This window comes from Ruegeria sp. AH7 (genome assembly GCF_056541325.1).
On sequence record NZ_JBQFYF010000003.1, the window covers coordinates 223,549 to 281,219 of the forward strand.

The window sequence follows — 57,671 nt, forward strand, 5'->3', positions numbered from 1 at the left end:
CGCGCGGGCCATTTCGGTCAAATGCTCAACAACTTGCGCAGCAAATCCACGATCGATCATCTCGGGCAAAACCAGCCGCGTCAGGCTGTCGAACATCGGTTCCAGAGACAGGGACATCCTGGTGACCGCTTCGGTGTAAGTGAACGACATGTCTTCAAGTGATTTCCCCAATTCAGACGAGATTTGCCCACGGCTTTGTTCCTGCGCCTGCGTCGCGTCCTCCCATCCCGCACCGTAGCCTTGTTCGAAGGCCGCAAGGCGCTGTTCTTCCAGGGCGTCTTCGTCCAGCAGATGAACCTGACCGCCTCCGGCAAGTATGGTGAAATCTTCAAGAAGATGGGCGATCGACATCAGACACGCTCCTCACCTTCTTCCAACCAACTGCGCAGGATCTCGACCGTTTCCTCCTGCTTGTCGCCAATCATCGCGCGCAAACGATCCACAGGGTCTTGCGATTGATCTAGGCCGATTGCGGGCGCGTCGGCTTGCGCAGCCAAAGGTGCGAACTCTGACATACCATCAGGGGCAATCTCACCCGTCAGCACCTGCGCATTCTCGGCCTCAACATCCCCGCTCGCCGGCAGCAAGGCGGGCACGACCGCAGGTTTCATCAGGATCGGGCGAATGACAAACAGGGCTAAAACCAGTGAGACCGCCGCCAGAACCGCCATTTGAACCAGAGACATCGCATCAAGATGAACGTTCTGAAACATCGATGCGGATACCAGGGTGCCTTGCGGTTCAACCACCGGTAAATCCAGCGATTTCAGGGTGATGACATCCCCGCGCTCGGCGTCGAAGCCCACCGCCGACGCAACAAGTTCCTGCAATGCGTCCAACTCGGCCTGCGGAAGTGGCGCAAAGCTCTCAGCCCCTGCAGCATCGACCACGCGTGTGCCATTGACCAGCACAGCAACCGTCAGGCGTTTGACGGCGCCGGGCGCGGTATGCACTTCAAGCTCGGTTTCTGAGACCTCGTAATTCACCCGCTCACGTGTCTGGGTTGCGTTCGAGTTCGATTCGTCCCCACCAGCGCCATCACCATCCGGCAGGTTCGAGGCCACCGTTACATCCGAAGATTGGTTGCGGGCGCTGTCCGAACGCTCTTCAACATCGGTGCTGATGGCAACGCGCCCTTTGGGATCAAAACGTCGTTCGCGGATCGATTCGGTTTTGGTCACGGTATCCACGCTGACCTCGACAACCGCGTTGCCCGCGCCGACGCGCGCCTCAACCAGGCGCAAAACACGCTCACGAAGCTGACGCGATTTGTCATCGGCCGTTTCCGCAGCCACAGCAGTCTCCTGCCCTCCGATCACCGCGCCCTTCGAATCGATCACCGCCACGTTTTCCGGGGCCAGCCCGCTGACGGCTGAAGAAACAAGAAACCGGATGGCCTTGGCCTGATCACCGGTGATCTCAGCCCCGGTCGACACCAGATAAACCGATGCAGTTGGGGCCACGCTGCGTTGAAACGGGTTTGCGGATCCGTTGGCAATATGTACGCGCGCTTGGCTGACATGGGGGCTGCCGACAATCGTGCGCGCAAGCTCACCCTCTTTGGCGCGCCAATAGGCGGCATCAAACATCTGAGAGGTGGTGCCAAACCCGCTCAGCGAATCGAGCAATTCGTACCCACGATTGCCATTTGCAGGCAGCCCTTCGCTGGCCAGTGTCATCCGCAGCTCATCCCGCTGCCCGCCCGGCACATAGATGGACCCGCCGCGAATCTCATACGGTACGCCGCGCTGATCCAGCGAGCGGACGATATCGCCCGCTGCCCCGCTTTCCAGCCCCGCATAAAGCAAGGTCATCGACGGCGCGGATGCCAACCGCGACATGCCCAATATTCCCAGAAACACCAGTACAACTGCACCAGCAACGATGATTTGTTTTCGCCTGTCCAAACTTGCCCAGACAGTTCCGATCTGCTGCACGCTCACCTCCGACTCGCCGACATTCTGCCCGGCGCGTTCTCTGTTTGGACCATTGCCCTTAACAATCGGTTAGTCCCTGGCGGGTTATGACGGATTCACAACGGATGGATGAGGACGTCATGACAGACGCAACGGCAGAAGAGGCAGAAGCGCCTGAGAAAAATGGAAAAAAGGGCCTGATGATCGGGCTGATTCTGGCCGTCGCTGGCGCGGCGGGAGGATATTTTTTGACCACATCAGGCCTTCTACCTTTCGGTGCAAAATCCGAGGAAACATATGCCGAAGGTGACAAAGGCGACACCAAGGTCGAACCGCTTGCGGATGTGGGATTCGTAAATCTTCCGCCCGTGGTCATCTCTTTGACCGAAACCCAGGCGCGTCATTTGAAATTTCACGCACAGCTCGAAGTTAACGCTCCGTACATCGCTGATGTGGAAAAAATGCAACCACGAATCATGGATGTGCTGAACGGCTATCTACGCGCGGTCGAGGTATCGGATCTGGAGGATCCGATGGCTTTGACCCGGATCAGAGGGCATCTGCTGCGGCGCATCGAAATTGTCACCGGAGAAGGTCGGGTACGCGATGTTCTGGTCATGGAATTTGTGCTGAATTAGGAGGCGAAATTGGAGCTCATTGCGGATATTTTGCTGGTCGCGGGTGCGCTGGGTGCAGGGCTGTATTGTTTTGTTCTGTCGCGCCGGCTCCGACGGTTTACCGATCTTGAAAAGGGCGTAGGCGGAGCTGTTGCGGTTCTGTCTTCACAGGCAGATGAGTTGAAGAAATCCCTCGACAATGCCCGCATGGCTTCGGATCAGTCAGGCGAGTCACTGAAGGGGTTGACCGAGCGTGCAGAAAGCGTGGCGCAACGCCTGGAATTGATGATGGCATCAATGCACGATGTGATCCCTACAGAGGAGACCAAGCCCGAGGTGGCCGACATTGCGGATCAATCGGTTGGGTCCAAGCCGCAGTCTGAAGTGGAGGACGATACCGCTGAAGCCGTCGTGGAACCGTCTGACGAGCGGCCCGAAGACAAACCGGACGAGGCCCCGGCCAAGGCGCCCGAGGGGCTAATGTTCTTCAGACATGGCCGAAACATGAACGAGGCTACCTGATGCGCGCCAACACTACGGATAAAGGGCAAAATCGCCCGCGCGCGGGGGTGTTGACGGTCATCTCGCTGTTGATGATCGGATCAGCGATTATTCGTGTCGGGCTGGAAGCCGGGCCAGCGCTGGCAAAGTCCACCAACGCCGAACAGACCGAAAAGAAACCCGCAACGACTGAGACGCGCGATGTTGAAATTCTTCTGGTCGAACTATTGCGCCGTGAAGAACGCGTAAAACAGCGCGAAGACAAGATTATGGAAAAGGAAAAGGCGCTGGAAATTGCCAATGAGGCCATCGACATGCGCCTCGCCACTTTGCAAGAGGCCGAAGAGTCACTGCGTGCGACCCTGGCTGTGGCAGACAAAGCCGCCGAAACGGACCTGACCCAGCTGACAGATGTCTATCAGAACATGAAACCGAAAGACGCAGCCGCGTTGTTTGAGACAATGGACCCAACCTTTGCGTCCGGCTTTCTGTCGCGCATGCCGCCCGAGGCTGCGGCGAGCATACTGGCCGGTCTCAGCCCGGATGCAGCCTATACCATCAGCGTCGTGATGGCGGGTCGCAACGCGACCGCACCACAGGAATAGACCCCATGGACAGCACATCTGCCCGGAAAATGTCTGGAGATCGCAAATGATTGGAATTGTTGGAATTGTCGTCATTTTTGTGATGGTTTTCGGTGGCTATCTTGCAGCCGGTGGCAAGATGACGATCATCCTGAAGTCACTACCCTACGAGATGATGATGATCGGCGGTGCCGCTGTCGGGGCCTTTCTGATCAGCAACGATGCCGGTGGCATCAAACACACGATCAAAGACATGGGCAAAGTCTTCAAAGGGCCGAAATGGAAACCTGAGGATTACCGCGATCTGCTCTGCCTTTTATTCACGCTCATCCGCATTGCGCGCGCGAACCCGGTTGAGGTGGAGCAACATATCGAAGACCCCGAAAGCTCAAGCCTGTTTTCTGCCTACCCCAAGATTCAATCCGACAGAGAGGCGGTGGACCTGATCTGCGACACGATGCGCTCTGCCGCCATGAACTATGACGACCCTCATCAGGTTGAAGAAGTGTTGGAAAAACGGATGGAGGCGAATTTTCACCACGCCATGCATTCGAGCCACGCGTTGCAAACCGTTGCAGATGGCCTTCCGGCCTTGGGCATCGTTGCTGCGGTTCTGGGGGTCATCAAGACCATGGGCTCGATTGATCAACCACCGGAAGTGCTGGGTAAGCTGATCGGCGGCGCGCTGGTTGGAACCTTTTTGGGCGTCTTCCTCGCCTATGGTCTGGTGGGGCCGTTTGCAGGCAAGTTGAAAAACGTGGTCGAAGAGGACAACCATTTCTACCAACTGATAAAAGAGGTGCTTGTCGCCAATCTTCACAACCACAACGCAGCCATGTGTATCGAGGTCGGACGGCAGAACACGCCTACACATAATCGCCCTGATTTCACCGAGTTGGAAGATGCCCTGAAAGAGTTGAAGCAGGCGGCTGCATGACCCGGCTTGTCACGCTGGTATTCGCACTGATCGCCTGGGCGACCTGGGCATCTTCACAAGAGGTGACTGTTCGCTCTGGCGAGCATGATGGATACACACGCCTTGTGTTCACTGTTCCGCCAAACACGGATTGGGTTGTGAAACACCGCAAACGTGGCGCGCGGTTGATGGTCGATCTCGACGATGTGACCTACAAGACCGGAGGGGTGTTCAGCCGGCTGACAACAAACCGCCTCGCCTCTTTGTCGCAGAAACAGCCGGGCGATGGGCTTGAACTGGATTTTGGCTGCGACTGCGTTGCTTCTGCATTTCTCTATCGCGACTCAATGATCGTTCTGGATATTGCGCCCGGCGCGATACTGCCGCCTTTGCTGGCCAATATCCCGCCACCCCGATCGGCGCCGGAGCCGGACCTTTCGTCCCGCCCTAACCCGCCAGAAGTCATAGAGTTGCCTTCGCTGCCCCTTGGCGCGCAAAGTTTCAAAGACCAGCTATCGACCCGTCTGTTGCAAGGGGCGGATCGGGATGTGCTGGATCTGAATCTTGCTACCATCGGGCCAAGGCGACGGCCCGAGCTGCAGGCACTGCCTTTGACGGTTGGTTTGAACTCGAATGTGGAGCTTTCAACTGCATTGGATGAACTCAACGCGCTGCTGGGTTCCGAATTCCCGCAGATCGAAGCCAAACCTGCCTGTTTCACAAGCGTTGAGCTTGGATTTGAAACCTGGGCAAATGACCGACCTTTCCAGGATCAGGTCGCACAGCTGCGCGTAGGGCTGTTTCAGGAGTTCGACAGGCTGGACGCAGATCGCGCTTTGGCTTTGTCCAAGCTTTATGCCTATTACGGGTTTGGCGCGGAATCCCTTCAAGTGCTCGGTCTTTCGGGCTTGCAAAGTGATGAGGCTCAACAGGTTGCAGCAATTGCAAACATCGTTGACGATCAACCGTTTCCACATCGCAGCCCATTTCACGGCCTGCAGCGATGCGACAGCGATGCCGCGCTTTGGGCTGCACTTGCAGAGCGGGAACTGACAACCGATGCACGCGTTGAGGCAATCGAACAAAGCTTTGTCCGCTTGCCCGACCATCTGCGCCGCAACCTGGGGCCCCGGCTATCCTCTATTCTGGTTGAAGCAGGACAACTTGAAGCCGCGCGGCGGGTCTTGCGGTCGGTAGAGCGTGTTGAACCGGAGACAACTCCTTCACTCTTCAACGCCAAGGCCGAGGTGGCTTATGCCGAAGGGGATGGCCCATCAGAAGAAAGCCTCTTGTCCGAAGTGATTAGGGCACCCGAAGCCTCGACCGAGGCGCCGCTGGCCTTGGCGCGGTTGGTTGAAAAACGATGGAACGATCGAGGGGCTGTTTCTCTGCAGGAACTGGATCTCGCCGCCGCCTATGCGAACGAATATCGTAAAACCGAAATGGGGCCAATGATGGCCCGAACACATGTGGTTGCACTAGGTCTTGTGCAGGAATTCGAACAGGCCTTTGAGCTGATCGAGACATTGCCGGATAGCGCAGAAGATCCTGCCGTGCTTGACCGACATCTGCAATTGCTTGCAGAACGCGCCGATGACTTAACATTTTTGCGGCAGAGCCTGACTCTGTCACAGCCACAGAAGGATGCGGTGTCGACCGACACAGCCATCGCCCTGTCCGCGCGATTGACAAAGTTGGGGTTCGGCACGCAGGCGGCGGCACTGGCCAACCGCGGCCAAGACCGCGCGAGGCGCGCGGAACGGGCGCTGCTAAGGGCGCAGGCAGCGTTGCAGGTTGGTCGCCCCTATCAGGCGGTGCTGGAGTTGGCCGATGATCCATCAGAGGCCGCCAATGCTTTGCGGATCGAGGCGATGATCGCCAGCCGCGATTTTGCCAACGCCGCAGCTTTGTTGCAGGAGGTCGGCGATGTGCAGGCCGCAAACAGATATTACTGGTTGGCAAATTTGCCAGACCGAGCCGATGTGGATTCGAACGGAAAGTTCGCTGAGTTAAATGCGACAACGCAAGCACTGGCGGACGCACCTGAACGCATCGAGGACAAACCCTTGGCAGATGCTGTGAACCTGCTGGATGAAAGTGCTCAGGCACGCGCAAGAATCGCTGCTTTGCTTGAGATCGTTGAAACAGAATAGACCAACCCAGCGACGCCAATTGCGGTCTTAATTCTATGAGCTTAGGAAATAGACTATGGCGCTGGTGGTTCATACAGAAGCGCAGCCAAATCCGAATAGCGCGAATGCGGATCGGTCCAGCTCAATATCGCGTCGCGGATGGCCTCGGCGCGATCCGCGCCTACCACAGGCTTAGCGAATTCCATGTATTTCGCAATTACGTCTGATCGCGAAAACGGTGCTTCGGGGCCGCCTCGGGCATGGATATCACCCGAATGAAGAAGTCGCCCATCCATCGTGGTAATCTCAACATCAGCCCAGCGCCCTTTAGGGAAACGCGCGGTGTGCCGCTCAATTTCTGCAACCTGAATACGGGACATGAACTCAGCAACCTCTGGATCAGAAAGGCCGGGCCCCGAGATATGCTCAACACCGATCCGACCATGAAGTGCATAAACGGCCACCGCAAAAGGCAAAGAATACTGCGCTTGAGATGTTGTCAGAGGGATACCTGAATAAAGACAGGCGGCCTGATGAAAACTGTTCACCTTTAGGGTCGCAATTTGACTAGGGCTCAAATCGTGTTCGATCATCACCGCCCGCGTTGCATCGATGGCCGCATGGGCCCATCGGCAGATGGGATAGGGTTTCACATATTGATGCTCGACCTGCCAGAAGGTCCCTAGATCTGACCAATGCGATGCCGCTTCATCGGATTCGATCGTGATGGCCGGGGCTCCGGTAAACCCGCGCTCGGCCAGCACGGCGGCGGACAGACCAACCAATGCACCCCAGCCTGACCCGTCATGCAGCATGGTTGGGTTTGCAATCTCGCGCATCATCTGGCTGCGGGGTCCATGGTATTCGGCGATGCCCATGGCTTGCCGCAGTTGTTCAGCACTTTGCCCCCGCATGCGCGCGGCCATGGCCGCGACACCCAAAGCATTCCACGCGCCCGATGTGTGATAGTCAGTGACGCTGTCATGCAGCGATATTCCGGCCCGACCGGCAATTTCATAGCCTGTGATCACCGCTGCCAAAGCCTCGAGGCCTGACAGATCGGGGCGATGTTCAGCCAAAGCCACCAGAGTGGGCAAAACGACCACGCCAATATGACCCTTGGTAGGGTTATAGCCATCATGGCCGTCCAGATTATCGGTTTGAGTCGCGGCCGCATAAGCCGCACCTGCCAGACTGACCGCGCGGCCATCAAACATCATGCGGGCGCTGAACGCTGGATCAGTGCTGGCATACAATAGGGCCGCGGCATCGCGCGCGATCACGCCCGCCTCCATCGGTCCCGCCGCGATCAGAATGCCCATCGTGTCCAGCATCATCAGCGCCGCAGCCTCTTGCGCGCTGTTCGGCATGTCGGCAGCCGCCCGCATCAGCGCAAAATCGGCAACGCGGGCGAAGCTGTTGGTCACGCCGCGCCCTCCATCACCGGTTGTACATCACGCAGTCGGCGGCCTGCCGGGTCAAACGGGGGCTCTGACAGGATCTTCGCTTTGTGCGGTTTGCCGAGGATGAAAACCTCAACCGTATCGCCTGGCTTGGCCACTTTCGGGTTCGCATAGCCGATCGCCAGCGACTTCCCGACCGAATAGCCGTATGCGCCCGAGGTCACGCGGCCCACCGACGTACCATCCGGGGCGAAGATCGGTTCACCGCCGCTGGCATCTGCATCGGCTGCGTCAACCTCGAAGATCGACAGAACCTCGCGCGCGGCATTGTCCTTGATAGACAGATAGGCGTCTTTGTGCAGGAAATCCTTATCCAGCTTGATCAGACCCGCAAGACCAACCTCTTGCGGCCAGTATTCCTGAGAGTACTCGCGCCCCCAAGAACCATAACCCTTTTCGATCCGCAGCGACCCCAGCGCGCGTCCGCCAACCGGGCCGCCGCCATGGTCCTTAGCGGCCTCTAAAAGCGCTGAATAGAGTCTGATTTGGTCGGATTCGGCGCAATGCAGCTCCCACCCCAGATCGCCGGTAAAGCTGACGCGGATGGCCAGGCAGGTGACACCTGCGACTTCGATGGTTTGTGAGCGCATGAAGCGGAACGCTTCATTCGACAGATCCGCGTTGGTCAGGCGTTGCAGGACATCGCGGGATTTCGGACCGGCCACGTTGAATCCGGCGATCCGGTCAGTTGCGACGTCCAGCGTGGTACCGTCGGGCAGGTCGACCATGTTGAAGAAACGCTGGTGATAGCGCTCGGCCATGCCCGAGCCGATCATCATGTATTCGTCGTCGGCAACCTTGGTGATCGTGAAATCCCCAGCCACGCCACCGCGCACTGAGATCAGAGGTGTCAGGCAAGATCGCCCAATCTCAGTCGGGATGCGGTTGGCGACCAGCCGATCAAGCCAGTCATGGGCACCGGGGCCCTTGATCACATAGTTGGCAAAGTTCGAGATATCGATCACGCCGACCGCGTCCCGCAACATCTGAACCTCGCGCCCCACCGGCTCCCACCAGTTCTGGCGGGTAAATCCGTTGGTTTCGACCGTGCCGGGCTGGTCGGCAAACCAAAGCGGATGTTCCCAGCCGCAGTTCAGGCCAAAAACACACCCCATCGCCTTTTGCATCTCATAGGCCGGGCGCACGCGGGCGGGGCGACCAGCGCTGCGTTCCTCGTTCGGGAAGTGGATGGCGAAACGGTGCGAATACTGATCTTCGACCCGTGCTTTGGTGAACTTCTTGTCGGCCCAATCGCCAAAGCGAGCCAGATCCCAGGCGAACATGTCGTATTGCGGCTCGCCCTCGATCATCCATTGCGCCGCCAACAGGCCCAGCCCGCCGGATTGCGAGAAGCCCGGGATGATACCGGTGCAGCAGAAATAGTTCTTTAGTTCCGGTACCGGTCCCCAGATTGCGTTTGAATCCGGCGACCAGATCATCGGGCCGTTGATGACGCGTTTGACGCCCGCGGTGGCGGCAACCGGCACGCGTTCGGTGGCGCGGATCACGTTCTCCATGATCCGATCCAGATCGTCAGGGAACAGATCATGCGCGAAATCCAGCGGCGTGCCATTTTCGGCCCAAAACCGCATGTCTTTCTCATAAGCCCCGATCAGCAGGCCATTGCCTTCCTGCCGGAAGTAATACTCGCCATCCCGGTCGGCGATTGAGGGCAGACGGCGGCCCATACTGGCCACTTCGTCGATGGATTCCGTGACAAAATACTGGTGCTCGGTCGGTTGCAGCGGCAATTCGATGCCCGCCAAAGCCGCAACCTCACGCCCCCACAGGCCCCCGGCATTGACCACCCATTGCGCGCGGATGTCACCCTTTTTGGTCCTCACGATCCAAGAGCCGTCGGGCTGCTGTTCCGTCCCTATTACGGGGCAAAACCGCTCAATCGTGGCTCCCATGGCACGCGCCCCAGCGGCATAAGCCATGGTCACACCGGACGGATCGACGTTGCCGCCTTCGGGTTCGTACATGATGCAGCGGATATCATCGAACTGCGCCAGCGGATGCAGTTCTTTTGCCTGTTCCCGGCTGATTTCATAGAAGTTCAGACCGTAGAACCGCGCCTTAGCCTCTTGCAAGCGCAACTGATGTTCGCGGTCTTCGGTTTGGGCCAGGTACAGCGAACCCGGTTGAAATACACCGCAACCCTGGCCGGTTTCCTTCTCCAGCTCTTTATACAGATTCATCGTATAGTGCTGGATGCGCGTGACGTTGTTGTTGTCATGCAGCCCGTGGATATTGGCCGCCGCATGCCATGTCGAGCCGGATGTCAGCTCATCCCGCTCCAGCAGAACAACATCTGTCCAGCCAAGCTTGGCCAGATGGTAAAGGATTGAACAACCAACAAGGCCCCCTCCGATAACGACGGCCTGTGCGTGGGTTTTCATGAGATCTCTCCTAAAAAAATCGGGCGCTGCCCGCTCGGCAGGTGTAAACAAGAGTCAGCCATAGGTTGGAATGGGCATATGTTCTGTTCCCGACGCGAAATGTCGGGAACAGGGCTTTCGTAACATGAGTTTAACTCAACCCAATTGAATCCTTTATGATATTTTGAAAGCTTCGAGATTATGTGGAGTAACCCTGTGAACCTTTTGGATACGGGCCTGTCATACAGGGTTGAGTTGGAGGAAAAGCGCCGAACAACACACCAAACCCCACAGAATACTTGAAATAGTTGGTTAATGTTCTATTTATGTTCTACATAGTCAGAGGACAAACCGATGGTCCAGCACATCCGAAATTCGGCTCTGGGTGAGCCAAGCAACGATTATCACCTGCTTCCTGTAACACACCGGCAGATGCGGTACGCCCGTGCGATTGCAGAGCAATCTGCGCTGGAAATCCCCGTGGATGTGCAGCGAGACCGCAAGATGCTGTCGGATTGGATTTCAGCGCACAAGCCCCGCGCGACCTCGCAATTTGACAACTACCCAACAGGCAAGCAGGTCGCCTTTGCCGAGCGTATCTCGCGCAGCAAACGCAGACCTATCCCATCCGAGTGTTTCCATGACAAACGGATGATGTCGCGCTGGATTGACCAGAACAAATAGGCTCTAATCTTGTCTATTTGGGCTGTGGTTGCGTGCATAGATCGCAACCGCGGCCGCCACAAACATACCCAGCAGGATGTAGCCGGTGACCGCTTCGGCCGCAGCAAGTGCGCGGCACAGTCCGACTGGGGACATATCGCCATAGCCGACGGTGGTGAAGGTGACATACGAGAAATACAGGATGTCTGCTGGCCCCTGCGCGCCAATCACACAGTTGTCGTTATAGCCAAAGGCGCCATAGACGGCGGCAAACAGGAATGGCACGACTTGAATGAAGGACACGCCCATCAGCAGCAACAGCCGCCGGGGGGACTTCACCTGGGTCACATAGTACCACGATTGCGAAGCGATCCAGATCAACAGACCCACTGAGGCGAAAGAGCCGATTGTATCGCCAGCGGTCGCATCACTCAGGCGCGACAGGCCATACCACGCCAGAAAACTGGCAATCACCAAACCCAATGCGGCCAGCAGGGTCGATTTCCACTCTTCCAGAGTTTTGGGTTCACGATGCATTGAGGCTCCGTCCCGCAGGTGTGCCCCTGATCATCTGTCGTAAGGGGCGGACCCGCAAGCTGAATTTAGCTCGAACCCAGGTGCTCGAACCCACGTTTGCGTGCCAACAAAATCTGCTTTTGCCGTTCACGAAACCGGGCCTTATCTGCCTCAGTCGTTTCAACGACACAGCGATGACAAGCCACGCCGTGCTCGTATTCAGGGCGTTTCATATCTTCGGGCAGGATCGGGCGGCGGCAGGCATGGCACAGACGGTGCGGCCCCTCAACCAGCCCATGGCCGACCGAAACACGATTGTCGAACACAAAGCATTCGCCCTGCCAGGTGCTGTCTTCGGCAGGCATCTCTTCGAGATAGCGCAGGATGCCGCCTTTCAGGTGATACACATCCTCGACCCCCTGCCCCAGCAGATAGTTGGTGGATTTCTCGCAACGAATGCCGCCGGTGCAAAACATGGCCACGCGCTTGTTGTGAAAGCGGTCCTTGTTTTCCTCCCACCAGACCGGGAAATCCCGGAAACTGGCGGTTTCAGGGTCTATTGCACCCTCAAACGTACCGATCGCCACCTCATAGTCGTTGCGTGTGTCGATCACCACCACATCGTCCGAGCGGATCAGGTCGTTCCATTCCTCCGGCTCAACATAGTTGCCGACACGGGCCCGAGGGTCCACATCCGGTTGGCCCATGGTCACGATCTCTTTCTTCAGCCGCACCTTCATCTTGCCGAATGGCGGATGGTCTGCGGTTGCCTCTTTCCACTCGAGATCCGCACATCCAGGCAGTGCCTTTATATGCCCCAGCACTGCATCAATCCCAGCACGAGGACCCGCGATAGTGCCGTTGATCCCTTCCTGCGCCAGCAGCAGCGTGCCCTTGACCGATTGGGCGCGGCACAGGTCCAGCAACGGATCCCGCAAGGCGGCTTGATCCGGAAAGCGGGTGAAGTGATAGAGAGCAGCGATCGTGTACATGCGCGCGGTCTAAACCTGCAAGCGCAGAGTCGCAAGAGACCGCATTGACGGCCAGCCCCCGCCCGCCTACCGATAAGGCATCAAAGGAGGCCCTCAGATGACCCACGCCCTGATCGTAATCGACGTTCAAAATGATTTCTGCCCCGGGGGTGCGCTGGCCGTTGCAGGCGGGGATCAGATCGTGGCACCGATCAATGCCATAATGGATGATTTCGACGCGGTGATCCTGACGCAAGATTGGCATCCTGCAGGTCATTCCAGCTTTGCCAGTTCGCACCCGGGCAAAGCCCCGTTTGAAATGATCGATATGCCCTATGGCCCGCAGGTCCTGTGGCCCGATCACTGCGTTCAGGGCACGGATGGCGCCGCGTTTCACCCCGGTCTGCGCACCGATGCCGATCTGATCATCCGCAAAGGGTTTCGCAGAGCAATCGACAGCTATTCTGCCTTTTTTGAAAACGACCGTGAGACGCCGACAGGGTTGAAAGGCTATCTTGACACACGTGGGTTGTCGAAGGTCACCTTCGTCGGGTTGGCTACGGATTTCTGCGTTCATTACTCTGCCGTAGATGCCGCGCAGCTGGGGCTGGATGTGACCGTTCGGCTGGATGCCTGTCGCGGGATCGATATGGACGGGTCGATGGCAGCGGCTGAGCAGGCGATGCGGACCGCAGGGGTGGTTCTAATTTAGGGTGTCGAGGTCCCGGTCGCCTCAAGGAACTTGAACAGAACAAACAGAATGACGGCCAGCCCTAGGGCAAAGCCAATGCGGCCCGGCACTGCTCGCCGTCTGGTTCGGTTTGTCGGCATTGGCTCGGGCGCGGGGGCAATCATAACAGGCTGCACGATCCCCTGCACTGGCCGCGCGCGTTTCACATGCGCCAGGAACTGCAAAAGATCGAACTCACCACTGTATTCACCCTGAACGCCCTGGTTTTTGATGTTGGCAAACAGCACTTGCAAAATCTGGTCGCGGTCAGCCTTATCTGCGGGCGAGTATACATCGGGCGCAATTCCGCTGTCATGCGCGGCCAGCTCGAACCCCGCATCCTGAAATATCTTGCGAATCTTGGGCGACGCCCCGCGCAATGCATCAGACGTCTTCACATCCCGAAACATCGCCACCGGGCGAACCCCATCTTTGGTCTCGCCCGAAAGTGTTTCAAATGTTTGATCGTCTGATGCTGTTCTTAAAATATCAAAGTCGTATCGAAGACTCATTCACAACTAACAACCTTATCTTTCCATCCCGCACCCTCACTAATCGGTGATCCAATCAAACAATATGCCCGCTTTGTGGCGTCAAACGGGCATTGTCACCAAATCAGCGACTCTTGCTATTCGTCGTGCCGATTGATCTAACAACGGAAATCGCAGGAGTTCCCCATGGTCGATATTGCGACCCGTGTTTACAATCACAAATGGAAAATCGATCCGATTGTGCGGTCTTTGATCGATACGGATTTCTACAAACTGCTGATGTGCCAGTCAGTGTTTCGTAACAAGCCTCAAACAAATGTCGAGTTTTCACTGATAAACCGCTCGAATCACGTGCCATTGGCGCGCCTGATCGACGAAGGCGAACTGCGCGAACAGCTGGACCACATCCGCTCGCTCAGCCTCAGCCGAGGGGAAAGCACCTGGCTGCGGGGCAACATGTTTTACGGCAAACGGCAGATGTTCCGCTCGGACTTCATGGAGTGGTTCGAAAACATGCGTTTGCCGCCCTACCACCTGGAGCGTAAGGGCGACCAATACGAACTGACTTTTGAAGGAAAATGGCATGAGGTCATGCTGTGGGAAATCCCTGCTTTGGCCGTGCTGATGGAACTGCGATCCCGCGCGGTATTGAACCACATGCGCCGGTTCGAGTTGCAGGTTCTTTATGCCCGCGCCATGACCCGGGTGTGGGAGAAGATTGAACAGCTCAGCACCATTCAAGGCCTTGGGATCGCGGATTTCGGAACCCGTCGGCGGCACTCGTTCCTCTGGCAAGACTGGTGTGTTCAGGCGATGATCGAAGGATTGGGCCCGGCTTTCACCGGCACCTCGAACTGCCTGATCGCCATGCGGCGCGAGGTCGAGGCCATCGGTACCAACGCCCACGAATTGCCAATGGTCTATTCCGCTTTGGCCGATACGGATGAGGCGCTGGCTCAGGCCCCCTATGACGTTCTCAGCGACTGGCATGAAGAACATGACGGCAATCTGCGCATCATTCTGCCAGACACCTACGGCACTAAGGGATTTCTGGACCGCGCGCCCGATTGGCTGGCGGGCTGGACTGGGATTCGTATCGACAGTGGCGACCCTGCTGAAGGGGCCGAAGTGGCCATCGACTGGTGGAAGTCCCGTGGAGAAGACCCAACGCAGAAACGGATCATCTTTTCCGACGGGCTGGACGTCGACAAAATCAAGGAACTGCACGCGCAGTTTGTCGGGCGCACCAACATCTCATTTGGGTGGGGCACCTTGTTGACCAATGATTTCCGCAGGCTTGTGCCGAACGACGCTCTCGCGCCGTTCTCGCTGGTTTGTAAGGCGGTGTCGGCCAATGGGCGGCCAACGGTCAAGCTGTCGGACAACCCGGAAAAAGCGATGGGTCCAGCCGATCAGATCGACCGATACAAGCGGGTGTTTGGTGTCGGTGCTCAGAAGGCAATTGAGGTGATTGTTTAGCCGTGAAACGCCGCCACCGTCTTGAGTTGTGAAAAGCCATACAGCGCCTCGAACCCTTTTTCGCGGCCGTGTCCGGATTTTCCGACCCCTCCAAACGGAAGCTCCACGCCGCCGCCCGCACCGAAATTGTTGATGAACACCTGACCCGAGCGCAGGCGCTTCGCCAACCGCATCTGCCGCCCGCCATCGCGGGTCCAGATGCTGGCGACAAGGCCATAATCGGTACTATTTGCTATAGTTAGAGCCTGTTCTTCGGTTTCAAACGGGATCAGAACTTGAACTGGACCAAAAATCTCATCCTGCGCCAGAACGTGATCAGCGGGCACGTCAGCGAACAAAGTTGGTTGGACATAGGCACCTGTCTCTGGCGCATCCGGAGTGATCTGCCCTCGCGCGGCTATGGTCAAATCCTCTCCCTTCGCTAGAAATCCCGAGACGATGGATTTCTGCCGATCCGAGATCAACGGACCCACCCGCAGGTCCTCCATTGCTGGCCCAACAGTCAAATGGCCATAAGCCTCAGTCATCCGCGCCTTGACCTGATCATAGACCCCACGCTGCACCAAAATGCGGGACGAGGCCGAGCAGGTTTGCCCGGCATTCTGAATGCCTGCATTGACCAGAAACGGTAGGGCTGCGTCCAAATCGGCGTCATCAAACACCAGTTGCGGAGATTTTCCGCCAAGCTCCAGCGTCACAGGAACCACGTTACGCCCCGCTGCCTGCTGCACCAAAGCCCCGGTCGCAACCGATCCGGTGAACGAGATATGATTGACGCGCGGATGCCCGGACAGCGCGGCCCCAGCCTCGGCACCCAAACCGGGCACAACATTCAGCGCGCCAACCGGTAACCCGGCCTCGGTCGCTAGATGGGCAAAGGCCAGCGCGGTCAGACACGCCTCTTCCGCCGGTTTCAGCACGCAGGCATTGCCCATGGCCAGCGCGGCCCCGACCGAGCGGCCAATGATCTGCATCGGGTAGTTCCACGGCACGATATGGCCCGTCACGCCATGCGGCTCGCGCAGCGTGTAGACGGTGTAGCCATCCAGATACGGGATGGTCTCGCCCATCACCTTGTCCGCCGCGCCACCGTAGAACTCACAATACCGCGCCAGGGCCACGGCATCCGCCCTTGCCTGCGTCAGCGGTTTGCCAACGTCCTTGGCCTCCAAGACGGCCAGATCCTCGACACGGTCCAGAACCAACCGACCTAAACGACTTAGAATGCGCCCACGCTCGAATGCAGGCATTCGGCCCCATTCACCATCTAGTGCGGCGCGGGCTGCCACGACAGCAGCGTCGATATCCGATGCTCCACCGCGCGCGATCTGGCAGATCTCAGAACCATCGGACGGGTTGACCAAGGGCAACGATTGAGCTGTGACCGGCGATTGCCACGCACCCCCGATCAAACAGAGGCTGGGATCAAACCATATCGCATTGGTCATATCTAACTCCTATTTCGGCTCTAACACGAGGAAAATCACGCAGCACCCACTCCGATCTCCGGCAGTTGCGGCGCTGCTGAAATCAGTTTCTGCGTGTACGGATGGCGCGGATTGGTGAAAACCTGCTCGGTCTCGCCCTGTTCAACGATCTTCCCGGCCTGCATGACCATCACCCTGTCCGTAATCGTGCGCACAACACTCAGATCGTGGCTGATGAACAGATAAGTCAGATCATAGGCGTCACATAGTTCAGCCAGCAGGTCTAGAATCTGCGCCCGGACCGAGACGTCGAGGGCCGAGACCGCCTCGTCAAACAGGATCAGTTCCGGGCGGATGATCAGCGCGCGGGCAATTGCAATGCGCTGCCTTTGACCACCCGAAAATTCGTGGATGTACTTGTCCGCATCCTCTGGGCGCAGCCCGACGGCGATCAGCATTTCGGCAATGCGATCCTGCCGCTCGCCTCCAGTCAGAGGGATTTCGAGTAAATGAAATGGTTCGGTAATAAGGCGTGCAACCCGGTGGCGCGGGTTGAAACTGCCATAAGGGTCTTGAAACACCACCTGCATCTTGCGCCGCACGGCCGGATTCGGCTTGTGACCGGAGAACACCGGCTGACCATCCAACCGGATGTTACCGGATTGAACCTCTTCCAATCCCAAAATCGCCCGTGTTAGGGTCGATTTTCCACATCCGGACTCCCCTACCAGACCCAGCCGCTCACCCCGGTTGAGGGTGAAGCTGACCTGATCCACGGCACGGGTATAGCCGGGCGCATCGAACAGGCCCTTGCGGGGCAGGCGATAGTCACGGACCACTTGCGTGATCTCTAGCAACGGTTGTGGTTGTTTTGCATCAGGCAAAGCCACCTGATGGTTCGACGCCTCAAACAGCATCCGGGTATAGGGGTGCTGCATGTTGCGCAGAAGATGGTCCGTTGCACCGCTTTCGACAACTTCGCCATGGCGCATCACGACGATCTGATCCGCCATATCAGCGACAACAGCCAGATCATGAGTGATCATCAGCAGGCCCATCCCGTATTCTGTCACCAAGCCCTTGAGCAGGTCCAGAATCTGCGCCTGAGTGGTCACATCCAGCGCCGTTGTCGGTTCATCCGCGATCAGCAGTTTAGGGCGCAAAGCAATCGCCATGGCAATGACCACGCGCTGTCGCTGACCACCGGACAATTCATGCGGATAGCGGGACAGAGGGAAGCGATCAGAAGGCAGCCCAACTCGGGCCAATACCTCTTCCGCCCGCTCCCGCGCCTGCGCAGGAGGCATCGCCTTGTGGATCAGGATCGTCTCCATCACCTGATCGCCGATGGTCTTGACCGGGTTCAGCGCAGTCATAGGCTCTTGAAACACCATCCCGATCGAAGCACCGCGCAATGCGCACATCTCTGCCTCGGGCCGGTTCAGGATTTCCTGCCCGTCCAGCAGGATCGAGCCATCACTTTCCGTCCCATCGGGCAACAACTGCATCACGGCCAGCGCGGTCATCGATTTACCCGAGCCGCTTTCCCCGGTTACAGCAACGATCTGCCCCGGTGCAATCGACAAGCTGACCTGTTTCAAAATCTCGCCTCCGTGAATGCCGAGCGACAGGTTCTCGATCCGCAGCAAACTCATGCCCGCGCCACCCGGATTCGGGGGTCCAGCCAGTCGCGCAGACCATCACCCAGCAGGTTCAGGCCCAATACCGTCACGATGATCGCCAGACCCGGAATCAGAGCCAAATGTGGGGCAAAACTGACCATCGTCTGCGCATCGGCCAGCATCCGACCCCAGCTTGGCGTGGGTGGTTGCGCCCCGAGACCGACGTAACTCAAGCCCGCCTCGGCCAGAATGCCCAGGCTGAATTGAATGGTGCCCTGCACGATCAGCAGATTGGCCACGTTGGGCAGGATATGCTCCGCCGAAATCCGCGCCGCGCCCTTGCCCGAGACACGGGCGGCGAGGATGAACTCACGCTCCCACAGGGACAGGGCCGCCCCTCGGGTGATGCGGGCAAAGACGGGGATGTTGAAAATGCCGATGGCGATGATCGCATTGATCGCGCCCGCACCGAACACGGCGGTGATCAGGATGGCGATGACCAGCGAAGGGAAGGCAAAGACCAGATCATTGCCGCGCATGATGACCTCATCCAGCCACGAGCCTTTGCGCGCGGCCGCCGCCAGGCCCAGCGGCACACCTAAGCCGATGCCGATCCCCACCGCGACCAGAGCCACCGCAATCGACGTCCGTGCGCCGACCATGATCATCGAAAACATGTCGCGCCCGAAATGATCGGTGCCGAACCAGTGCTGTGCGTTGGGTGGCTGCAGTTTCGCGGGAATGTCCAGCGCGGCATGGTCATAGGGCGTCCAGACAAACGAGATCAGCGCCGCCAGCAGGACCAGCGAGGACAGCACCGCGCCTAGGATCAGGTTGCGGCTCATGCCCGGCTCCTAAGCCTGGGATCGACGGCAGCATAGGCCAAATCGACAAGGAAGTTCACGGTGATGACAGCGAAGACCAGCAGCATGACAACTGATTCCACCACGATCAGATCGCGGGCCGAGATCGCCTGAAATACCAACCGCCCGAGGCCGGGCAGGTAGAACACCTGCTCGATGATGATTGATCCGGCCAGCAAGAAAGAGAACTGCAAACCTATAATGGTCAGCACCGGGATCAGCGCGTTTCGAACCCCATGTCGCCACAGCGCCTGACGGCGGGACAAACCCTTGGCGCGGGCGGTTCGCATGAAATCTTCGCCCAGAATGTCGAGCAGCGATGACCGCATCACCCGCGCCAGAATGGCCGCTTGTGGCAAGGCCAGGGCGATCGCGGGCAGTGTCAGCGAGTGTGTCCCGGTCCAGAATCCGTTGTCCCAGCCAGCAAACCCTCCGGCATTGAACCAGCGCAGGTTAATGGCAAAGATCAGGACCAGCATCATCGCAAACCAGAAATTCGGCACCGCGATGCCTAGCTGTGTTGCTCCCATCACCGTCAGATCACCCGGTTTACCGCGGCGCGCAGCGGCATAGATGCCTGCGGGAAAGGCGATCAGGGTCGACAAGCTCAGTGCATAAAGCGCCAGTGGCAAAGACACCCACAGCCGATCCGCGATCATCTGTGAAACAGGCGTGCGATAAGTGTACGAGGTCCCGAAATCCCCCACCAGCATACCGCCCACCCAGTTGAAGTACCGCTGGGTTTTGGACACGTCCAAGCCCAACTCGGCCCGCAGCGCAGCCAATGTGTCGGGCTGCGCATTGACCCCCAACATGAACGAGGCCGGATCACCCGGCGCCACCTCGATCACCGCAAAGATGACGACCGAGGCTATGGCAAGGCTGATCACAAGTGAGAGCAGTCGTTTGAGCGCATAACGTAGCATTGGGGGCAGGTTAAGTGCGCGCCCTGCCCGGGTCCAGCGGCTAGTTATACTTACGCTGCTCTTGCCGAACCAGATCGACGGCGCAGGCCGAAAGCTCTTGCGCAGGGTCCGATTCAGCCAGCGTTTCCAGATTGGTTTCGGTACGTGCCAAAGCCGCCCGACGTAACACCATCAACCGGGCACGCGGGCTGTCCAGAAACTGCGATTGCGAGATCACGGTCTCAAGGGGGCTGTCCATGCGAATGACCTCGAAATACCCACCCAGAAGCGAGAGGAAGGCAAAGGAACAAGCCGCAGCCTCTGCCGAACAATGCGTGTTGCACAGATGCGCGATGGGTCGCGTCGCCTCGGCTGTCATCAGCCAATTCTCCACGGCGGGCCGCCACGGGTTGCCCGGTGACAGATCGCCATAACCCAGTCCCAACGCCAAAACACCAGCCATACCAAGCGCCTGCTCCGAATTTGCCGAAACCAGGTCGGGCTGAATATGACGCAGCGCAGCCAAGCCGTCCCCGCGCGGCTCGGGACTGTCCGAAAGATAGGCCAGATAGGGCTGCAGATCGTCCATGGTCCCGTCATAGGCGCGCAACTCATGCCGCATCGCCTGGCTGCCGTACAACGCAACGATCCGCGTTGGGTAATCTGTGGCTTGATGTTCACCAAGATCGTTGAGGCGCTTCACCTGTTCGGGATCAGGCTGAGGCTGCCTGGATCGCAGCAAGGCCTGCGCCAGTGCATTTCCCTCGGCGGCCTCGAGGGTCAGCCAGGATGTGCCGAAATTGCTATTGTCGTTGCGCCGGAACAGGGCGCGGGATTGGGCAGGCTCAAGGCTTTGTCGAAACGGGGACGGTCCAAGATCCGTGGTTTCGATCCGGCCCAGCAACAAACGCGCATCCGAATTGCCAGACGCCGCCAGCGCGGCCAGCATTGGGAGCGCCTTGGCATCATCACCGCCCAGCCACAAGGCTATTGCCGCATCCAAAGAAGTCTCTGCCGATGCGGATGGCGCAACACAAAGCTGCACCAGGACCATCACGGCAAGGAAAGAGCGTTTGATCATAGGCCTTCCCTTAGGCTGAACGCTACTCCGCCCAGCTAATCGCCGTCAGATCAATGGCCGCTGTCGGCGCGTTCTGCCACAGCCCTTGTACGCCTGCCTTGGCCACACCCAGTTTGGCCAGCTGGAACAGGTACCCGTTGACATAGTCGTTGGAAATCAGGCGCTGTGCTTCTCCCATCAACCGGGCCCGTTCCTCGGGGTCAGTGGTGGTGTTCAGCAGCTCCATCAGGGCCTGAAAATCCGTACTGTCATATTGGAAGTAATAATCGGGCCGCGCATAGATGCCGATATCCATCGGCTCGGTATGGCTGACGATGGTCAGGCCGAAATCCTTGCCCTTAAATACCGATTCCAGCCATTGCGCCCATTCTACGTTGATGATCTCGGCGGTGATCCCAACCTCGGCCAATTGAGCGGCGATGATCTCTCCACCCCGGCGGGCATAGGAGGGCGGCGGCAGGTGCAGCGTAGTCTCAAAGCCTTCGGCAAAACCGGCCTCAGCCAGCATAGCCTTGGCTTTTTCCGGGTCATAGGCAGATTGGCCGGTTAGATCGACATAGGCCGGGTTATGCGGCGCGAAATGGGTTCCGATCGGCGTGCCGTAGCCAAACATCGCTCCGTCAATGATGGCCTGACGGTCAATCGCATGAGCCAGAGCCTGCCGGACGCGGATATCATCAAACGGCGCTTGCTTGTTGTTGGTCGACAGGATCGTTTCGCCTTCGGTCGAGCCAACAAGAACCTGGAATCGTGGATCAGCCTCGAACTGAGGCAGGTTCTCGGGCGCGGGGAAATTGTCGAACACATCCACATCTTCGGCCATCATGGCAGCAAAAGCGGCGGTCGGGTCCGAGATGAATTTGAACGTCGCGCTCTCTAACGCAGGCTGATCACCCCAATAGTCGGGATTGCGGTTCAATGTGATACTGTCGCCCTGCACCCATTCGCCAAAGGTAAAGGCTCCGGTCCCTACTGGGTTTGTCTTGATATCATCGATGCTCTCAGAGGCCACGATCACCGCATCACCCCAGGCCATGTTGAACAGGAAGTTACCGTTTGGTTCGGACAGGGTCACCTTGACGGTCAGCGGATCGACGGCCTCGACGTTTTCAATTCCGGCAAAAAGGGCCTTCTGCGCGTTGGCGCTGTCTTCTGCCATTGCGCGATCAAGGCTGAATTTGACATCCTCAGCATCCATCGCGCTGCCGTCATGGAAGGTCACTCCATCGCGCAGCTTGAAGGTATAAACGGTGCCGTCATCCGAGATTTCCCAGCTTTCCGCCAGCCCCGGTACAACCGAACCATCGCCCATGAAACGGGTCAGGCCTTCGAAGATGTTGGTGTAGACCACCGAATCGATGGCCTGGGCAGCCGCGCTGGTCGGATCCAGATGAGGCGGCTCTAACTGCATGGCGATTGTAATGTCCGATTGGGCCATCGCTTGTGTTGCCAGCAATCCGGCGCTTAGCGCCAGCACCGATCCGAAGGTTCGAAACACCTGCTTAGTCATGGAAACTCTCCCCGTTGAAGTCAACGCAGCCGCGTGTTTGCGGGCTTTTCTGGGCCCAGTGTTCCTTTAAACCTAAGGTCATTCAAGGAAATGTTCGCGCAACCGGGGTTTCGTGGGCCCTGCTCGATCTGTTATGCCGCACTGCAACATGAACACCGCAAGGAGCGAACATGAGCGCCACCGCCCGGAAAAAAGCCCCAAACGCCGAAGATATTCGCGCCTGGAAGGGAGGCGAACCGCTGGTCAGTCTGACCGCCTATACCACCCCGATGGCGCGTTTGATGGACACCCATTGCGACTTTGTGCTGGTGGGTGACAGCGTTGGCATGGTGCTGCACGGGTTGGAATCGACCCTTGGCGTTACGATGGAGATGATGATCCTGCACGGGCAGGCCGTCGCGCGCGGCTTGAACAGCGCGATGATGGTCATCGACATGCCTTTTGGCAGTTACGAGCATTCACCCGCTGATGCTTTTCGCAATGCCGCCCGTCTGATGGCGGAGACCGGTGCGGGGGCTATTAAGCTGGAAGGTGGGGTCGAGATGGCCGAGACCATCCGCTTTCTGGTCAAGCGTGGCATTCCGGTGATGGCCCATATCGGCCTGACGCCGCAATCGATCAACACGCTGGGCGGGTACAAGGTTCAGGGCCGGGATGACCAAGCACATGCTGTGCTGGCCGATGCCCATGCGGTGGCCGAGGCGGGCGCGTTTTCCGTCGTGTTAGAGAAAGTTCCGCAAAATCTGGCCGATCAGATCACCAACGAAGTAGCGATCCCGACCATCGGCATCGGAGCCTCTGCCGGATGCGACGGGCAAATCCTTGTGGTTGACGATATGGTGGGCTTTTTCACGGCGTTCAAACCGAAATTCGTCAAACGCTATGCCGAACTGGGCCCGTTGGCCGAAGCCGCGATAGTCGAATACGCCGCCGAGGTGCGCGCGCGCAGTTTCCCGGCGGATGAACATGTCTTTGCCGATCAGGCCCCTGCCAAAGGGCCAAAGGGATGACCGCACCGATCCTGCGTCGGTTGTCTGATCTGCGCTCATTGACAACCGAATGGCACCGCAAGGGCGAATCCATCAGCGTTGTGCCTACCATGGGCGCGCTACATCAGGGGCATCTGTCACTGGTTCAGGCCGCCAAGGCAGGCACGGACCGTGTGATCGTCACGATCTTTGTGAACCCCAAACAATTCAACAACCACGAAGATCTGGCCAATTATCCACGTACCGAGAACGAAGATGCGCAAAAGCTGCTCCCTTACCGTGTTGATGCGATCTATGTGCCCGATCCTGATGAAATCTACCCGGCAGGCTTTTCAACCACTGTGACCGTCGGCGGCCTCACTGATATGATGGAGGGTCCCTTCCGCCCCGGCCATTTCGACGGCGTCGCCACAGTGGTCGCCAAACTTTTCCTGCAAACGCAGGCGGATAAAGCCTATTTCGGCGAAAAAGATTATCAGCAACTGCTTGTCGTCCGCCGTATGGCCCGTGATCTGGACATCCCCGTTGAAGTTGTGGGCTGCCCTACGGTCCGCGAGCCCTCGGGTTTGGCCTTGTCATCGCGCAACCTGCGGCTGTCGACCAAAGGGCTAGAGATCGCAGCGCGAAAGAACACGCTTATGCAAGCGATGGCCAAAGAACTCGCCGGCGGCGCACCGTTCGAGCCACTTGCAGAGCAAGCTAGCGATGACCTGCTGGCCGCGGGGTTCACCGAGGTGGAATACATCGATCTGCGTTGTGCCGAAACGCTTGAGCCCCTGCCCAACGCATCACGCCCGGCCCGGCTGTTCATCACCGCATGGGCTGATGGTGTGCGCCTGATCGACAATATCGCTGTTCCACCTGCGGCCTGATTTCTGCTCTGGCCCCTGCGCGAGTGTTTGCGCTAAAGTCCCGCAAAACCATGCGGGGGAGGAGCGCAGGCAATGACCTATATTCTGGCAATCGATCAGGGCACCACGTCCTCGCGCGCGATCTTGTTCGACGCACAAATGCAGGCCGTCGGCACCGCCCAGCGCGAATTTCCTCAGCATTTCCCGCAGGAAGGCTGGGTTGAACATGATGTTGAGGATATCTGGGACAGCGTTCTGACCGTCTGCCGTGAGGTGATGGAGACCAGCGGCGTCTCGGCCGACCAGATCGCCGGGATCGGCATCACCAATCAGCGCGAAACCACCGTGGTCTGGGACAAGACCACCGGCAAAGCCATCCACAACGCCATCGTCTGGCAGGACCGTCGCACCGCCGAGATTTGTGCCCGCTACAAACAGGCCGGGTGCGAGGATGATGTGACGGCCCAAACCGGGTTGCTACTGGACCCCTATTTTTCGGGCACCAAGGTCAAATGGCTGCTAGATACCGTCGACGGAGCCCGCGACCGGGCCGCGGCCCAAGAGCTGCTGTTTGGCACCATCGACAGCTTTCTGATCTGGCGTCTAACCGAAGGTCGTAGCCACGTCACCGATGCGACCAACGCCGCGCGCACCTTACTGTTCGACATTCACAAGGGTGAATGGAGCACCGAAATTTGTGATCTGCTGGACGTGCCTTTGACGATGCTGCCAGAGGTGCTGGATTGCGCGGCTGATTTTGGCAGCACATCCCTGCTGGGTGGCAACATCCCAATTCTGGGTGTTGCCGGCGATCAACAGGCCGCCACGATCGGTCAGGCCTGTTTCCTACCCGGCATGATGAAATCAACATATGGCACCGGGTGTTTTGCGCTGCTGAACACGGGCGCGCAGCCCGTCGCCTCAAAAAACCGTCTGCTGACCACCATTGGTTATCAGTTAGACGGGCAAAAGACCTATGCGCTGGAAGGTTCGATCTTTATCGCGGGGGCTGCGGTGCAATGGCTGCGGGATGCGCTGAAAATCATCGATGCCGCCCCGCAAAGCGGCGATCTGGCGGCGCAGGCCGACCCGACTCAGCATGTGGTTCTGGTCCCTGCCTTCACCGGCCTTGGTGCACCCTATTGGAAGCCTGATTGCCGGGGCGCGATGTTCGGGCTGACGCGCAATTCAGGCCGGGCCGAGATTGCCCGCGCCACGCTGGACAGCATCGCCTTTCAGACCCGCGACCTGTGGCATGCAATGCAAGGCGATTGGGGCGCCGAGGCTAATGTGATCCTGCGTGTCGATGGCGGGATGAGCGCGTCAGACTGGACCATGCAGGGCCTGTCGAACTGTCTGGGGGCCCCGGTGGATCGCCCGGTGATGCAGGAAACAACCGCATTGGGCGCGGCATGGCTGGCCGGGATGAAAGCGGGCGTCTATCCTGATCAGGAGGGTTTCGCCCAGACCTGGCAGCTTGATAAACGCTTTGAGCCCCAGATGGCGCAGGATGCCCGCGATGCCGCCTATGCCCGCTGGCAACGTGCTGTACAGGCGGCCATGTCATTCTAAAATCTATTGTCTTGGGCTTCCAAGACGAGGAGGGATACAATGATCAGCTATGTCACGGTTGGCACCGATGACGTCGGACAGGCCAAGCGGTTCTATTCGGCCTTCATGCCTGCGTTGGGCTATGAGCTTGAGGAAGGGCCCGAAGGTCTAAGCTATGCCCTGCCAGTGGAACCGGACCAATCACCGGTATTGCCCGAGTTCTATGTCAAACCCACCTTTGACGGAGCACCCGCCTCGGCGGGTAACGGGTCAATGACCGCATTCGAGGCGCAAAATCAGAAGCAGGTGCGTGATCTGCATGCCGCCGCACTGGCTGCTGGCGGATCAGACGAAGGCGCGCCGGGTTTTCGTGCCGCTTACGGACCCAATTTCTATGTTGGATACCTGCGCGATCCGCAGGGCAACAAGCTTGCTCTGTTCTCCAGCAATCCAAATGAGCCTGGGCGGGACGACTAACGTCGCGACCTAGCTGTGATCTTTCATCAATCGCTGCTTCTGGCGTGACCAGTCACGCTTGGCCTGGGTTTCGCGCTTGTCGTGAAGCTTTTTACCCTTGGCGATCCCGATCTTCAGCTTGGCCCGGCCCTTGTGGTTGAAATACAGAACCAACGGCACCAGCGTCATGCCCTTGCGTTGCGTTGCATTCCACAGGTTCGACAACTCCTTGCGCGAGACCAGCAACTTACGGCGGCGGCGTTCTTCGTGCTTGAACACCTTGGCCTGCTCATACGGCGCGATGTAGCTGTTGATCAGCCACAACTCGCCATCATCGACCGAGGCATAGCTTTCGGCGATGTTCGATCCACCGGCCCGAAGGGATTTGACCTCGGATCCTTCCAGCATGATGCCACACTCGATATCCTCTTCGATCGCGTAGTCGAAGCGGGCACGCCTGTTTTCGGCGATCACTTTGTAGTTTGGATCAGTCTTCTGCTTTGCCATGACGCGTTGATTTAGGCGGCTTGAACCCGCCATGCAAGGCCAGCACAGGCTTTGGCATCAGGATTGTGCGGAAATGATCAGGTCCGGGCCGAAAATTGTATCTGAATGGTTGTGCAGATAGATCTTGAGCCAGGGTGTAAAGCGTTCCGGGTGGCGCTGCACCTCGGCCAGAAGATCGTGATAATCGATCCAGCGAATATCCATCACTTCGTCCGGGTTCGGCTCGATCTTCAGCGGGCCGCGTACGTGCGCCAGAAAAACGTCCACCACCTCATGCTCGATCAGGTTGTTGCCGACATCGGCGTGATACTCCAGACGATGGCGGTACTCGGGATACAACCCGGTGATCCCGAGTTCTTCGCGCAAACGGCGCACTGCGCAGGCTGAGGCCCCTTCGTCCCAATCAGGATGGGTGCAACAGGTGTTCGCCCACAGGCCCGGGGTGTGATACTTGCCCAACGCCCGGCGCTGCATCAGGATTTCAGTACCGCGCACCACAAAGACAGAGACAGCCTTATGCCTGAGGCCTTTTTCATGTGCCTCAAGTTTGTCCACGGGGGTCAACTCACCATCAACCCAAGCCGGGATCATGATTCCCATATGTCGTCTCCTGATGCCGATCCATCGGACTGGCGAACTTTGATGTGGTGCTATGGCCGGATCGGCTTGGCATCGGGGCCCGTCGGCCCCGGATCGGGCCGCGTTGGGACAAAATGGCAATGATCGGTCGGATTATCAACCTTACGAAAAGCCGCAGGTGAAGCGGCTTTTCGATATGTCATTGGGTCATCTGAAAGCTTATTCGCCTGATACGCTGAGGATATAGGCATAGACATCCTCGCCACCGGATTTCAGTTTGAAGCTCATCTTTGACTTGGCCGCAGTGTCATCAAGGTATTCTTTGAGGAAGGCTCTGGGATCTTGAGAATAGGCGACAAAGGTTTCTTCGTCCCAGACAAGCCCGTTCTCGCCAGCGGCCACGATACTGTCGCCATATTTAAACCCTTCCAAAGTCCCAGCAGTCCGACCCGCAATTCCGTAAAGGTTCGGTCCGGTTTTACCGCCTTTTACAATCACATCACCCGCAGGGTCGGCGATCATGTGGCAGGATTTGCATCTGTTGAAGGCTTTCTTGCCCGCCTCTGCATCCCCTTCTGCGTAAACAGGTAGGGCAAGCAGGCTGACGATTGTGGTGGCGAGGAAACGATTCATTGTCTTTGCTCCAGATTTACGTGGCTGGCCTAACAGGAGCTTTGGAGCGCCAATGAGTCAACGCGCAGATTGCCGCGCGTGGGGCTGTGACGCTGTGGCAAAACGCCGGGCCTATCCGGTTTATCTGAGCTGTGACCAGCACGGTAGCAGGTCGCCGGGTGCGGGTGAGGCGAGGTAGATCGCGCGTGCGATAGCCCGCGCCAGACAGAGCGAAGCCGCATGGCCGATCATTCCAAGTTCGGTATCATTGGCCAACTGCACCTCACCTGTACTGACGCCAAAGACCAAATCGCCATCCCCCGGTGTGTGGGCAGGCAAAACCGCGCGCGCGATACCATCATGCGCGGCTACGGCCAGCCTGTAACATTGAGATTTTGACAAGGCCGCATCGGTGGCAACAATGGCGATTGTGGTATTTGATTTCTCGGGATCGGCCCGCATTGCGCTGGCCTTGCGGCTCGCATCCGGCTGACCCAAACCGGCGCGCGGATCAGAGCCTAAACCGCCGAATTCTTTCCCTTGTTCGAATGGTGCCGCCCAGAAATGCCGGTCGCCAGGGGTTGTAACGCTCCCCATCGGATTGGCCGCAACAAGCGCGCCCACCGTGATCCCTGTGTCTAGCACTGCTGAAGCCGAGCCCAACCCGCCCTTCTGCATCGCAGCCAAGGCACCGGTTCCCGCACCAGCGGTTCCGAGCGCGAAGTCTTCGCTGGCCGCCTCAAAAGCGCGCCGCCCCAATGCGCGGTAGGGGTTTTCGGACCAGTCTTTGTTGCCGCCATTCAAAAGATCAAAAAGGATCGCGCCGGGGACGATTGTGACCTTGGTTTTGCCGACCGGATATCCACGGCCTTGCGCCCTTAGCGCATCTGATACGCCCGAACATGCGTCCAGCCCAAAGGCTGATCCGCCAGACAGGGCGATCGCGTCGACATGGGCGACCGATTTATCGGGGGCCAGAAGATCGGTCTCGCGTGTTCCGGGCGCGCCGCCCATTACGTGAACCGAAGCAGTGAATGGCGCGTTCGCCGTAAAGACGGTTGTGCCGGATTTAAGATCCGCATCCTGCGCATTGCCGACCTTCAGGCCGGGGACATCGGTGATCAGGTTTCGGGGTCCGGGGGTCATTTTCGCCTTTTGTGTTGGGCCGAAAGCACGCTCGCGCGCGCTGCCTCCGGCGGAGGTATTTTCGAACCGAAGAAGAGCGGATCAGATGCAGCGGCCACCGTCGACCTCGAGCGCTGTACCGGTGATCATGCTGGCCTCGTCCGAGCAGAGGAACAGGGCGGCATTGGCCATGTCCTGAGGGGTTGAGAAGCGACCGAGCGGGATGGTCGAGAGGAACTTAGCTCGAATCTCGGGCGTGTCTTCGCCCATGAAGGATTTCAGCAGCGGCGTTTCCCCCGCAACCGGGCAGATGGCGTTGACCCGCACGCCGGAGGGGGCCAGCTCGACCGCCATGGTTTTCGTCGCGGTGATCATCCAGCCCTTAGAGGCGTTGTACCAGTTCAGATTGGGGCGCGGCGACAGCCCGGCGGTTGAGGCGACGTTTAGGATCGCCCCCGCGCCGCGCGCTTTCATCGCCGGGACAAAGGCGCGGGCAGTCAGGTAAACGGACTTCATGTTCACGTTGAAGACGCGATCAAAATCTTCTTCGCTGACGTCTTCCAGCGGGGTGGGCAGATGGGTGACGCCAGCGTTGTTGACCAGAATGTCGAGCTGCCCATAGGCGGCCTCGACCGCGCCGGCCATCGCCTGAACCGACGCGCCGTCGCTGACATCCACTTGCTGCGCCATGGCGCTAGAACCCAGTTGGGCCGCCAGATCCTGCGCCGCGTCGCCGTTGATGTCAGCGATCATCACGCGCGCGCCCTCGGCCAGAAACGTCTGTACGATCCCGGCCCCGAACCCGGACGCACCGCCGGTTACGATTGCCGTTTTCCCCTCCAGCCTCATGGTGTTACCCTCCTGCCGCTTATGCGGGTCAGAGTATCAACGGGTCGGCAAGATACCAGATCAATCTTCAGATACTTTCCCGCGCAGCGCCTTGACGTCGCCACGGGCCTTTTTCGCGGCCAGACGGCGTTTGACCGAACCATAGGTAGGCTTGGTCGCAATCCGCCGCTTGGGTTTGACCAGCGCCCTTGAGATCAACTCAGCCAATCGGTTACGCGCAATTTCGCGATTGCGGGCCTGAGAACGGGTTTCCTCACATTGAATGATGATCGCCCCATCTTTAGTCCAGCGCCGCCCGGCCAGCCGTTTCAGGCGATTCTTCACCGGCTCAGGCAGTGACGGTGAACGCGCGGCTTCGAACCGCAGCTCAACTGCAGACGAGACCTTGTTGACGTTCTGCCCGCCGGGACCGGAGGAGCGGACGAAGCTCTCGGTCATTTCCCAATCCTGTAGGATGATATCGTCGGTGATGCGCAACATGGGGCGGACCTTACAAGGCGTCAGGGAAAACAGAAAGGGCCGCCCCGGTGGGACGGCCCTTCGAAAGTTCAGGAGGTTGGGTCGGTTAGATCAATCGACCAGCCGGAGCGAGCGCTCCGCCAAGGGCTGCCCTAGCAGGCGATCCCCCCGGTTGTTCCGACACCTCTCTCCAATCTCTTTCTTGACACTGGATCACCTCCTTTTCTATCTGTTGCGGTTAACTTTGAGCCTGACACAAGATGCGCCATTCTCAAAGCACTTTTTTAGGCAGGCTGTGCGGCGGTCAGACGGGCGACGATCACCTTGAACGGGATCAAGGCAATCAGGGCCAGTGACAGCTTTACCAACCAATCCGCGAAAGCCAGCGTAACCCAGAGCGGAGCCATCGGTCCGGACAGCATGAAGGGCACAGGCTCCCACGCCCAGTTGATCGCGGCATCGGCATTGGCGCCGAAGAAGCTGACCGAGGCCGAGAAGGCCAGCGTAAAGAAGATCGCCGTGTCCAGCGCCGATCCGACAAGTGTCGAGACCAGCGGAGCACGCCACCAGCGGCCACCGCGCAGCGAATTGAAGATGGTCACATCAGTCAACTGCGCGATCAAGAAGGCGGTACCGGACGCGACCGCAATCCGCAGCGGCACGGCGGCATAGGTGAACCCATCACCCTGCAGCATGATCTGGCTGCCGATCAGTGAGCAGATGATACCGGTGACAAACCCGGCGAACACGACCTTGCGGGCCGGGCCCACGCCATAGACGCGGTTCATGATGTCAGTGACCAGGAAGGCCAGCGGATAGGTGAAAGCACCCCAGGTCAGCAATCCGTCAAGGATCAGGAACTGGACCAGAATGTTCGAGGCCACAACAATGGCGGCCATGGCAATAATGCCGGGAATATAAGAGCGTTGCATTTTTAGATGCCCGTTTTGACAAGGTAGCGGCGACTTGGCCAAGGGTTCATCCCAAGGCAAGCCGTGCGTTTAGACCTTTGCCCTGCACCTGTCAATCGGGCAGTAGATATTCGACCAGTTCGGTCTGTTGCAGCGCCAGAAAATTATCGTCCGAGATCATCGTGGCGCGCAGTCTCCCCTGAACGTCGCGCCAGACGGATAGGCCCTCCAGATTGTCATGCGCGCCTTTGCTGGTCTCGAACAGGATTTCCTCTGCTTCCGGGGTATCGTCAGAGACATCCCACCGCCGCAGTCGCGACCGAAACCCGGTAATGGAGGCCGTCCGCTCTAGCACATAGAACCGGCCATCGGGGCCGAAATCGGCTGCAACAGGTTGGAACTGACCACGTTGCGGCAGCACGAAAGGCGTCGACCAGACCTGACCATCCCAGCGATAGACCGGGATATCACCATCTATTGTGCGGCTCTTTTCAGTGAGCGTATACAGGCGGCCGGTGTCGTCGATCGCCAGCCCTTCGAACGATCCATTCCGCTCCAAATCATCAAAGGCCTTGGGGCGCGGCAAGACTCGGGCATTTGTCCCCGGTGCCGGATAGTAGGCGACCCGGTGCACACCTTCGAAAGAGATGTAGAAACCACCATCCGGGGCCATCGCGATCCCTTCGGAATCGCCAGCATAGCCCAGCATGATGCGCCCGGTACTGGATAAGACCGGCCAATGACCCAGAATGCGAATGCCTGAGATCTGATCCCCGTCGCGGTCGACCCGCGCAGTTATCAAGGTCGCCCGGTCGCTGAGAACCGTCAGATGGCGCCCCATGTCAGACACATGGATCGCCGAGAATCCACCGAACCACGCGGCGTTGTCCCTCCAGACATAACTGCCAAGCTGGGCGGCGGTTTTGACCTCAACCGCCCAGACCGACCCGGCACACAGAGATGCAGCAATCAGTTTGACGACAAAACGGCGGCGCATTGCTTGGGCAAATCGGCCAGAACATATTCCCGGCGTTTCTTGGGGGCAGGCGCATTCGGATCGGGCGGTGGCGGGTTGAGAATGTTGTTCACCCATTCCTGCGCCTGAGCGCAGCCATCACCTTTGGGGATAGGGTCCTGATTGACGCAGCCTTTTGACCCTCTGGGACAGTTCAGGCGCACGTGGAAATGATAGTGATGCCCCCACCAAGGCCTGATCTTGCGCAGGTAAGCACGGTTGCCTTTCTCATCCTTGCACATCTGAACCTTGGCCCCGGGGAAGACAAAAATCCGCGCCACGCGCTTGTCTTTCGCTGCTGCGCGCAGCACAGCGTGGTGTTGTTTCGTCCAGTTGTTGTTCACGAACGCCCCGTTCGAGCGGCGCAGGGAAATGGATGAGAGATTTTCGCGTGCTTTGCGGCTCAGGCGCATATCGCCCCCTGGCAGCATCCAGATATCGATATCCAGACCCAGTTGATGAGACCGATGACCCGATGTCATCGGCCCGCCCCTTGGCTGGCTGATATCCCCGACATAAAGGCCATTCCACCCCGGTTGCTTTGCGGCAAACCGGCTGAGGTCCTGCACATAGTCTATCGCAACAGGATGCCCCCAGTTTCGGTTGCGCGACAGGCGCATGGCCTGCCATGTCGGCCCGGTTTCGGGCAATTGCACCGATCCAGCCGCGCATCCGCGCGAATAACTGCCGAATGCGGCTGGTTTTTGCTGTGAGTTAACCCGTTTCGCCCCAAACAGCTGTTTCGCCAAAGGTTCGGCCGTCGCCGTGCTTGCCAGTGCAAGTGCGGCCAAAGCGATTAAAAAACGTCGTAATATCATCTGCTCTGATCCCCTTCCGGTTTCACCCAGCGCATCAGTATGAGACCCAGAATAAACAACAGAATGATGGGTGACACCCCCAGACGTGCACTGCCGGTCACAGTTGTTGCAATCCCGATCAGAAGGGGTGCGGCAAAGGCCGTGGCGCGGCCCGACAGACCATACAACCCAAAGCTTTCGACCGGGGTTTTAGGATCGGTATGGCGCACCATCATCGACCGGCTAGCCGATTGCAGGATACCACCCATCCCGCCAATCAGGATTCCACAACCAAAGAAGACCATATCCGGCAGGCCTGATCCTTCGGGCAACGAAATGCCATAAACCTGCGTTCGGTCCATCGACACAACGGTCACACAGACAAAGATCAGAACCCAGATCGCCACAAGGATAACCGGCTTTGGGCCATACTTCTTATCCATCTTGCCGCCGATCCACGCAAAGATCGCCGAGGCCAGGACGCTGACAATCCCAAACACGCCAATCTTGATCAGATCCCATTCCAGCACCAAGCGGGCATAGACGCCGCCAAAGCTGTACAGCCCGTTCAGCGCGTCGCGGTAGAACATGGACGAGCCCAGATAGCTGGCCAGACTCAGGCGATGACGCAGGTTCGAAATGGATTTGGCAAGCAAGCTCAGCGCCTCACCCATACTGCCCTTTTTGTCCGCAGGCGCATCATCGCGGACCCACAGGAAATACGGCACCATGAACAACATGAACCAACCAGCCGTAAACGGCCCGACAAAGCGTGTGCCCTCTTGTTGTGCCGCATCCAGCCCGAACAGCGGGTCCATCCCGATCAATGTCTTGCCGTTGGGTTGTTCCACAAACAGCGCCAGCATGATCGCCAGTGAGATCAGCCCGCCGAAATAGCCAAACGCAAAGCCCGAACCCGAAATCTCACCCACTTCATTATCGTTCCCCAGATCGGGCAGCTGAGAGTTGATGAAGATCAGCGCATATTCCGCGCCCACGAAACCAAGGCCAAAAGCCGACAGCATCAGCCACATGTTCGACCCGTCGGGCATTGTGTACCACAGCGCCGCCGAACCCACCGCATACATCACCGAAAAGCCGAAAATCCAAGGAATCCGCCGCCCCGACACATCTGCCATTGCCCCCAGTAATGGGGCACCAAAGGCGATGATCAATCCGGTGATGGTCAGGCAATTCGCCCAGACGGTTTGTGCCTGCGCAGCGGCGGCTTCAGCATCCAAACCCGTGCCCGAATAGTAGCCAGCCGCCACCCCGGCGAAATACGGACCGAAAACAAAGGTCACCAACAAAGTGTGATAGGGCTGACTGGCCCAATCAAAGAACCACCAGCCCCAAATGCGCCTGCGCCTGGAAATCTCTGCCATCTCTGCCCCTGTTGTTCTTTGACGTCATAAGACGGGCGTTTCACCCATTTCGCAAGCTTTCAGTTGGCGCAGACTTGCTCTTTGACGCCGGGGCGCTTACGTCTCAGCCGGTGAAAGAACGGAGTGCCCGATGCAGTCTCTATACCAAATCTTGCAAATGTTGCTGAGCGTTGTCTGGTTCATTGTGATCGCCCATGTGATCATGAGCTGGCTGATCAACTTTCAGGTGCTTAATCTTCACCAACAACTTGTTGCGCAGATCTGGTACGGCCTGAACCGCTTGCTCGAACCGATCTACGCGCCAATTCGACGCCTGTTGCCACCAATGGGCGGGTTGGACTTGGCGCCGTTGATCGTGCTGCTTGGTGTTTTTTCCCTACGCATCATCTTGGCCAACAATGCCGCGTTCTTCTACTGACCTCTTGTTCACCGAATCTTAGTATGTGATTGTCCTGTCTTAAGAGCAGATAAATCTTAAAACAGGGCCACCCCGCAGATGTTCGACTCCGCACCCTTGCTGCGAGATGTCTTTGGATTCGACGCCTTCCGCCCCGGGCAGGAGGAGATCGTCGATGCCGTGACCGCTGGCGAAAACGTGTTGGCGATCATGCCGACGGGCGGCGGGAAATCCCTATGCTTCCAACTGCCTGCCCTGCTGCGCGACGGGGTGACGGTGGTGATCTCTCCTCTGATCGCCCTGATGCGCGATCAGGTGCGCGGGTTGCAGGAAGCAGGGGTTGAGGCAGGCGCTCTGACCTCGGGCAACACCCCAGAAGAAACTGATGCGGTGTGGGAGGCGTTGGAGGCCGGTCGGTTGAAACTCCTCTACATGGCGCCGGAACGTCTGGCGGCCGGGTCCGCTTTGGGGATGCTGCGTCGGATTAATGTCAGCTTGATCGCCGTGGATGAGGCGCATTGCGTCAGCCAGTGGGGTCACGATTTCCGGCCCGACTATCTGCGGATCGGAGAGCTGCGCCGCGCCCTGAACGTGCCTCTGGCCGCGTTCACCGCCACAGCGGATGCAGAAACGCAGGACGAGATCGTCGAAAAGCTGTTCGACGGGACCGCGCCGCGCAAGTTCCTGCGTGGTTTCGATCGGCCCAATATCCATCTGGCCTTTGCCGCAAAGGACGGGCCCCGCAAACAGATCCTCGATTTTGCTGCCGCGCGCAAAGGGCAATCGGGCATCGTCTATTGCGGCACCCGCAATAAGACAGAGGTGCTGGCGCAAGCCCTGCGCGCGGAAGGGCACATCGCCTGTCATTATCATGGCGGCATGGACCCTGAAGACCGCCGCATCGTCGAAACACGCTTTGCCCGCGAGGATGGTCTGATCGTGGTGGCCACCGTGGCCTTTGGCATGGGCATCGACAAGCCCGATATCCGCTGGGTGGCCCATGCAGACCTGCCCAAATCCATCGAAGCCTACTATCAGGAGATCGGACGCGCAGGCCGCGATGGTGGCCCGGCCGAAACGCTCACGTTGTTCGGCCCCGACGACATACGCCTGCGCCGGTCGCAGATCGATGAAGGGCTGGCCCCGCCTGAACGACGCATGGCTGATCACGCGCGGCTGAACGCTTTGCTCGGGCTTGCCGAAGCCTTGAAATGCCGCCGTCAGACCCTGTTGGGCTATTTCGGAGAACAGGCCGAAGCCTGCGGCAAATGCGATCTGTGCGATACCCCGCCCGAGGTTTTCGATGGCACCACACCGGTGCGCATGGCCCTATCTGCGATCTTGCGCACCGAGGAATGGTTCGGCTCAGGCCATCTGATCGACATTCTTTTGGGCAATGAAACTGACAAAACCCTCGCCCGCCGCCATGACACGTTGTCCACTTGGGGGATCGGCAAGGACTGGTCCCGACCGCAATGGCAAGCGATCTTCCGGCAGATGATGGGGCATGATCTGGTGCGCCCCGACCCCGAACGCCACGGCGCGCTGCGTATGACCGAGGCAGCGAAACCAATCCTGAAGGGCGAGGCGCAGATTGATCTGCGCAAAGACACGATCCGCAAGGCCACGCGCCGCCCTGCGGTCAAGGCGATGGTGTCCGAGGAAGACGCGCCATTGCTGAGCGCGCTCAAAGCCAAACGCCGGGCCTTGGCGGAATCCGCTCGTGTTCCGGCTTATGTCATCTTCCCGGATCGAACCCTGATCGAAATGGCCGAAAAGCGCCCGATGACGCTGGATGATATGGCCCGGATTGGCGGGGTCGGTGCGAAGAAGCTGGAACGCTATGGCGACACGTTTCTTGAGGTAATCGCGGGCGAGGCCGCTGCAGTTCACCCCGCGCGCCGCAAATTGGCGGGCCGAGATCAGGGTGAGATTTATGACCGTTTGCTAGAGGTACAGTCCCAGTTGTCACGTGGTCCGGATGGAATCGACAAACCACTGACTTGCTCTGCCTCGCAACTGGCGAAGGTGGCGCAGCTACGCCCGGATGATCCGCGCGGGATCGAACAGGTGCTGGGCGACCGCCGTCACGAAAGGTTTGGTGTGGCCTTTCTGGACGTGCTGCGAGATGCAGGTTAGGTCGTTTCGCGTCGCAATGGTGTCAAAAGACGATGCCTCTCCCTGCGGTCGACCGCGCCTTTCGACAAAAGCTCTTTTGGTAAAACGCAAAACGACCTAGATACCGCAGGACAGGCAAGGAAAGAGGGCGGATATGCTGGTAGTGATTTCCCCGGCCAAGCGGCTGGACTGGGCAGAGCGGGATGTTGAGGTCACGTCACCCGATTTTCAGGACGACGCAATCCGACTGTCAAAAACCACCCGCAACCTAACCCTTGGCGATCTGAAAAAGCTGATGGACCTCAGTGATGATCTGGCGCGTCTGAACCGCGACCGCTATCGCGCCTTTGCCGACGCGCCTGAGGCTGACACCACCCGCCCCGCCGCGCTGGCGTTTGCTGGCGACACCTATCAGGGGCTTGAAGCTGCGTCACTGGATGCGGATGAGATGGCCTGGGCGCAGGATCACCTGCGCATTCTGTCCGGCCTTTATGGCGTGTTGCGCCCCTTGGACGCAATTCAACCCTATCGGTTGGAGATGGGCAGCAAGCTGAAGACCCGCCGTGGTAAAAACCTGTATGAGTATTGGCGCGACCAACTGAGCAAGGCGCTGAATGCGCAGGCCGAAGAGGTTGGCAGCGATGTTTTGGTGAATTGCGCCAGTCAGGAATATTTTGGCGCAGTGGACTTGAAGGCCCTGAAACTGCGTGTGATCACGCCGGTCTTTATGGAAGACAAGGCGGGCAGCCCCAAGATCGTGAGCTTTTTTGCCAAGAAAGCCCGCGGTGCAATGGCGCGGTACATTGTTCAAAACCGCCTGACCGATCCGCACGCGTTGCTGGAATTTGACAGCGGCGGCTATGCATACCGCCCTGATTTGTCAGAAGCTAACAAACCGGTATTTGTACGGCCCTATCAAGCCTGATGGGCAGGGCAAGCGGTTGGAGCGCGGGGCCAGCCCCTCGCGCTCCCCGAGGTTTTTTTTGGACAAAAGAAGGCGCGGCCATTTCAATCCGTTTCAGGTTTGATAGGAGCAGTGCCGTCGGGGCGGTGATCCAGGATCATTTGATGGATCAGCTTTTTATGAAGCGGTTTGGTCAGGTAGTGATCAAGTCCGGCTGACAGGATACTTTGATCATCTCCTGCCATGGCATGGGCGGTCAGGGCTACGATGGGAATGTGCTGCCCGGTTTCAATCTCTTGCCTGCGAATCTCGGCGGTGGCCTGTTTGCCATCCATCTTTGGCATCGAAATATCCATAAAGATCAGATCGGGGGCAAAGTCTTGATGGGCCCCGACCGCCTCAATCCCGTTTCCGGCAAAGCGCAGTTCGATGTTCAGGTCTTTCACCATCTTTTTAAGGATCAGTTGATTGGTGCGATTATCCTCGGCTGCCAATACGCGCATCAGCCTGTCCCCTTCGACGCGTACCTCAGGCTCAGAATCATCAGCAGGTTCGGGGCTGAGCACAGAACTGCCTAGCGCGATCAGGCGGTTATAGAGCTCGGAGCGAGGGATGGGTTTTTGCAGAACGCCATCGATCAACTTCCGCGCGGGATTGGCGTGGATGACACCCGGATTGGCGGACATGATCACCAGAGGCACATCGGCCCAGCCGCGATCTTTCAGCGTTGTTGCCAGTTCCAGCCCGTCCATATCGGGTAGATCGTGATCGCAGAGGATCAGATCAATCGATGCATCCAGTTTTGACAGGGCTTCGCTGCCCGATGCGCAGACCGTGACCTCAGCGCCCATCCGGCTGAGTTGTTTTTCAAGGATCGCTCGGTTCACAGCCAGATCTTCGACCACCATGACATTCTTCAGACGCCCGTCCAGATCAGGCGGCACGGGTTGCGGACCTTCCGCTGTAGGCAGAGAGATACGGAACCCAAAGCACGAGCCCTGCCCCAGCTCACTTTCTACCCAGACCGTGCCGCCCATCATCGTGATCAGACGTTTGGTGATGGCTAGACCCAGACCTGTGCCCTCAAACTGGCGGTTGCGTTCGTCTTCGACCTGATTGAACTCTCCAAAAATATGCCCGATTTTGTCGGCTTCGATCCCGATCCCGGTATCCTCGATCGCAATGTGGATGTCGCAGTGCTGCTGATCGGGATGGGGCACGCCGGTGACGCGGATCAGCACATGCCCTTCGGTCGTGAACTTGACTGCATTGCCCACCAGGTTGGTCAGCACTTGCCGCACCCGCCCCGGATCACCGACAAAAAGCGTGGGCAGGAACAGGTCATAATCCACCAGCAGGGTCAGGCCTTTGTCGCGCACGCTGGGCTGCAACAGCATCGCAACCTCAAGAATACAACGTTCCAGATCGAACTGTTCAGGATGCAGGATCAGCTTATCGGCTTCGATTTTCGAGTAATCCAGAACGTCGTTGATGATGACCAGCAAAGCCTCACCTGAGTTGCGGATCGTATTGACGTAAAGGCGTTGTTCTTCGTCCATCGGCGTCTCGGAGAGCAGCTCGGTCATGCCAACGATACCGTTCATCGGCGTGCGAATCTCATGGCTCATATTCGCAAGGAAAGCCGATTTGGCGCGGTTCGCAGCTTCGGCCCTGTCGCGGGCGGCCTGCAACTCGGCCTCATGCCGTACCGAGGCGGTGATGTTCAGCGCCAGGCTCACCACATCGCCCCCGCTGCCGCGTTGGTCGATCAGGCGGATGTACTGGCCGTTCCACAGCTGGACCACCTCGGGCGGAGGGTTGGAACGCGTCCAACGCCTTTGCATACGGGAACACCATTCGGTTGCGCTTTCCCGACCAATATCCACAATCCCTTCGCTGGTCAGCAGCTCCAGAATACGCATGTATGAGATACCCGGCGTGACCTCATCCAACCCTTCGAACACGCTCAGATAGGAGGTATTGGCACTGATTAGCCGGCTGTCGCCATCAAAAAAGGCAAACCCGTCCTGAATGGTCTGGATCGAATGCCACAAGCGCCGTTCAGCCACTTCGATCTTGGCATTGGCGACCGTCAGGTCGGATTTGACCTTTTCATTCTCGTCCCGGACCGTCTCAACCTCGGCCTGGGTTTCGCCAATGCGCTTGGTCAGGGCCATGGCGTGGCGACCCAACTTGCGATTGGCCGAGGACAATTCCGCCTGTTTCAGTTCCAGCATCCGCTCGGCCGCAAGGCGCGCGCGTCGTTCTTGTGCCAGCTTCTGTGCAAGACTCATTGCGTTCGATCCCGTTCGTTCCATGCGCAGCATCCCGCCAACCGGTGAAAAAGTGTTTAAGCCGTTGCGTGACTGGCAGGCCGCGTGCGAGGCTACGTTGGAATAGGAGGTCGTCATGCACCGCTTTGTTTTGATTTCAATTGCTTACATCATTTCGTTCCTGATCCTGCCGATAGCGTCCTTTGCCCAAACCGCAATTCCTGAATTTCGCTATGTCACCACGCGGGATGCTGATTTCTATGGCTCGGATCTGGATGCGCTGTTCGATACAGATCTGGCGTCCTGCATTCGGGCCTGCTCGGCCAATCAAAGCTGTACGGCCTTTACCTATAACACCCGGTCGGATGCCTGTTTTCCCAAAAGCGGCGTCAACCGACAGGAAGAGTATCAGGGCGCTTTATCAGCGCAGAAAGTTCCAACCTCGGATCAGATCCTAATATTGGGGAAAACGCGGACTGAGGCGCTGGAATTCCTTAGTCAGAAAGACCTTAACCGAGCGGCAAAACAGGCCCGGGACCTGGGGTTTACTCACAACGCGGGGGGCCGTGATCTGCAGACTTTGCTGGAGGCGGCGCGAACCGCCGAAAACAATCGCTTGGCGATGCTCTGGACGGGGGCCGCCGTATCGCTTAGCGACGCGCCGGACCTGTGGGTCGAATATGCCCGGTTGCTGCAGGTCGCCAAACCGCCTGCGAATGGCAGTCGATTTGAACAGCGCCAACGCGCGGTCGATGCCGCAATCAACGGATATCTCCGCGCCGATGCACCGGGCACCCAGATTGCCGCCTTGTTGACACTCGCTGACGCGCTAGAAGCCGTGGATCGCGGGCGCGATATGGTCTCGGCCCTGCGGCTGGCCGAACAGGTGCAACCGCGCGAGGATGTACTGGCCGCTCTGGACGACGCCATTGGAAAGTATGGCTTTCGTGTCATCGACAGTACCGTTAAAAGCAACGCCGCCGCGCCGCGCATCTGCGTTGAATTTTCCGAGCCTCTGGTCAAGGCCGGGGTCGACTATGACCCGTATGTGCAGCGCAGCGATGAGGGGCTGGTGGTTCAACTGGACGGCAAATCCCTGTGCGTCGATGGCGTGGCCCACGGTCAGCGCTATCGCCTTGCGTTGCGTGAGGGGCTTCCTGCCGCATCCGGAGAGGTTCTGAACCGCACGGTTGAGCTGACGCATTATGTGCGAGACCGCGCGCCATCGGTTCGGTTTCCGGGCCGCAGTTATGTTTTGCCCAAGGCCGCAGATGCCGCGCTGCCGGTTGAAACCGTCAACACGCCGACGCTGGACCTGACCCTGCGGCGCGTCAGTGACCGCAACCTGATCCGCGCGGTGCAGCAGGATTTCTTTGGCCGTCCGCTCAGCGAGTGGCAGGAACGGGCGTTCTCGGATGAAATCGCCGAGGATGTCTGGAGCGGAACCGCCGAAGTTGCGAACCAGCTGAACCAGACCATGACCGCCCGCCTGCCCATGGCTGAAGCGATTGCCGATCAACCAGCCGGAATCTATGCGCTAACAGCGCGCGTACCGGGGGCTGATCCCTATGACGATCCCGGCGCGACCCAATGGTTCGTGCTGACCGATCTGGGGATCAGCACCGCGCTGGGTACCGATGGGCTGCATGTCACCGTGCGCGGGTTGGCAGACGCCATGCCGAGGGAGGGGATCGATGTTTCGCTGATCTCAAACGCCAATGCGGTGATTGCCAAAGGTCAGACCGATGGCGGCGGCTATATTCGGTTCGAACCCGGTCTGACACGCGGTACGGGCGGCAGCGCGCCAGCGCTGGTTATGGTATCCAATGGCGACGCGGATTTCAGCTTTCTGTCCCTAACCGACCCTGCCTTTGACCTGTCGGATCGCGGGGTCGAGGGGCGCGCACCCGCCGGACCCGTCGATGTGTTCCTGAGCACCGACCGGGGAGCCTATCGCGCCGGTGAGGTAATTCATGTCACCGCCCTGTCGCGGGACAGCACCGCGCAGGCGATTGACGGCCTGCCGCTGACAGTGATCCTGTCTCGCCCGGATGGGGTTGAATATCGACGCGCCGTCTCAGATGGCGGGGTTGCTGGTGGGCACGTCTTTGCCCTGCCCGTTGCCGCAGATGTACCGCGTGGGGCGTGGAAAATCGAGGTCAAATCTGACCCGAAAGGCGATGCACTGGCCCGCCAGACCATTCTGGTCGAAGACTTTTTGCCGGAACGCATCGACTTTGACCTGTCGCTGCCGGATGCGCCGTTGCGCCCGGGCGACACGCCTCCCTTGCAGATCGACGCTCGCTATCTGTTCGGCGCACCGGGATCGGACCTGAGCATCGATGGTCAGGTCATCGCCCGCCCCGCTGACACCGTTCCCGGCTATGAGGACTTTCGCTTTGGCCGCTATGATGCCGAGATATCAACCCGCAGCACCTACTTCGGAGACGCCCACACGGATGCGGCGGGGCAAGCCACAATTGCTGTGGAAATCCCTGTGTTAGAGACTGATGGCGCACCGCTTGAAGCTGCGGTTATTGCTCGTCTCACCGATGGCTCAGGCCGCCCGGTAGAGCGCCGCCTGACCACGCCTGTTCAGTCTGCACAGGCCATGGTCGGAGTGCGCCCGCTGTTTGACGATGTTCTTCAACAAGGCGCCGAGGCCGCGTTTCAGATCGTTGGATTGTCGCCCAACCTGACACCAGAACCCATGCGCGTGCGCTGGACGCTGAACAAGGTTGAGACCCGCTATCAGTGGTATCAGCTTTATGGCAACTGGAATTGGGAACCGACCACGCACCGCACGCGCATCGCCACAGGTGAGATTGAGACGACAACAGACCCAATAAACCTGACACAACCTGTCGACTGGGGTCAGTATGAGCTGGTCGTCCAGCACCTGGATGGTGCCTACGCGGAAACGGCGGTCGAGTTCTCTGCGGGCTGGTATCGGGCGGCCGATGCCTCGGTCTCGCCTGACCGGCTGGACATGTCGCTGAACCGCGACAGCTACCGCCCCGGTGAAACCGCGCAGCTGCGCATCGTCCCGCACATGGCCGGTGTGGCGCAGATTGAGGTTCTGTCAAACCGTGTGATCCATCGCCAGATGGTTGAGGTGCCGGAAGGTGAGTCTGTGATCCCGCTTGAGGTGACCGAGGACTGGGGCGCAGGCGCCTATGTCACCGCAACAGTGATCCGCCCGATGGATGTCGCCGCTGGCCAGAACCCTGCGCGCGCCATGGGCGTGGCCCATGCAACGGTCGAACCGGTGGGCCGTACACTGGAAGTATCAATTGACGTGCCTAGTGTGACCTCACCTCGGCAAACGCAAAAAGCCCTTATTAGGGTCGGAAATGCGGGCGAGGATGACCCCGTATGGCTGACTTTAGCGGCTGTGGATGTGGGCATCCTGAACCTCACCGGGTTCGAAAGCCCGGACCCGCAGGGCTACTATTTTGGCCAGCGACGTCTGGGCGTTGATCTGCGTGATGTTTATGGCCGATTGATCGACGGGATGAACGGCGCGCTGGGAACCGTGCGTTCGGGCGGGGACAGTTCGGGAATGCGGCGGCAATCCCCACCGCCGACACAGGACTTGATGGCTGTGTTCAGCGGGCCGGTTCAGGTCGACGCCAACGGCGAGGTCGAGATCGACATCCCCTTGCCTGCCTTTAACGGCACCGTGCGCCTGATGGCGGTGGCGTGGTCGAACGCTGCCGTGGGACAAGCCGAAGCCGAGATGATCGTCCGTGACCCGGTTGTTGTCACCGCCAGCCTGCCGCGCTTTCTGGCCCCCGGCGATGAAAGCCGGATGCTGCTGGAGATCGTGCATGCCGGTGGCCCCTCAGGCGAAATGGCGTTGGGGCTGACATCCTCTGCCGGGCTGAAAATGGGCAATGCCCCCACCAGTTTTGTGCTGGACGACGGCGGCAAGGCGTCATTCGAAATCCCCATCCTCGCTTTAGCGGTCGGAGACCCGGAGATCAACGTGGCTATCTCGACGCCGGATGGACGTGATCTGGAACAGACCCTGCGGATGCCGATCCGCGCGAACGACCCCGTTGTGGCTCAAACACGGCGGTTTTCGCTGGGTGAGGGCGACAGTTTCCTGTTGACGCAGGATGTCTTTGACGGCTTCCAACCGGGATCGGCCAAGGCGATCCTCTCCGCAGGCGCTTTGGCGAGGTTCGACACGCCCGGCCTATTGGATCAGTTGAACCGCTACCCCTATGGCTGCACCGAGCAGATCACCAGCAAGGCGCTGCCGCTGCTCTATCTGTCATCGGTCGCGCAGGCGACCGGGCTGGGCGATGGGCCGCTGGTGGATCAGCGCATCAACGACTCGATCCGCAGCATCCTGACGCGGCAATCATCGAACGGTGCTTTCGGCCTCTGGCGCGCAAACAGTGGGGATTTCTGGCTGGACGCTTATGTCACCGACTTCCTGTCGCGCGCCCGTGCACAAGGTCACGCAGTACCCGACCGGGCCTTTGCACAGGCCATGGATAACCTGCGCAACCGCATCAACTATGCCCCTGACTTCGACAAGGGTGGTCAGGACATTGCCTACGCTCTGATGGTACTGGCGCGCGAAGGAGCGGCCTCGATGGGAGACCTGCGGTATTATGCCGACGCCAAGGGGGACGCGTTCGACACTCCGCTGGCCGCAGCGCAATTGGGGGCGGCTCTGGCGTCGTACGGTGATCAGACCCGAGCGGATGCCATGTTCACCCGCGCGGCCCAAATGCTGGACCAACGACCTGAACAAGGGCAATCCCGCTGGCGCGCCGATTATGGCACCACTCTGCGGGATGCCGCCGGTCTGCTGACGCTTGCGGTGAATACGGGCAGTCAGGCGGTGGACCGCAACGCCCTGATCCAGCGTGTCAGCGCTGGCAGGCAGTATCTGTCCACGCAAGAGGCCTCTTGGTCGCTGCTGGCCGCCCATGCGCTGGTCTCGGACCCGTCCGGGTCTGGGTTGAGTGTGAATGGCGCTCCGGTCTCAGGCCCATTTGTTCAGGTTCTGGAAAGCGTGCTGGCGGATGAGTTGAACATCACCGCCACCGACGCGAACCCAACAGACATCACCCTGACCGTCACCGGCATCCCGACCACGCCGCCGCAGGCTGGCGGCACCGGCTATGCAATCAACCGGTCCTATTATTCGATGGATGGCGATCCGCTTGATCCGAACTCGTTCACCACTGGCGACCGGTTCGTCACCGTTCTGACGGTCACGCCCTTTGAAAACGGCGGGGCGCGGCTGATGGTGGATGATCCGCTGGCCGCCGGTATCGAGATCGACAATCCAAGCCTGCTGCGTTCGGGAGATGTGCGGGCGCTGGACTGGCTGGACCTGTCAGAGGCCAGACATACCGAGTTCCGCTCGGACCGTTTCCTGGCGGCTGTTGATCTGTCCGGCGGCGAGACTGTGACGCTGGCCTATGTGGCCCGCGCGGTCACGCCCGGCACCTTCCACCACCCGGCAGCATCGGTCGAGGACATGTATCGCCCGCAAAACCGTGCTCGGACCGAGACGGGTCGGGTCGAAGTTAAGTGATCCCGCGTCAAGCATATCAAAACGCAAGGCACCGAGATGCCTAGACGCGCCACATTGCTAATGGCGTTGGCTGGTGCGCTCTACCTGACCGCCTTTGCGCGAGATCGAGCAGCGGACTGGGTAGACGCGACCATCCTGCCCCCGGTGCTGACCGAAACCTCGGTCGAGATGCTGGACCGCAATGGCGCTTTGCTGCGCGCCTTCCCGGTCGAGGATGGCATCTGGCGGATGCAGCCCGGCCCGGTTGATCCTCGCTTTGTCGAGATGCTGATCAGGTATGAGGACAAGCGGTTCTGGTCTCATTCCGGCGTCGATCCAGCTGCGATGATACGCGCAGCGGGGCAGGCGCTTTGGAATGGCCGCGCAGTCTCAGGCGGATCGACCCTGACCATGCAGGTTGCGCGGCTGATCGAGGATGGCCCAACCGGGCGATGGAGCGGCAAACTCCGCCAGGTTAGGGTCGCATTGGCGCTCGAACAACGTCTGACCAAGCAGCAGATTCTGGACCTCTATCTGATCCACGCGCCCTACGGCGGCAATCTGGAAGGCATTCGCGCAGGCGCGCGCGCGTGGTTCGGGAAAGACCCGACGCGATTGACGGCTGCGCAAGCCGCCCTGCTGGTGGCCCTGCCGCAAGCGCCTGAAACCCGCCGGCCGGATCGGGCAAATACGAATGCGGAAAAAGCCCGCAATCGCGTTTTGCATCGGATGCAACGGCAAGGGGTGTTATCGTTAGACGACATGCAGGCGGCGCTGATCGAAGCGGTTCCCACGCAGATGCGCCCTTTCCCGCGCCATGCGCCGCATCTGACCGATCACGCGTTACGCACGCGCCCCGAGGCCCGGACCCACGATCTGACCCTGGATGCGCGCCTTCAATCCCGGCTAGAGGGATTGGTGGCCCAAACGGCCTCTGAAGCGGGCCCGCGTATCTCGGGCGCGCTGATCGTGGCAGATCATCGCAGCGGTGACATACTCGCCTCGGTCGGATCAGCAGGCTATCAGGACGCGCGGCAGGGATTTGTCGATATGACCCGCGCGGTGCGTTCGCCCGGATCGACGCTCAAGCCCTTGATCTATGGCATGGCATTCGATCAGGGGCTGGCCCATCCTGAAACCCTGATCAGCGACAGCCCGGTGATGTTCGGACACTACGCCCCGCGCAATTTCGACGGTATGTTTCGTGGTGATGTCCGGGTGCGCGACGCGCTGCAACTGTCATTGAACATCCCTGTCGTGCGGCTGACCAATGAACTGGGCCCCGCCCGCGTCATGGCCGCCCTGCGCGATGCCGGAACGCAGCCGAAACTGAGTGGCGGAGCTCCGGGTTTGGCGATCTCGCTGGGCGGCGTCGGGCTCAGCCTGCGGGATCTGGTACAGCTCTATGCGACGCTCGCAGCAGGGGGTCAGGGGCCAGTTCTATATCACGATATGCTGTCTAGCCGGGCACAGACCACGCGCACCCTGTCAGATGTCGCCGCGTGGCAGTTGGCCGACATCCTTTCCGGGCTAACACCCCCTTCCGGTGCTGCTGCGCAGGGGTTGGCCTATAAAACCGGCACATCTTATGGGCATCGTGACGCTTGGGCGATTGGATTTGACGGGCAGCATGTCATCGGGGTTTGGTTGGGCCGTGCTGATGGCACCCCGGTGCCCGGCGCCTTTGGCGGAGAGCTGGCGGCCCCCTTGTTGTTTGAAGCCTTCGGGCATCTAAAACCCGCCCCCACGCCCTTGCGCCCGCCGCCGCCATCCACATTGATCCTTGGCGCGGCTGAATTGCCCCAACCTTTGCAACGGTTCCAACCGCGCAGCGCCGCGTTTGAGAAAGATCCAAGCGCGCCTGATCTGGTATTTCCGCCCAACAACGCCGTGTTAGAGACGAACGGAGCCCCCCTGACCGTCAAACTGCGCGGCGGAGTTGGCCCGTTTTCCCTGTTGGCTGATGGGGTTCCGGTGCTGACAGATCAACGGCAACGAGAGTTTGATATCCCAAATCCCGGTCGCGGTTTTTCACACTTGGTGGTGGTAGATGCACGCGGCGCGTCTGATCAGGTCTCGATCCAGGTCGATTAAGGTGTGAACCCTTACCGGCGACCTTCGCGCAGCCAGCCGCCCAACAGGAACCCACCCGCAAGCAGCAGCACCAGCCAGGGGGGCAGCAGCCCGGCCTGGGTAACATCGCGCGTTTCATACGCCTCGCGCGGCGTCAGACCGATCCAGCCGCGCCCGGCTGCCGGTCGCCCGGCCCGGACATTGCGGACCGCAGGTGCACCATCCTCCAAGCGGATGGCGCCGCCGCGCATTTGATCAATCACTGGTTCCAAAACGTCGCCCGTTGCGATGGTCTGCTCAAACTCCTTTGGTGCGGCGGGGCCCAGCCCGATCACAGCCATTAGGTCGCCCTCCTGCAAGCGATAAAGACCAATCTCAGGCCCGAAATACTGCGCTTCAAACCGACCGGGCGTGACCTCATCAAGTGTCATCTCAAGCGTTTCGCCATTAGGGCGGGTGATTGTCACCGGGCCAACCTCTTCTTCGAGGGTCTGACGGATGATGCGCATCGACTGGCCATTGGCCTCGGCCCACAGCGCCTCTTCCTCCAGCTCCGGCTCTTTCATCATCCAATGGGCAAGACGGCGCAGCAGTTCCAGCTGCGGCCCGCCGCCCTCGAACCCCCGACTCCAGAGCCAGGCGTGATCCGAAGCCAGCATGGCAACGCGCCCTTCACCCACCCGGTTCAGAACCAACAGCGGGCGGTCCTCGACCCCCGTCATCAAAACCTGACCCTCGCGATGTTTCACGTCGATCTGACGCAGCCATGCGCCCCAATCCTCGGAATCACCCAGATTGGTGGTGACTGGATGCCGGTGGCCCAGATCGCTGACCATAGGCACATAGCGTTCTTCGATCACACGCGCGGTTGGCTGCGCCGGTAAGATCGACGCGAGCGGTGAGCGAAAGATACTGTCCGCCGTGGCAAAATCAGGACCCGCTGCAATCAGCACTGCACCGCCATCGTTGATATAGTCGGTCACGTTGTCCAGATAGATCGCGGGCAAGATGCCGCGTCGTTTGTAACGATCAAAGATGATCAGATCGAAATCGTTGATCTTTTCCAGAAACAGCTCTCGGGTCGGGAAGGCGATCAGCGACAGTTCATCGACCGGCACGCCATCCTGCTTTTCCGGTGGGCGCAGGATGGTAAAATGCACCAGATCAACGGAACTGTCTGATTTCAAAAGGTTGCGCCAGGTGCGACCGCCCGGATGCGGTTCACCCGACACCAGCAACACGCGCAGCCGATCACGGACACCATTCATCTGGATCAGCGCAGTGTTATTGCGATCCGTCAACTCACCTTCGGCCTCTGGGACCGTGAACTGGATGACATTGCGCCCGCCATGGGGCAGCGTGATGGGCAGTTCCACGTCCATGCCAATTGGAATGGTGAACTGCTGTGGCTCGCCACCATCGACGGAAATCTCAAGCGGTGCATTTGCAGCGCCGACCGGTGCGGCGCCACTGTCTTCGACCCGCAAAGTCAGTGTTACAGGTTCGCCGATAATAGCAAAGGCAGGCGCGTTGCGGACGATCAGCCTGCGGTCCCAATCGTTTTCGCGCCCGGTTTGCAGCAGATGCATCGGTGCAGGCAGGTCGGGCGCCTGATCGACGTCGTGCACGATCCCATCCGAGACCACAAGGATACCGGCAATCCGCGCACGCGGTTCTTCGGCCAGCGCCGTGTTCACCGCGGCCATCACCTGCGTGCCTTCATCCCCATCCCCGTCGCCAACACGGATGCGGCGCAGCTCGGTATTGTCGCGCGAGTCGATCTCGGCGGCCAGCGCCTCAGCGGCCTCGGCGGTCTGATCCGCACGATCTGAGAGTGTCTGACTGGCGCTTTCATCTTCGATCATAAGAACGATATCGGTCAGCGGCGCGCGATCTTCGACCTGATACACCGGACCGGCCAGAGCAGCGATCACGACCAGAGCGGCCAAGCCGCGCAGCGCCCAACCGGACAGGCCGCGCCAAAGGGCCAGAACGATCCCGCAGACCGCAATCGCGGCAACAACGGCCAGCACGGGCCATGGTATCAGCGGATCAAAGATGACGGTTCCGGTCATTGTCCCAACCTGTCCAGCAGAGCAGGCACGTGGACCTGATCGGATTTGTAGTTTCCAGTCAGCACATGCATCACCAGATTGACCCCAAAGCGGTTGGCCAGTTCGCGCTGCCGCTCGCCCGCATAACCGCGTCCCACCGGCAGCAACGCCTGCCCGTTGCGGTCCACCGCCCAGGCCCCGGCCCAGTCGTTGCCGCCGATCACCACCGGCGTCACGTTGTCATTGAGGTTACGGAAGGGCATCCCCTCAATTTGTTCTGCATCCAGCGGCGCAGCTTCAACCCAGACCTCAGTGCCCGCATAGCGGCCCGGAAAATCCTGTAACAGATAGAAGGTCCGGGTCAGGACGTGGTCGCGGGGAATAGGCTCTAGCGCCGGGATATTTAGCGGGGCGGCCAGCTGTTGCAGCTTGCGCCCATTTGGGCTGGACGCGCCGAACCCGGCAATATCCGCATCGCGCGTATCGAACAGAATCATGCCGCCTGACCGCAGATAAGCGTTCAGCTTGGCATAGGCCTCGGCTGAAGGTTGCGACTGATCGGGGGTGATCGGCCAATAGAGCAATGGGAAAAAGGCCAGCTCATCGCGTTCCAGATCCACGCCAAACGGCTCTGCCGGCTCCACAGATGTGCGGAAGAACAGCGTTTGCCCCAAGCCGCGCAGGCCTGCCTGCGCGATGTCGTCCACCCGCGCATCGCCGGTTAGAACATGTGCCAGAACCAATTCTTGTGTGGCGGCGAGAGCGAAATCCGTATCATCCGGCGTTTGCGCCTGCGCCTCGGGCACCAAAAGCAGCGCCCCCAGCGCTACAGCCGTTGCTTTGGCCAGACCCAACCGGCCTGACAGGGCAAGCGAGGCAATCACATCCGCGGTCAAAAGGATCAGCGCAAGGCTGAGCAGCAAACCACCCAATGGCGTCTCGGTCGTTACTTCCTGTCCTTTGATCGGAACACCAGCGGGCCAGACAACCGGGCGCAGGGTTGCATCCTCGGCCAACACATTGCGCGCCAGCTTTTGCTTGCCGCTTTCGTAAAGACCGGGGCGGATATCGGGACCAATTTGACCAGAGACCAGTTCAACACCATCCACACCCGCCAGGGTGCCCGCATCTGACAATGTGCCGAACCCATCCATGATCTGCACAGGCTCCCACGTGGTGCCTTGCAACTGATCCACCTGCCGTGACTTTGCAGCTGAGGCCACCGCCAGACGATCCAGCATTTCCACGAACAGACCCGAGAGTGGCAGGCTGGACCATTCAGCATCTGCGGTCACATGGAACAGAACCACCTGCCCCAATCCCAATGCCTTGCGGGTGACCAGAGGCGTGCCATCCGACAACGACGCAATCACCCGATCCGCCAAGTTAGGGTCAGGTTGTGCCATGACTTGGGTCGAAACGACAACGTCACCGGGTATCTGCAGCCCGTAAAAGGGCGACGCTTCTGGAAATGGCGCCAGTGTCTTGGCCTCGCCCCAACTCATCGCGCCGCCGACAGTGCGCCCACCGCTGCGCAGGCGCACAGGCAGCAACGTGTCCTCTTCGTCGCGGCCCAGATCGCTGGCTGCCATGCGCGGTCCGGCAAAGCGTAGCAACAGGCCACCCTGTTCGACCCAGTCGATCAGACCCGCCTGTTCGGTGTCGGACATCTGCGCCACGTCGGACAGAACGATCACATCCGGGTTTGCAGGCAGAACCTCTAGCAAACCACCCTCGACAAAATCCGCCGTGGGGATCAGAACTTGGGTTAGATAGTGTAGCGGCGACAGCAGCTCCAGCCCTTCGCGGTTCACCGTTCCGGCAATCAGCGCGACCTCGCGCCGGCGCAGGCTGTCATCGGTCAGCGTGACGGCCCCTGCCGATTTCTGGCCCTGAATCTCGAACCGAGTGATCCGAGCGCGCAGTTCCGATGGCAGAGCAAGTTCGATCTGCGCCTCAGTCGCGCCTGCCTCAAAAGCCATTTCTGCAGATTGTAGAACGCGCGCGGTGCCCGCAGGGTCACGGCCCTGCGCCAGAATGGTCACGGTTTCCTCGGGGCCCGGCTCGGCCCGCAACACCGTGATCTGAATGACACCATCCTGATAGGCCGCCGGAAGGATGGCCAATGCATCCGATGGGGATTGGTAAACTGTCACGTCACCGCGCGATTGCAGCGCTGACACCAAACCCTCATGGCCGTCATAGGTCAGCCGATCACTGAACCAATGCGTGTCAAATCCTCCCTCGACCTGATCCAGCCCGGCTATGACCTGTTCGATCTGCGCCTCAGTCGGCTGCCATGGGTTGGGAACCAGGCCGGGCAGGCGGTTGCGCCATGCCTCTGCCGCCTGAAACACGGGCGGTTCCGGTTCGGTCAATCGCAGGATCGAGACAGGACGGCTTGAGCGGCCCGCCTCGGTCAATTGCGCATCGATCTGGTCAAGCGTCGAGGACCACCGTGTAGCCCCGCCCCAGCTGGCATCCAACACCAGCAACAAAGGCCCGGTGCCCGTTTCATCGCGTGAAGGGTTCAGGACCGGACCCGCCAATCCAATAATGATCGCTGCCGCTGCCAGCATACGTAACAAGAGCAGCCACCACGGGGTGCGGTCCGAGACGCTCTCGTCATCCTTCAACCCCAGCAGCAATGTCACCGCCGGGAACAAGCGCCGGATCGGCGCGGGGGGCACGGCACGCAGGATCAACCACAGGATCGGCAAGGTCAGCAGACCCAACAGCACCCATGGCGCGGTAAAGCCGATGCCCGCCAGAACCGTCATCGCGTGCCCCCGTCCAACGCGCGATAGAGCCAAAGCAGCGCCGCCTGCGCGCTATCGCTGGTGTGATGCAGACCCAACTGCCACCCCGTCGCGCGGCACAGCCGGGTCAACGCATCCTTGCGCTGCGCCAATCTGTCCAGATAGCGATCGCGCAGGTCTCCGGCTTTTAGTGTTTCATGGCGGGCTGTTCCACCAACGCTTTCGAAAATGGTACGGCCGAGATAAGGAAAGCTTTCCTCGCTTGGGTCCAGCACCTGCAAGATCACACCGCGTACACCGCGGTCAGCGGCTTTGGTCAGCGCCAGTTCAACCTCGTCCATCGGGCCAAGGAAATCCGAGATAAACACCGCACGCGCATGCGGGATCATGGCACGGTGTTCAGGCGGGGCATAGTCTGCCTGATCATCCTCGGACCAGGCTTGAGCCAAGCGGATGATCTGCGCATTGCCGCGTCGGGGCGGCAAGGTCGTCCCCGTTAGCCCAACACGTTCACCGCCGCGCACCAGCAAGATAGCCGTAGCCAGACCCAACAGACGCGCCCTGTCCGATTTCGTCGGCAAGCCTTTATCAGAAGCAAACCGCATTGACGCGCCCTGATCGACCCACAGCATCACCGATTGCGCAATCTGCCATTCGCGCTCCCGCACAAATTGCTGGTCCCCTCGCGCTGATCGGCGATGGTCGATCATCCGGCGGCTATCTCCGATCTGAGCAGGGCGGTATTGCCAGAAATCATCGCCCATACCTGATCGCCGCCGACCATGGTCGCCCAATAAAACGGTTCCGGCCAGATGTTCGGCGCGCGCCAACAGCGGCGGCAGCCGGGACGCCTCGGCCTCAGATCGTTCTCGAAGGGTCAGCGCAGCATTCACGCCGCAGCCTCGGTTCGGATCAGACCGGCGGCGGTGGATTCGATGAGGTCTGACAAGCTGTCACCTCGCGCCCGCGCCGCAAAGTTCAGTGCCATCCGGTGGCTCAGCACCGGGCGGGCCATATCCAATACATCTTCGGCATTCGGCGCCAAACGCCCTTGAAGCATGGCCCGCGCTCGAACTGTCATCATCAGCGCCTGCGCCGCACGAGGGCCGGGCCCCCAAGCAACGGTTTCCTTGACCCGCTCGGACACGCCCGCTTCATCCGGGCGGAACGCGCGAACCAGATCGAGGATCAGTTCGACAACCGAATCTCCCACCGGCATACGACGCAACAGGACTTGCGCCGCCAGCAGTTCCTCTTTGGTGAAAATCTGATGCGCATCATCTTCTTCGACGCCTGTAGTGGCCAGCAGAATGTCCCGCTCGGTCTGACGATCTGGGTATTCGACGTCGACCTGAACAAGGAAACGGTCCAGCTGCGCCTCGGGCAGCGGATAGGTGCCCTCCTGCTCAATCGGGTTCTGCGTGGCCAGCACGTGGAATGGTGTCCCGAGTGAGCGATCCTCGCCCGCCACGGTGACAGTCCGCTCTTGCATTGCTTGAAGCAGGGCCGATTGCGTCCGCGGACTGGCGCGGTTGATCTCGTCCGCCATCAGCAACTGGCAAAAGATCGGACCTGAAATGAACCGGAAATGACGGCTGCCGTCATCAGCGGTATCCAGAACCTCGGACCCCAGAATATCGGCAGGCATCAGATCGGGCGTGAATTGGATGCGATTGCCGTGCAGGCCCATCACTGTTGACAGAGTCTCGACCAATCGCGTTTTACCAAGACCCGGCAAACCGATCAGCAGGGCATGTCCACCGCACAACAGCGCCGTCAGGGTCAGGTCCACGACCCTCTCCTGCCCGATGAAGCGGCGGGTGATCGAGGCCTTGGCCTCTTGCAACTTGGTTTCCAGCGCTTCGATCTCGGATACGAGGTCGGCAGGTTCGGTCATGACTTTCCCTTCCGTGGACTATTATAGATGAAGTGTATCGCGCTAAGAGGAAATGGCAAAAGCAATGAGCGGACAAAAACCCGTGAAACCTTCGCCGGATGGTTTGGCTGCATCAGTCAAAGCGGCCAAAACCAAGGGTCTACCGCCCGTTCACCTGTGGAATCCTCCGTTTTGCGGCGATCTGGACATCAAGATCGCCAAAGATGGTTCTTGGAGTTACTTAGGGTCGCCCATCAACCGGTTCGAGCTTGTGAAGCTTTTTTCCTCAATTCTTAAGAAAGAAGACGGCAAATACTACCTCGTCACCCCGGTCGAGAAGGTGGGAATCACTGTCGAGGATGCGCCGTTTCTTGCGGTCGACTTCGACCAGACAGGGGATGGCCTGTCGCAAGACCTGACATTTACCACCCATGTGGGCGATACGGCCATCGCCGGGCCGGATCACCCGATCCGCATTGTCATCGATGCGGAAACAGAGGAACCCGCACCCTACGTATTGATCCGAAACAACCTTGAAGCACGTATTGACCGCAAAAGTTTCTACCGACTCGTGGATATTGGTACCAAGCATGATGGCTGGTTTGGCGTCTGGTCGGGTGGGCAGTTCTTTCCGCTAATCTCAGCCTCAGATCTACCGGACTAAACGGCGCGCGACCTTGCGGTCCTGCGCCAGCACCACAGCCACGGCCACGATCCCTGCGCCCAGCGCGCGAGTCCAGTTCCAGTCATCCCCCAACATCAGCATGATCAGCATCACGTAGAAAGGCGCTATGTTGATGTGGAATGAGGCCAATGCAACGCCCAGCTTCCCAACGGATCCAACGAACAGTACCTGACTGAGGCCCATTGCAACCAACGCATAAATACCAAGCATTCCGATCTGTTGAACATCGATCTGCGCCGTTGGCATGACGTCCACACCCAATTGTCGCGCGACAAAGAACAGCAATACAGCAACAATCAATCCGCCAAAAAATGTGATGGTACTGCGGCCAGTCTGGCTAAGGTCGGGGAAATCTCTCGCAGTTGCCATTGTCGCCCAGCAGAACAGCCCGGTCGAGGCAACAGCACAAATAGCGCCCAACCCCAGCTGCGCCGGGGCCACCGCACTGGTGGCGATCAGACCGCCTATGATGGACACCACCACACCCAACGCAAAATTCCAGCGTAACCGCCGTGTTCCAGTTGCCAACTCGATCAATGTGGCAAACAACGGTGCGCACGAGGCGATGATGGCCACTGTTACCGGATCTGTCAGCTTTTGCGCCAAAATGATCAGGAACATGCCGGCGCCAAGCATCCCCCCAACAAACATTGCATGACCCCATCGGGCACGCATGACGCGCGATTGGCCATCGATCAGAATCCAAATTGGCAACATGACAGCCACAGCGAGCGCCAATCGTGCAACGAGCAACGCAACTGGTGGCCAAGTGTGTAACAACACTTCAGCAGCGGGAAACCCGGCAGCCCATGTCAACATAGACGCAACCGCCAGCCCATTGCCTGGCAAGGCCGAGCTGCGCCCACCAGACACAGGTAAAGATGTCCCGCGCACGGGGTCGGGGCTCATCGCCATGGGATCGAACCTTCACAAAAAACAGCGCTCGAAAATGATTCGCCGTGTCGTCTAGAATTTCGATGATTTGCCGGGGCCGTTCTGGTCGATTTTCGACAATCTGTCGTTTTCAGTCTCTTTCCTGAAAACCACCCGCCCGTTAGTGTTTGCCGACCAAACCACGGGACCACTCATGCCCAGATTTGCCGCCAATCTTTCGCTGCTCTTTACCGAGTTGCCGTATCTCGAACGTTTCGAAGCCGCCGCACAGGCCGGCTTCAAGGCCGTCGAGATTCTGTTTCCCTATAATCTGGCAGCCAAAGAAACCCGCCGCGCCTTGCTGGCCAACGGGCTGGAGCTGGTTTTGATCAATGCCCCTCCGCCCAACTACACGGGCGGCCAGCCGGGCTATGCGGCGGTGCCGAAGGGCGAGGCGCGATTCCAATCCGACATCCGGCGCGTCCTGCGCTATGCAGAGCTGTTGCGCCCTCAGACGATACATATCATGTCCGGTTACACCTCGGGGCCTGAGGCGATGGCGTGTTTTGTGCGAAACTTGCAATGGGCGGCAGACGTTGCGCCAAACCAGCAGTTCACCATCGAACCGCTGAACCCGGTGTCACAGCCCGACTACATTCTGAACGACTACGCGCTCGCCGCTGAGGTGCTGGATCAGGTGGACCGTCCCAATATTGGCCTGCAATTTGACAGCTTCCACGCGCAGATGATCCATGGGGATGCGCTTGCCATATGGCAGAAATATCAGGACCGCGTGACCCACGCCCAGATCGGCGCCACCCCAAACCGGTCAGAGCCAGGCGATGGCCCGATCGACTTTCCCGCCCTGTTCAACGCCATCGACAACAGCGGATACGACGGATGGGTCAGCGCCGAATACAATCCAACGACGCCCCGCACCGTGGACTCGCTGGGATGGATGGCGCGCTAACACACCCGTTACTGGCATTTGCTGCGAAAATATCGCACAGCTTGGCGCGGTGAATGAACGGATGGTACCGATGACCCACGCCCGACTGTCACATATTATGTTCTGCCTGATCATGTCAGGACTGATGTCCTGCATCGTGACCGGGATTGCCACCGTCAAGGCCATCGGATTTGGGCCGGGCATCTTTGGGGATTGGATGGCGGCCTGGGCCTTTTGCTGGCCCATCGCCTTCACCGTCATCGTGACCCTTGGACCGAGCGTCAAACGACTGGTCGACCGCCCTGTCAGGCCCAAGG

49 protein-coding genes (2 of these 49 only partly in view) are annotated in these 57,671 nt (G+C 59.3%); 20 read left to right on the forward strand and 29 right to left on the reverse strand.

The annotated features are described in order from the left end of the window. Together ACR0JX_RS09370 and fliF are read right to left on the reverse strand one after the other, a co-directional pair. On the reverse strand, positions 1-351 hold the 5' portion of the coding sequence (locus tag ACR0JX_RS09370) for a FliH/SctL family protein (RefSeq protein WP_480543408.1). Its footprint begins 246 nt before the window's first position; only the first 351 of its 597 coding nucleotides appear in the window; its start codon is at positions 349-351; its stop codon lies beyond the left edge, outside the window. Then, a complete protein-coding gene (gene fliF / locus ACR0JX_RS09375) occupies positions 351-1,937 on the reverse strand; it encodes a flagellar basal-body MS-ring/collar protein FliF (protein ID WP_480543410.1) in 1,587 nt (528 codons plus the stop codon). Before fliF ends, ACR0JX_RS09370 begins: the two co-directional genes overlap by 1 nt. Positions 1,938-2,056: 119 nt before the next feature. Here fliF and ACR0JX_RS09380 point away from each other — a divergent pair, with 119 nt between their 5' ends. The 5 genes from ACR0JX_RS09380 to ACR0JX_RS09400 are packed head-to-tail and all read left to right on the forward strand — an operon-like array spanning position 2,057 to position 6,687. After that, positions 2,057-2,554: a flagellar basal body-associated FliL family protein gene (locus ACR0JX_RS09380; RefSeq protein ID WP_480543411.1), complete on the forward strand. Its 498-nt coding sequence runs from the start codon at positions 2,057-2,059 to the stop codon at positions 2,552-2,554. Between the two features lie 9 nt (positions 2,555-2,563). Then, positions 2,564-3,055 (forward strand): hypothetical protein, encoded by a 492-nt coding sequence (locus ACR0JX_RS09385; RefSeq protein ID WP_480543412.1) that lies wholly within the window; start codon positions 2,564-2,566, stop codon positions 3,053-3,055. Further along, the gene (locus ACR0JX_RS09390; protein WP_480543413.1) at positions 3,055-3,639 is read left to right on the forward strand and encodes a MotE family protein; all 585 of its coding nucleotides are present in this window, start codon (positions 3,055-3,057) and stop codon (positions 3,637-3,639) included. Before ACR0JX_RS09385 ends, ACR0JX_RS09390 begins: the two co-directional genes overlap by 1 nt. Before the next feature lie 46 nt (positions 3,640-3,685). Beyond that, a complete protein-coding gene (gene motA / locus ACR0JX_RS09395; protein ID WP_480543414.1) occupies positions 3,686-4,555 on the forward strand; it encodes a flagellar motor stator protein MotA in 870 nt (289 codons plus the stop codon). Continuing rightward, positions 4,552-6,687, forward strand: coding sequence for a hypothetical protein (locus tag ACR0JX_RS09400; protein WP_480543416.1), 2,136 nt, complete (start codon positions 4,552-4,554; stop codon positions 6,685-6,687). The genes motA and ACR0JX_RS09400 overlap by 4 nt, the downstream gene beginning before the upstream one ends. 53 nt (positions 6,688-6,740) lie before the next feature. Here the strand turns inward: ACR0JX_RS09400 and ACR0JX_RS09405 are convergent, their stop codons facing one another. After that, complete coding sequence (locus ACR0JX_RS09405; RefSeq protein WP_480543418.1) at positions 6,741-8,093, reverse strand: MmgE/PrpD family protein; 1,353 nt, start codon at positions 8,091-8,093, stop codon at positions 6,741-6,743. After that, positions 8,090-10,531, reverse strand: a complete 2,442-nt coding sequence (locus tag ACR0JX_RS09410) for a GcvT family protein (RefSeq protein ID WP_480543420.1) — start codon at positions 10,529-10,531, stop codon at positions 8,090-8,092. Before ACR0JX_RS09410 ends, ACR0JX_RS09405 begins: the two co-directional genes overlap by 4 nt. Positions 10,532-10,864: 333 nt before the next feature. On the opposite strand from ACR0JX_RS09410, the gene ACR0JX_RS09415 reads away from it, so the two are divergent. Next, positions 10,865-11,194: a hypothetical protein gene (locus ACR0JX_RS09415; RefSeq protein WP_480543422.1), complete on the forward strand. Its 330-nt coding sequence runs from the start codon at positions 10,865-10,867 to the stop codon at positions 11,192-11,194. A gap of 3 nt (positions 11,195-11,197) precedes the next feature. On the opposite strand, the gene ACR0JX_RS09420 is transcribed toward ACR0JX_RS09415, so the two are convergent. Together ACR0JX_RS09420 and trhO are read right to left on the reverse strand one after the other, a co-directional pair. Further along, positions 11,198-11,710, reverse strand: coding sequence for a potassium channel family protein (locus ACR0JX_RS09420; protein WP_480543424.1), 513 nt, complete (start codon positions 11,708-11,710; stop codon positions 11,198-11,200). A gap of 65 nt (positions 11,711-11,775) precedes the next feature. Then, the gene (gene trhO / locus ACR0JX_RS09425) at positions 11,776-12,681 is read right to left on the reverse strand and encodes an oxygen-dependent tRNA uridine(34) hydroxylase TrhO (RefSeq protein WP_480543426.1); all 906 of its coding nucleotides are present in this window, start codon (positions 12,679-12,681) and stop codon (positions 11,776-11,778) included. A gap of 97 nt (positions 12,682-12,778) precedes the next feature. Between trhO and pncA the strand changes: the two genes are divergently transcribed. Further along, entirely contained in the window at positions 12,779-13,372 is a 594-nt protein-coding gene (pncA, locus tag ACR0JX_RS09430; protein ID WP_480543428.1) for a bifunctional nicotinamidase/pyrazinamidase, read from the forward strand. Here the strand turns inward: pncA and ACR0JX_RS09435 are convergent. Then, positions 13,369-13,902: a hypothetical protein gene (locus ACR0JX_RS09435; protein WP_480543430.1), complete on the reverse strand. Its 534-nt coding sequence runs from the start codon at positions 13,900-13,902 to the stop codon at positions 13,369-13,371. The two genes, pncA and ACR0JX_RS09435, sit on opposite strands and share 4 nt — an antisense overlap. Positions 13,903-14,067: 165 nt before the next feature. Between ACR0JX_RS09435 and pncB the strand changes: the two genes are divergently transcribed. After that, a complete protein-coding gene (gene pncB, locus ACR0JX_RS09440) occupies positions 14,068-15,360 on the forward strand; it encodes a nicotinate phosphoribosyltransferase (protein WP_480543432.1) in 1,293 nt (430 codons plus the stop codon). On the opposite strand, the gene ACR0JX_RS09445 is transcribed toward pncB, so the two are convergent. Genes ACR0JX_RS09445 through ACR0JX_RS09470 form a run of 6 tightly spaced genes read right to left on the reverse strand, consistent with a single transcriptional unit; the run spans position 15,357 to position 22,768 of the window. Next, positions 15,357-16,808: an aldehyde dehydrogenase family protein gene (locus ACR0JX_RS09445; RefSeq protein WP_480543434.1), complete on the reverse strand. Its 1,452-nt coding sequence runs from the start codon at positions 16,806-16,808 to the stop codon at positions 15,357-15,359. The genes pncB and ACR0JX_RS09445 overlap by 4 nt on opposite strands. A gap of 35 nt (positions 16,809-16,843) precedes the next feature. Beyond that, positions 16,844-18,442 (reverse strand): ABC transporter ATP-binding protein, encoded by a 1,599-nt coding sequence (locus ACR0JX_RS09450; protein WP_480543436.1) that lies wholly within the window; start codon positions 18,440-18,442, stop codon positions 16,844-16,846. Next, positions 18,439-19,254, reverse strand: a complete 816-nt coding sequence (locus tag ACR0JX_RS09455) for an ABC transporter permease (protein WP_480543439.1) — start codon at positions 19,252-19,254, stop codon at positions 18,439-18,441. The genes ACR0JX_RS09450 and ACR0JX_RS09455 overlap by 4 nt, the downstream gene beginning before the upstream one ends. After that, positions 19,251-20,198, reverse strand: a complete 948-nt coding sequence (locus tag ACR0JX_RS09460; RefSeq protein ID WP_480543441.1) for an ABC transporter permease — start codon at positions 20,196-20,198, stop codon at positions 19,251-19,253. Before ACR0JX_RS09460 ends, ACR0JX_RS09455 begins: the two co-directional genes overlap by 4 nt. 40 nt (positions 20,199-20,238) lie before the next feature. Further along, complete coding sequence (locus ACR0JX_RS09465) at positions 20,239-21,258, reverse strand: hypothetical protein (protein WP_480543443.1); 1,020 nt, start codon at positions 21,256-21,258, stop codon at positions 20,239-20,241. Between the two features lie 22 nt (positions 21,259-21,280). Further along, complete coding sequence (locus ACR0JX_RS09470; protein WP_480543445.1) at positions 21,281-22,768, reverse strand: ABC transporter substrate-binding protein; 1,488 nt, start codon at positions 22,766-22,768, stop codon at positions 21,281-21,283. 170 nt (positions 22,769-22,938) lie between these two features. On the opposite strand from ACR0JX_RS09470, the gene panB reads away from it, so the two are divergent. From panB to ACR0JX_RS09490, 4 genes are all read left to right on the forward strand, one after another. Next, positions 22,939-23,778, forward strand: a complete 840-nt coding sequence (gene panB / locus ACR0JX_RS09475; RefSeq protein ID WP_480543447.1) for a 3-methyl-2-oxobutanoate hydroxymethyltransferase — start codon at positions 22,939-22,941, stop codon at positions 23,776-23,778. Continuing rightward, positions 23,775-24,629 carry a pantoate--beta-alanine ligase gene (panC, locus tag ACR0JX_RS09480; protein WP_480543449.1) on the forward strand — a complete coding sequence of 285 codons (855 nt, stop codon included), beginning with the start codon at positions 23,775-23,777 and terminating at the stop codon, positions 24,627-24,629. Before panB ends, panC begins: the two co-directional genes overlap by 4 nt. A gap of 72 nt (positions 24,630-24,701) precedes the next feature. Then, positions 24,702-26,180 carry a glycerol kinase GlpK gene (gene glpK / locus ACR0JX_RS09485; RefSeq protein ID WP_480543451.1) on the forward strand — a complete coding sequence of 493 codons (1,479 nt, stop codon included), beginning with the start codon at positions 24,702-24,704 and terminating at the stop codon, positions 26,178-26,180. Positions 26,181-26,219: 39 nt separating this feature from the next. Further along, positions 26,220-26,636, forward strand: coding sequence for a VOC family protein (locus ACR0JX_RS09490; protein WP_480543453.1), 417 nt, complete (start codon positions 26,220-26,222; stop codon positions 26,634-26,636). Between the two features lie 9 nt (positions 26,637-26,645). On the opposite strand, the gene smpB is transcribed toward ACR0JX_RS09490, so the two are convergent. From smpB to ACR0JX_RS09540, 10 genes are all read right to left on the reverse strand, one after another. Next, positions 26,646-27,122 carry an SsrA-binding protein SmpB gene (gene smpB / locus ACR0JX_RS09495; RefSeq protein ID WP_170379480.1) on the reverse strand — a complete coding sequence of 159 codons (477 nt, stop codon included), beginning with the start codon at positions 27,120-27,122 and terminating at the stop codon, positions 26,646-26,648. A 57-nt stretch (positions 27,123-27,179) separates the two neighbouring features. Continuing rightward, positions 27,180-27,722 carry an isopentenyl-diphosphate Delta-isomerase gene (gene idi, locus ACR0JX_RS09500; RefSeq protein ID WP_353008698.1) on the reverse strand — a complete coding sequence of 181 codons (543 nt, stop codon included), beginning with the start codon at positions 27,720-27,722 and terminating at the stop codon, positions 27,180-27,182. Positions 27,723-27,920: 198 nt separating this feature from the next. After that, on the reverse strand, positions 27,921-28,334 hold the full coding sequence (locus ACR0JX_RS09505; protein ID WP_480543455.1) for a c-type cytochrome: 414 nt from the start codon (positions 28,332-28,334) through the stop codon (positions 27,921-27,923). 120 nt (positions 28,335-28,454) lie between these two features. Beyond that, a complete protein-coding gene (locus tag ACR0JX_RS09510; protein ID WP_480543457.1) occupies positions 28,455-29,459 on the reverse strand; it encodes a P1 family peptidase in 1,005 nt (334 codons plus the stop codon). Between the two features lie 81 nt (positions 29,460-29,540). Beyond that, positions 29,541-30,287, reverse strand: coding sequence for an SDR family oxidoreductase (locus tag ACR0JX_RS09515; RefSeq protein WP_480543459.1), 747 nt, complete (start codon positions 30,285-30,287; stop codon positions 29,541-29,543). Between the two features lie 60 nt (positions 30,288-30,347). Next, a complete protein-coding gene (gene arfB / locus ACR0JX_RS09520; RefSeq protein WP_480543461.1) occupies positions 30,348-30,767 on the reverse strand; it encodes an alternative ribosome rescue aminoacyl-tRNA hydrolase ArfB in 420 nt (139 codons plus the stop codon). A 263-nt stretch (positions 30,768-31,030) separates the two neighbouring features. After that, positions 31,031-31,678, reverse strand: coding sequence for a queuosine precursor transporter (locus ACR0JX_RS09525; protein WP_480543463.1), 648 nt, complete (start codon positions 31,676-31,678; stop codon positions 31,031-31,033). Between the two features lie 91 nt (positions 31,679-31,769). After that, entirely contained in the window at positions 31,770-32,654 is an 885-nt protein-coding gene (locus ACR0JX_RS09530) for an esterase-like activity of phytase family protein (protein ID WP_480543464.1), read from the reverse strand. Further along, positions 32,627-33,490, reverse strand: a complete 864-nt coding sequence (gene mepA, locus ACR0JX_RS09535) for a penicillin-insensitive murein endopeptidase (RefSeq protein ID WP_480543466.1) — start codon at positions 33,488-33,490, stop codon at positions 32,627-32,629. The genes ACR0JX_RS09530 and mepA overlap by 28 nt, the downstream gene beginning before the upstream one ends. Continuing rightward, positions 33,487-34,854, reverse strand: a complete 1,368-nt coding sequence (locus tag ACR0JX_RS09540) for an MFS transporter (protein ID WP_480543468.1) — start codon at positions 34,852-34,854, stop codon at positions 33,487-33,489. The genes mepA and ACR0JX_RS09540 overlap by 4 nt, the downstream gene beginning before the upstream one ends. Positions 34,855-34,984: 130 nt before the next feature. Between ACR0JX_RS09540 and ACR0JX_RS09545 the strand changes: the two genes are divergently transcribed. The 3 genes from ACR0JX_RS09545 to yaaA all read left to right on the forward strand — a co-directional run bounded on the left by ACR0JX_RS09545 (position 34,985) and on the right by yaaA (position 38,294). Continuing rightward, complete coding sequence (locus tag ACR0JX_RS09545; protein ID WP_170533946.1) at positions 34,985-35,272, forward strand: YggT family protein; 288 nt, start codon at positions 34,985-34,987, stop codon at positions 35,270-35,272. 78 nt (positions 35,273-35,350) lie between these two features. After that, entirely contained in the window at positions 35,351-37,390 is a 2,040-nt protein-coding gene (gene recQ, locus ACR0JX_RS09550; protein ID WP_480543470.1) for a DNA helicase RecQ, read from the forward strand. A 133-nt stretch (positions 37,391-37,523) separates the two neighbouring features. Then, a complete protein-coding gene (gene yaaA / locus ACR0JX_RS09555; protein ID WP_480543472.1) occupies positions 37,524-38,294 on the forward strand; it encodes a peroxide stress protein YaaA in 771 nt (256 codons plus the stop codon). Between the two features lie 83 nt (positions 38,295-38,377). On the opposite strand, the gene ACR0JX_RS09560 is transcribed toward yaaA, so the two are convergent. Next, positions 38,378-40,567 (reverse strand): response regulator, encoded by a 2,190-nt coding sequence (locus ACR0JX_RS09560; RefSeq protein WP_480543753.1) that lies wholly within the window; start codon positions 40,565-40,567, stop codon positions 38,378-38,380. Between the two features lie 115 nt (positions 40,568-40,682). Here ACR0JX_RS09560 and ACR0JX_RS09565 point away from each other — a divergent pair, with 115 nt between their 5' ends. Beyond that, on the forward strand, positions 40,683-46,106 hold the full coding sequence (locus tag ACR0JX_RS09565) for an alpha-2-macroglobulin family protein (protein WP_480543473.1): 5,424 nt from the start codon (positions 40,683-40,685) through the stop codon (positions 46,104-46,106). Between the two features lie 36 nt (positions 46,107-46,142). After that, positions 46,143-48,179 (forward strand): penicillin-binding protein 1C, encoded by a 2,037-nt coding sequence (pbpC, locus tag ACR0JX_RS09570; RefSeq protein ID WP_480543475.1) that lies wholly within the window; start codon positions 46,143-46,145, stop codon positions 48,177-48,179. Positions 48,180-48,190: 11 nt separating this feature from the next. Here pbpC and ACR0JX_RS09575 read toward each other — a convergent pair whose 3' ends face one another. The 4 genes from ACR0JX_RS09575 to ACR0JX_RS09590 are packed head-to-tail and all read right to left on the reverse strand — an operon-like array spanning position 48,191 to position 54,868. Next, positions 48,191-50,233 carry a hypothetical protein gene (locus ACR0JX_RS09575; RefSeq protein ID WP_480543477.1) on the reverse strand — a complete coding sequence of 681 codons (2,043 nt, stop codon included), beginning with the start codon at positions 50,231-50,233 and terminating at the stop codon, positions 48,191-48,193. Continuing rightward, complete coding sequence (locus tag ACR0JX_RS09580; RefSeq protein ID WP_480543478.1) at positions 50,230-52,992, reverse strand: DUF4159 domain-containing protein; 2,763 nt, start codon at positions 52,990-52,992, stop codon at positions 50,230-50,232. The genes ACR0JX_RS09575 and ACR0JX_RS09580 overlap by 4 nt, the downstream gene beginning before the upstream one ends. Further along, a complete protein-coding gene (locus ACR0JX_RS09585; protein ID WP_480543480.1) occupies positions 52,989-53,864 on the reverse strand; it encodes a DUF58 domain-containing protein in 876 nt (291 codons plus the stop codon). The genes ACR0JX_RS09580 and ACR0JX_RS09585 overlap by 4 nt, the downstream gene beginning before the upstream one ends. Next, complete coding sequence (locus ACR0JX_RS09590; RefSeq protein WP_480543482.1) at positions 53,861-54,868, reverse strand: AAA family ATPase; 1,008 nt, start codon at positions 54,866-54,868, stop codon at positions 53,861-53,863. Before ACR0JX_RS09590 ends, ACR0JX_RS09585 begins: the two co-directional genes overlap by 4 nt. Positions 54,869-54,932: 64 nt before the next feature. Between ACR0JX_RS09590 and ACR0JX_RS09595 the strand changes: the two genes are divergently transcribed. Then, the gene (locus ACR0JX_RS09595) at positions 54,933-55,511 is read left to right on the forward strand and encodes a DUF1285 domain-containing protein (RefSeq protein WP_480543484.1); all 579 of its coding nucleotides are present in this window, start codon (positions 54,933-54,935) and stop codon (positions 55,509-55,511) included. Here the strand turns inward: ACR0JX_RS09595 and ACR0JX_RS09600 are convergent. Beyond that, positions 55,500-56,447 carry a DMT family transporter gene (locus ACR0JX_RS09600; RefSeq protein WP_480543486.1) on the reverse strand — a complete coding sequence of 316 codons (948 nt, stop codon included), beginning with the start codon at positions 56,445-56,447 and terminating at the stop codon, positions 55,500-55,502. The two genes, ACR0JX_RS09595 and ACR0JX_RS09600, sit on opposite strands and share 12 nt — an antisense overlap. Positions 56,448-56,619: 172 nt before the next feature. On the opposite strand from ACR0JX_RS09600, the gene ACR0JX_RS09605 reads away from it, so the two are divergent. Continuing rightward, entirely contained in the window at positions 56,620-57,375 is a 756-nt protein-coding gene (locus ACR0JX_RS09605) for a hydroxypyruvate isomerase family protein (RefSeq protein WP_480543487.1), read from the forward strand. 70 nt (positions 57,376-57,445) lie between these two features. Then, a protein-coding gene (locus ACR0JX_RS09610) for a DUF2798 domain-containing protein (protein WP_480543489.1) crosses the window boundary here: on the forward strand, positions 57,446-57,671 show its 5' portion. Its footprint extends 5 nt past the window's final position; 226 of the gene's 231 nt are visible here — the first part of the coding sequence; the start codon lies at positions 57,446-57,448; its stop codon lies off the right edge, out of view.

Coding starts and splice junctions, on each gene's coding strand:
- ACR0JX_RS09380 (WP_480543411.1), top strand. CDS start 2,057: ATGACAGACGCAACGGCAGAAGAGGCAGAAGCGCCTGAGAAAAATGGA.
- ACR0JX_RS09390 (WP_480543413.1), top strand. CDS start 3,055: ATGCGCGCCAACACTACGGATAAAGGGCAAAATCGCCCGCGCGCGGGG.
- motA (WP_480543414.1), top strand. CDS start 3,686: ATGATTGGAATTGTTGGAATTGTCGTCATTTTTGTGATGGTTTTCGGT.
- ACR0JX_RS09400 (WP_480543416.1), top strand. CDS start 4,552: ATGACCCGGCTTGTCACGCTGGTATTCGCACTGATCGCCTGGGCGACC.
- ACR0JX_RS09410 (WP_480543420.1), bottom strand. CDS start 10,531: ATGAAAACCCACGCACAGGCCGTCGTTATCGGAGGGGGCCTTGTTGGT.
- ACR0JX_RS09415 (WP_480543422.1), top strand. CDS start 10,865: ATGGTCCAGCACATCCGAAATTCGGCTCTGGGTGAGCCAAGCAACGAT.
- ACR0JX_RS09420 (WP_480543424.1), bottom strand. CDS start 11,710: ATGCATCGTGAACCCAAAACTCTGGAAGAGTGGAAATCGACCCTGCTG.
- trhO (WP_480543426.1), bottom strand. CDS start 12,681: ATGTACACGATCGCTGCTCTCTATCACTTCACCCGCTTTCCGGATCAA.
- pncA (WP_480543428.1), top strand. CDS start 12,779: ATGACCCACGCCCTGATCGTAATCGACGTTCAAAATGATTTCTGCCCC.
- ACR0JX_RS09435 (WP_480543430.1), bottom strand. CDS start 13,902: ATGAGTCTTCGATACGACTTTGATATTTTAAGAACAGCATCAGACGAT.
- pncB (WP_480543432.1), top strand. CDS start 14,068: ATGGTCGATATTGCGACCCGTGTTTACAATCACAAATGGAAAATCGAT.
- ACR0JX_RS09445 (WP_480543434.1), bottom strand. CDS start 16,808: ATGACCAATGCGATATGGTTTGATCCCAGCCTCTGTTTGATCGGGGGT.
- ACR0JX_RS09450 (WP_480543436.1), bottom strand. CDS start 18,442: ATGAGTTTGCTGCGGATCGAGAACCTGTCGCTCGGCATTCACGGAGGC.
- ACR0JX_RS09455 (WP_480543439.1), bottom strand. CDS start 19,254: ATGAGCCGCAACCTGATCCTAGGCGCGGTGCTGTCCTCGCTGGTCCTG.
- ACR0JX_RS09460 (WP_480543441.1), bottom strand. CDS start 20,198: ATGCTACGTTATGCGCTCAAACGACTGCTCTCACTTGTGATCAGCCTT.
- ACR0JX_RS09465 (WP_480543443.1), bottom strand. CDS start 21,258: ATGATCAAACGCTCTTTCCTTGCCGTGATGGTCCTGGTGCAGCTTTGT.
- ACR0JX_RS09470 (WP_480543445.1), bottom strand. CDS start 22,768: ATGACTAAGCAGGTGTTTCGAACCTTCGGATCGGTGCTGGCGCTAAGC.
- panB (WP_480543447.1), top strand. CDS start 22,939: ATGAGCGCCACCGCCCGGAAAAAAGCCCCAAACGCCGAAGATATTCGC.
- panC (WP_480543449.1), top strand. CDS start 23,775: ATGACCGCACCGATCCTGCGTCGGTTGTCTGATCTGCGCTCATTGACA.
- glpK (WP_480543451.1), top strand. CDS start 24,702: ATGACCTATATTCTGGCAATCGATCAGGGCACCACGTCCTCGCGCGCG.
- ACR0JX_RS09490 (WP_480543453.1), top strand. CDS start 26,220: ATGATCAGCTATGTCACGGTTGGCACCGATGACGTCGGACAGGCCAAG.
- smpB (WP_170379480.1), bottom strand. CDS start 27,122: ATGGCAAAGCAGAAGACTGATCCAAACTACAAAGTGATCGCCGAAAAC.
- idi (WP_353008698.1), bottom strand. CDS start 27,722: ATGGGAATCATGATCCCGGCTTGGGTTGATGGTGAGTTGACCCCCGTG.
- ACR0JX_RS09505 (WP_480543455.1), bottom strand. CDS start 28,334: ATGAATCGTTTCCTCGCCACCACAATCGTCAGCCTGCTTGCCCTACCT.
- ACR0JX_RS09510 (WP_480543457.1), bottom strand. CDS start 29,459: ATGACCCCCGGACCCCGAAACCTGATCACCGATGTCCCCGGCCTGAAG.
- ACR0JX_RS09515 (WP_480543459.1), bottom strand. CDS start 30,287: ATGAGGCTGGAGGGGAAAACGGCAATCGTAACCGGCGGTGCGTCCGGG.
- arfB (WP_480543461.1), bottom strand. CDS start 30,767: ATGTTGCGCATCACCGACGATATCATCCTACAGGATTGGGAAATGACC.
- ACR0JX_RS09525 (WP_480543463.1), bottom strand. CDS start 31,678: ATGCAACGCTCTTATATTCCCGGCATTATTGCCATGGCCGCCATTGTT.
- ACR0JX_RS09530 (WP_480543464.1), bottom strand. CDS start 32,654: ATGCGCCGCCGTTTTGTCGTCAAACTGATTGCTGCATCTCTGTGTGCC.
- mepA (WP_480543466.1), bottom strand. CDS start 33,490: ATGATATTACGACGTTTTTTAATCGCTTTGGCCGCACTTGCACTGGCA.
- ACR0JX_RS09540 (WP_480543468.1), bottom strand. CDS start 34,854: ATGGCAGAGATTTCCAGGCGCAGGCGCATTTGGGGCTGGTGGTTCTTT.
- ACR0JX_RS09545 (WP_170533946.1), top strand. CDS start 34,985: ATGCAGTCTCTATACCAAATCTTGCAAATGTTGCTGAGCGTTGTCTGG.
- recQ (WP_480543470.1), top strand. CDS start 35,351: ATGTTCGACTCCGCACCCTTGCTGCGAGATGTCTTTGGATTCGACGCC.
- yaaA (WP_480543472.1), top strand. CDS start 37,524: ATGCTGGTAGTGATTTCCCCGGCCAAGCGGCTGGACTGGGCAGAGCGG.
- ACR0JX_RS09560 (WP_480543753.1), bottom strand. CDS start 40,567: ATGAGTCTTGCACAGAAGCTGGCACAAGAACGACGCGCGCGCCTTGCG.
- ACR0JX_RS09565 (WP_480543473.1), top strand. CDS start 40,683: ATGCACCGCTTTGTTTTGATTTCAATTGCTTACATCATTTCGTTCCTG.
- pbpC (WP_480543475.1), top strand. CDS start 46,143: ATGCCTAGACGCGCCACATTGCTAATGGCGTTGGCTGGTGCGCTCTAC.
- ACR0JX_RS09575 (WP_480543477.1), bottom strand. CDS start 50,233: ATGACCGGAACCGTCATCTTTGATCCGCTGATACCATGGCCCGTGCTG.
- ACR0JX_RS09580 (WP_480543478.1), bottom strand. CDS start 52,992: ATGACGGTTCTGGCGGGCATCGGCTTTACCGCGCCATGGGTGCTGTTG.
- ACR0JX_RS09590 (WP_480543482.1), bottom strand. CDS start 54,868: ATGACCGAACCTGCCGACCTCGTATCCGAGATCGAAGCGCTGGAAACC.
- ACR0JX_RS09595 (WP_480543484.1), top strand. CDS start 54,933: ATGAGCGGACAAAAACCCGTGAAACCTTCGCCGGATGGTTTGGCTGCA.
- ACR0JX_RS09600 (WP_480543486.1), bottom strand. CDS start 56,447: ATGGCGATGAGCCCCGACCCCGTGCGCGGGACATCTTTACCTGTGTCT.
- ACR0JX_RS09605 (WP_480543487.1), top strand. CDS start 56,620: ATGCCCAGATTTGCCGCCAATCTTTCGCTGCTCTTTACCGAGTTGCCG.